This is a genomic window from Pseudomonas sp. 203-8 (assembly GCF_020708595.1).
In the GTDB taxonomy this organism is placed as follows: domain Bacteria; phylum Pseudomonadota; class Gammaproteobacteria; order Pseudomonadales; family Pseudomonadaceae; genus Pseudomonas; species Pseudomonas aeruginosa.
Genome location: NZ_JAJFDF010000004.1, coordinates 228,449 through 284,156, shown reverse-complemented (window position 1 = coordinate 284,156; position 55,708 = coordinate 228,449). Strand labels below are relative to the sequence as shown.

The 55,708-nt window shown below is 66.5% G+C and carries 54 protein-coding genes, 1 pseudogene and 2 riboswitches (2 of these 57 cut by a window edge); of the genes and pseudogenes, 16 read left to right on the top strand and 39 right to left on the bottom strand.

Annotation, left to right across the window (positions count from 1 at the left end; translation table 11 throughout):
- Together LJF27_RS11205 and cif are read left to right on the top strand one after the other, a co-directional pair.
- A protein-coding gene (locus LJF27_RS11205; RefSeq protein ID WP_003091044.1) for an MFS transporter crosses the window boundary here: on the top strand, positions 1–556 show its final stretch. 623 nt of this gene lie to the left of the window's left edge; the window shows 556 of its 1,179 coding nt (coding positions 624–1,179); its start codon lies beyond the left edge, outside the window; its stop codon occupies positions 554–556.
- Positions 557–577: 21 nt separating this feature from the next.
- Entirely contained in the window at positions 578–1,537 is a 960-nt protein-coding gene (cif, locus tag LJF27_RS11200) for a CFTR inhibitory factor Cif (protein WP_023116988.1), read from the top strand.
- Between the two features lie 19 nt (positions 1,538–1,556).
- Here cif and LJF27_RS30390 read toward each other — a convergent pair whose 3' ends face one another.
- Complete coding sequence (locus LJF27_RS30390) at positions 1,557–1,688, bottom strand: hypothetical protein (protein WP_003091046.1); 132 nt, start codon at positions 1,686–1,688, stop codon at positions 1,557–1,559.
- Positions 1,689–2,145: 457 nt separating this feature from the next.
- On the opposite strand from LJF27_RS30390, the gene LJF27_RS11195 reads away from it, so the two are divergent.
- Entirely contained in the window at positions 2,146–2,727 is a 582-nt protein-coding gene (locus LJF27_RS11195; protein WP_016562078.1) for a cytochrome b, read from the top strand.
- A 155-nt stretch (positions 2,728–2,882) separates the two neighbouring features.
- Positions 2,883–3,131 carry a hypothetical protein gene (locus LJF27_RS11190; RefSeq protein ID WP_003091048.1) on the top strand — a complete coding sequence of 83 codons (249 nt, stop codon included), beginning with the start codon at positions 2,883–2,885 and terminating at the stop codon, positions 3,129–3,131.
- A gap of 55 nt (positions 3,132–3,186) precedes the next feature.
- Here the strand turns inward: LJF27_RS11190 and LJF27_RS11185 are convergent, their stop codons facing one another.
- Entirely contained in the window at positions 3,187–4,716 is a 1,530-nt protein-coding gene (locus LJF27_RS11185) for a nucleobase:cation symporter-2 family protein (protein ID WP_003162544.1), read from the bottom strand.
- A 428-nt stretch (positions 4,717–5,144) separates the two neighbouring features.
- Here LJF27_RS11185 and paaP point away from each other — a divergent pair, with 428 nt between their 5' ends.
- On the top strand, positions 5,145–6,755 hold the full coding sequence (paaP, locus tag LJF27_RS11180) for an aminopeptidase PaaP (RefSeq protein WP_003101464.1): 1,611 nt from the start codon (positions 5,145–5,147) through the stop codon (positions 6,753–6,755).
- Between the two features lie 86 nt (positions 6,756–6,841).
- On the opposite strand, the gene LJF27_RS11175 is transcribed toward paaP, so the two are convergent.
- From LJF27_RS11175 to LJF27_RS11165, 3 genes are all read right to left on the bottom strand, one after another.
- Positions 6,842–7,981, bottom strand: coding sequence for a thiolase family protein (locus LJF27_RS11175; protein WP_023116989.1), 1,140 nt, complete (start codon positions 7,979–7,981; stop codon positions 6,842–6,844).
- A 121-nt stretch (positions 7,982–8,102) separates the two neighbouring features.
- Positions 8,103–8,747, bottom strand: a complete 645-nt coding sequence (locus LJF27_RS11170) for a vWA domain-containing protein (RefSeq protein WP_003119819.1) — start codon at positions 8,745–8,747, stop codon at positions 8,103–8,105.
- A gap of 20 nt (positions 8,748–8,767) precedes the next feature.
- Positions 8,768–9,784 carry an ATP-binding protein gene (locus LJF27_RS11165; RefSeq protein ID WP_003114001.1) on the bottom strand — a complete coding sequence of 339 codons (1,017 nt, stop codon included), beginning with the start codon at positions 9,782–9,784 and terminating at the stop codon, positions 8,768–8,770.
- A 570-nt stretch (positions 9,785–10,354) separates the two neighbouring features.
- Between LJF27_RS11165 and LJF27_RS11160 the strand changes: the two genes are divergently transcribed.
- A complete protein-coding gene (locus LJF27_RS11160; RefSeq protein ID WP_003114000.1) occupies positions 10,355–11,449 on the top strand; it encodes a 3-deoxy-7-phosphoheptulonate synthase in 1,095 nt (364 codons plus the stop codon).
- A gap of 28 nt (positions 11,450–11,477) precedes the next feature.
- Here the strand turns inward: LJF27_RS11160 and cobN are convergent, their stop codons facing one another.
- Entirely contained in the window at positions 11,478–15,224 is a 3,747-nt protein-coding gene (gene cobN, locus LJF27_RS11155) for a cobaltochelatase subunit CobN (RefSeq protein ID WP_023116990.1), read from the bottom strand.
- A 75-nt stretch (positions 15,225–15,299) separates the two neighbouring features.
- Entirely contained in the window at positions 15,300–16,352 is a 1,053-nt protein-coding gene (gene cobW / locus LJF27_RS11150; RefSeq protein WP_023116991.1) for a cobalamin biosynthesis protein CobW, read from the bottom strand.
- A 120-nt stretch (positions 16,353–16,472) separates the two neighbouring features.
- Positions 16,473–16,664, bottom strand: a riboswitch (cobalamin riboswitch).
- A gap of 58 nt (positions 16,665–16,722) precedes the next feature.
- Positions 16,723–16,873: riboswitch (cobalamin riboswitch) on the top strand.
- A 101-nt stretch (positions 16,874–16,974) separates the two neighbouring features.
- Here cobW and LJF27_RS11145 point away from each other — a divergent pair.
- From LJF27_RS11145 to LJF27_RS11125, 5 genes are all read left to right on the top strand, one after another.
- Positions 16,975–17,157, top strand: coding sequence for a CbtB domain-containing protein (locus tag LJF27_RS11145; RefSeq protein WP_003091059.1), 183 nt, complete (start codon positions 16,975–16,977; stop codon positions 17,155–17,157).
- 17 nt (positions 17,158–17,174) lie between these two features.
- Positions 17,175–17,876: a CbtA family protein gene (locus LJF27_RS11140; protein WP_003162182.1), complete on the top strand. Its 702-nt coding sequence runs from the start codon at positions 17,175–17,177 to the stop codon at positions 17,874–17,876.
- A gap of 71 nt (positions 17,877–17,947) precedes the next feature.
- Positions 17,948–18,376: a cobalamin biosynthesis protein gene (locus tag LJF27_RS11135; RefSeq protein WP_003113997.1), complete on the top strand. Its 429-nt coding sequence runs from the start codon at positions 17,948–17,950 to the stop codon at positions 18,374–18,376.
- Positions 18,373–19,125, top strand: a complete 753-nt coding sequence (cobM, locus tag LJF27_RS11130) for a precorrin-4 C(11)-methyltransferase (RefSeq protein WP_023116992.1) — start codon at positions 18,373–18,375, stop codon at positions 19,123–19,125. The genes LJF27_RS11135 and cobM overlap by 4 nt, the downstream gene beginning before the upstream one ends.
- Positions 19,126–19,253: 128 nt before the next feature.
- Positions 19,254–20,201: an alpha/beta fold hydrolase gene (locus tag LJF27_RS11125; RefSeq protein ID WP_003452470.1), complete on the top strand. Its 948-nt coding sequence runs from the start codon at positions 19,254–19,256 to the stop codon at positions 20,199–20,201.
- A gap of 72 nt (positions 20,202–20,273) precedes the next feature.
- On the opposite strand, the gene fabV is transcribed toward LJF27_RS11125, so the two are convergent.
- The 3 genes from fabV to LJF27_RS11110 form a co-directional block, all read right to left on the bottom strand.
- Complete coding sequence (gene fabV, locus LJF27_RS11120; RefSeq protein ID WP_003102929.1) at positions 20,274–21,470, bottom strand: enoyl-ACP reductase FabV; 1,197 nt, start codon at positions 21,468–21,470, stop codon at positions 20,274–20,276.
- 184 nt (positions 21,471–21,654) lie between these two features.
- The gene (locus LJF27_RS11115) at positions 21,655–22,584 is read right to left on the bottom strand and encodes an electron transfer flavoprotein subunit alpha/FixB family protein (protein WP_003091099.1); all 930 of its coding nucleotides are present in this window, start codon (positions 22,582–22,584) and stop codon (positions 21,655–21,657) included.
- Entirely contained in the window at positions 22,584–23,333 is a 750-nt protein-coding gene (locus LJF27_RS11110) for an electron transfer flavoprotein subunit beta/FixA family protein (RefSeq protein ID WP_003091107.1), read from the bottom strand. The genes LJF27_RS11115 and LJF27_RS11110 overlap by 1 nt, the downstream gene beginning before the upstream one ends.
- 320 nt (positions 23,334–23,653) lie before the next feature.
- Between LJF27_RS11110 and LJF27_RS11105 the strand changes: the two genes are divergently transcribed.
- A complete protein-coding gene (locus tag LJF27_RS11105; RefSeq protein ID WP_003102932.1) occupies positions 23,654–25,309 on the top strand; it encodes an electron transfer flavoprotein-ubiquinone oxidoreductase in 1,656 nt (551 codons plus the stop codon).
- Between the two features lie 48 nt (positions 25,310–25,357).
- Here LJF27_RS11105 and LJF27_RS11100 read toward each other — a convergent pair whose 3' ends face one another.
- The 4 genes from LJF27_RS11100 to LJF27_RS11085 all read right to left on the bottom strand — a co-directional run bounded on the left by LJF27_RS11100 (position 25,358) and on the right by LJF27_RS11085 (position 28,301).
- The gene (locus LJF27_RS11100) at positions 25,358–25,927 is read right to left on the bottom strand and encodes a DUF1285 domain-containing protein (RefSeq protein ID WP_003138614.1); all 570 of its coding nucleotides are present in this window, start codon (positions 25,925–25,927) and stop codon (positions 25,358–25,360) included.
- On the bottom strand, positions 25,920–26,552 hold the full coding sequence (locus LJF27_RS11095; RefSeq protein ID WP_023116993.1) for a DUF4823 domain-containing protein: 633 nt from the start codon (positions 26,550–26,552) through the stop codon (positions 25,920–25,922). Before LJF27_RS11095 ends, LJF27_RS11100 begins: the two co-directional genes overlap by 8 nt.
- 64 nt (positions 26,553–26,616) lie before the next feature.
- Entirely contained in the window at positions 26,617–27,513 is an 897-nt protein-coding gene (locus LJF27_RS11090; RefSeq protein WP_023116994.1) for a radical SAM protein, read from the bottom strand.
- Positions 27,514–27,662: 149 nt separating this feature from the next.
- Positions 27,663–28,301, bottom strand: a complete 639-nt coding sequence (locus LJF27_RS11085) for a TetR/AcrR family transcriptional regulator (RefSeq protein ID WP_003091114.1) — start codon at positions 28,299–28,301, stop codon at positions 27,663–27,665.
- A gap of 85 nt (positions 28,302–28,386) precedes the next feature.
- On the opposite strand from LJF27_RS11085, the gene LJF27_RS11080 reads away from it, so the two are divergent.
- A complete protein-coding gene (locus LJF27_RS11080; protein ID WP_003118082.1) occupies positions 28,387–29,520 on the top strand; it encodes an aminotransferase class V-fold PLP-dependent enzyme in 1,134 nt (377 codons plus the stop codon).
- A 225-nt stretch (positions 29,521–29,745) separates the two neighbouring features.
- Here LJF27_RS11080 and LJF27_RS11075 read toward each other — a convergent pair whose 3' ends face one another.
- From LJF27_RS11075 to LJF27_RS11015, 13 genes are all read right to left on the bottom strand, one after another.
- Entirely contained in the window at positions 29,746–30,522 is a 777-nt protein-coding gene (locus tag LJF27_RS11075) for a TatD family hydrolase (protein WP_003091117.1), read from the bottom strand.
- 14 nt (positions 30,523–30,536) lie between these two features.
- Positions 30,537–30,893, bottom strand: coding sequence for a PilZ domain-containing protein (locus LJF27_RS11070; RefSeq protein ID WP_003091119.1), 357 nt, complete (start codon positions 30,891–30,893; stop codon positions 30,537–30,539).
- A gap of 33 nt (positions 30,894–30,926) precedes the next feature.
- A complete protein-coding gene (locus tag LJF27_RS11065; protein ID WP_003104126.1) occupies positions 30,927–31,913 on the bottom strand; it encodes a DNA polymerase III subunit delta' in 987 nt (328 codons plus the stop codon).
- The gene (gene tmk, locus LJF27_RS11060) at positions 31,906–32,538 is read right to left on the bottom strand and encodes a dTMP kinase (RefSeq protein WP_003122486.1); all 633 of its coding nucleotides are present in this window, start codon (positions 32,536–32,538) and stop codon (positions 31,906–31,908) included. The genes LJF27_RS11065 and tmk overlap by 8 nt, the downstream gene beginning before the upstream one ends.
- Positions 32,539–32,566: 28 nt before the next feature.
- Positions 32,567–33,616: an endolytic transglycosylase MltG gene (mltG, locus tag LJF27_RS11055; RefSeq protein ID WP_003104128.1), complete on the bottom strand. Its 1,050-nt coding sequence runs from the start codon at positions 33,614–33,616 to the stop codon at positions 32,567–32,569.
- A gap of 5 nt (positions 33,617–33,621) precedes the next feature.
- Positions 33,622–34,437, bottom strand: coding sequence for an aminodeoxychorismate lyase (gene pabC, locus LJF27_RS11050; RefSeq protein ID WP_003110198.1), 816 nt, complete (start codon positions 34,435–34,437; stop codon positions 33,622–33,624).
- Positions 34,437–35,681, bottom strand: coding sequence for a beta-ketoacyl-ACP synthase II (gene fabF / locus LJF27_RS11045; RefSeq protein ID WP_003104132.1), 1,245 nt, complete (start codon positions 35,679–35,681; stop codon positions 34,437–34,439). Before fabF ends, pabC begins: the two co-directional genes overlap by 1 nt.
- A gap of 128 nt (positions 35,682–35,809) precedes the next feature.
- Positions 35,810–36,046: an acyl carrier protein gene (acpP, locus tag LJF27_RS11040; protein ID WP_003091135.1), complete on the bottom strand. Its 237-nt coding sequence runs from the start codon at positions 36,044–36,046 to the stop codon at positions 35,810–35,812.
- A 195-nt stretch (positions 36,047–36,241) separates the two neighbouring features.
- A complete protein-coding gene (fabG, locus tag LJF27_RS11035) occupies positions 36,242–36,985 on the bottom strand; it encodes a 3-oxoacyl-ACP reductase FabG (protein ID WP_003091137.1) in 744 nt (247 codons plus the stop codon).
- A 22-nt stretch (positions 36,986–37,007) separates the two neighbouring features.
- Complete coding sequence (gene fabD, locus LJF27_RS11030; protein WP_003104134.1) at positions 37,008–37,946, bottom strand: ACP S-malonyltransferase; 939 nt, start codon at positions 37,944–37,946, stop codon at positions 37,008–37,010.
- A 105-nt stretch (positions 37,947–38,051) separates the two neighbouring features.
- Complete coding sequence (gene plsX / locus LJF27_RS11025) at positions 38,052–39,062, bottom strand: phosphate acyltransferase PlsX (RefSeq protein WP_071543174.1); 1,011 nt, start codon at positions 39,060–39,062, stop codon at positions 38,052–38,054.
- A gap of 3 nt (positions 39,063–39,065) precedes the next feature.
- Positions 39,066–39,248 carry a 50S ribosomal protein L32 gene (gene rpmF, locus LJF27_RS11020; protein WP_003091143.1) on the bottom strand — a complete coding sequence of 61 codons (183 nt, stop codon included), beginning with the start codon at positions 39,246–39,248 and terminating at the stop codon, positions 39,066–39,068.
- A 13-nt stretch (positions 39,249–39,261) separates the two neighbouring features.
- On the bottom strand, positions 39,262–39,798 hold the full coding sequence (locus LJF27_RS11015; protein ID WP_023116995.1) for a YceD family protein: 537 nt from the start codon (positions 39,796–39,798) through the stop codon (positions 39,262–39,264).
- A 109-nt stretch (positions 39,799–39,907) separates the two neighbouring features.
- Here LJF27_RS11015 and LJF27_RS11010 point away from each other — a divergent pair, with 109 nt between their 5' ends.
- Positions 39,908–40,486 carry a Maf family protein gene (locus tag LJF27_RS11010; protein ID WP_016263278.1) on the top strand — a complete coding sequence of 193 codons (579 nt, stop codon included), beginning with the start codon at positions 39,908–39,910 and terminating at the stop codon, positions 40,484–40,486.
- Positions 40,487–40,598: 112 nt separating this feature from the next.
- Here the strand turns inward: LJF27_RS11010 and sppA are convergent, their stop codons facing one another.
- From sppA to rluC, 3 genes are read right to left on the bottom strand one after another with little or no spacing between them, the layout of a single operon-like run.
- Positions 40,599–41,579, bottom strand: a complete 981-nt coding sequence (gene sppA / locus LJF27_RS11005; RefSeq protein ID WP_003091146.1) for a signal peptide peptidase SppA — start codon at positions 41,577–41,579, stop codon at positions 40,599–40,601.
- On the bottom strand, positions 41,572–42,264 hold the full coding sequence (locus tag LJF27_RS11000; protein ID WP_003104140.1) for an HAD-IA family hydrolase: 693 nt from the start codon (positions 42,262–42,264) through the stop codon (positions 41,572–41,574). The genes sppA and LJF27_RS11000 overlap by 8 nt, the downstream gene beginning before the upstream one ends.
- A complete protein-coding gene (rluC, locus tag LJF27_RS10995) occupies positions 42,257–43,213 on the bottom strand; it encodes a 23S rRNA pseudouridine(955/2504/2580) synthase RluC (protein WP_003104143.1) in 957 nt (318 codons plus the stop codon). Before rluC ends, LJF27_RS11000 begins: the two co-directional genes overlap by 8 nt.
- 576 nt (positions 43,214–43,789) lie before the next feature.
- Between rluC and rne the strand changes: the two genes are divergently transcribed.
- Positions 43,790–46,963 (top strand): ribonuclease E, encoded by a 3,174-nt coding sequence (gene rne, locus LJF27_RS10990; RefSeq protein ID WP_031643221.1) that lies wholly within the window; start codon positions 43,790–43,792, stop codon positions 46,961–46,963.
- A 159-nt stretch (positions 46,964–47,122) separates the two neighbouring features.
- On the opposite strand, the gene murB is transcribed toward rne, so the two are convergent.
- The 8 genes and pseudogenes from murB to LJF27_RS10950 form a co-directional block, all read right to left on the bottom strand.
- The gene (gene murB, locus LJF27_RS10985) at positions 47,123–48,142 is read right to left on the bottom strand and encodes a UDP-N-acetylmuramate dehydrogenase (RefSeq protein WP_003106928.1); all 1,020 of its coding nucleotides are present in this window, start codon (positions 48,140–48,142) and stop codon (positions 47,123–47,125) included.
- Positions 48,139–48,603, bottom strand: a complete 465-nt coding sequence (locus LJF27_RS10980) for a low molecular weight protein-tyrosine-phosphatase (protein ID WP_003106924.1) — start codon at positions 48,601–48,603, stop codon at positions 48,139–48,141. Before LJF27_RS10980 ends, murB begins: the two co-directional genes overlap by 4 nt.
- On the bottom strand, positions 48,603–49,367 hold the full coding sequence (gene kdsB, locus LJF27_RS10975) for a 3-deoxy-manno-octulosonate cytidylyltransferase (RefSeq protein ID WP_003106922.1): 765 nt from the start codon (positions 49,365–49,367) through the stop codon (positions 48,603–48,605). Before kdsB ends, LJF27_RS10980 begins: the two co-directional genes overlap by 1 nt.
- Positions 49,367–49,552 carry a Trm112 family protein gene (locus LJF27_RS10970; RefSeq protein ID WP_003091157.1) on the bottom strand — a complete coding sequence of 62 codons (186 nt, stop codon included), beginning with the start codon at positions 49,550–49,552 and terminating at the stop codon, positions 49,367–49,369. Before LJF27_RS10970 ends, kdsB begins: the two co-directional genes overlap by 1 nt.
- 37 nt (positions 49,553–49,589) lie before the next feature.
- Positions 49,590–50,588, bottom strand: a complete 999-nt coding sequence (gene lpxK / locus LJF27_RS10965; RefSeq protein WP_003091159.1) for a tetraacyldisaccharide 4'-kinase — start codon at positions 50,586–50,588, stop codon at positions 49,590–49,592.
- A complete protein-coding gene (locus LJF27_RS10960; protein ID WP_003091161.1) occupies positions 50,588–51,028 on the bottom strand; it encodes an ExbD/TolR family protein in 441 nt (146 codons plus the stop codon). Before LJF27_RS10960 ends, lpxK begins: the two co-directional genes overlap by 1 nt.
- A complete protein-coding gene (locus LJF27_RS10955; protein WP_003091163.1) occupies positions 51,025–51,660 on the bottom strand; it encodes a MotA/TolQ/ExbB proton channel family protein in 636 nt (211 codons plus the stop codon). Before LJF27_RS10955 ends, LJF27_RS10960 begins: the two co-directional genes overlap by 4 nt.
- Before the next feature lie 72 nt (positions 51,661–51,732).
- Positions 51,733–53,958, bottom strand: a pseudogene (locus tag LJF27_RS10950) (DNA internalization-related competence protein ComEC/Rec2).
- A gap of 130 nt (positions 53,959–54,088) precedes the next feature.
- Here LJF27_RS10950 and LJF27_RS10945 point away from each other — a divergent pair.
- Entirely contained in the window at positions 54,089–54,622 is a 534-nt protein-coding gene (locus tag LJF27_RS10945) for a DUF2062 domain-containing protein (RefSeq protein WP_003091165.1), read from the top strand.
- An 87-nt stretch (positions 54,623–54,709) separates the two neighbouring features.
- Here LJF27_RS10945 and LJF27_RS10940 read toward each other — a convergent pair whose 3' ends face one another.
- Positions 54,710–55,708: the 3' portion of a lipoprotein-releasing ABC transporter permease subunit gene (locus LJF27_RS10940; protein ID WP_003113987.1), read on the bottom strand. 246 nt of this gene lie beyond the right edge of the window; only the last 999 of its 1,245 coding nucleotides appear in the window; its start codon lies off the right edge, out of view; it ends in the stop codon at positions 54,710–54,712.

The window sequence follows — 55,708 nt, the reverse complement described above, 5'->3', positions numbered from 1 at the left end:
GCTGCTGGTCTTCACCGGCATGTTCACCCCCTACACCTACCTGGCCGACATCCTCCAGCGCCTGGCCGGCTTCAGCGGTTCGCTGGTCGGCTGGACGCTGATGGGCTTCGGCGCGGTAGGCCTGCTCGGCAACTGGCTCGGCGGGCGCCTGGTGGATCGCAGCCCGCTGGGCGCAACCCTGCTGTTCGTCCTGCTGATGGCGCTGGGCATGCTCGCCCTGGTGCCGACCCTCGGCAACGCCTGGCTGCTCGCCGCCACCCTGGCGACCTGGGGCGTGGCCCAGGCAGCACTGTTCATCGTCGGCCAGGTGCGGGTGATGAAGTCCGCGCCGCGGGCCCCGGCGTTCGCCGCCTCGCTGAACATCTCCGCCTGCAACGCCGGGATCGGCATCGGCGCCCTCGCGGGCAGCCGGGTGATCGACGGCAGCGGCCTGGCGCCGCTCGGCGAGGTCGGCGCGCTGGTCTGCCTGGCGGCGATGGCCGTGGCCCTGCTGCTGATGCTGGCGCCACGCCAAGCTGCCACCGAGCCGTCCCTCGGCGGCCACATCCCTCACTGAGCCCACCAAGGAAGCACAACCATGATCCTCGATAGACTCTGCCGCGGCCTCCTGGCCGGCATCGCCCTGACCTTCTCCCTGGGCGGCTTCGCCGCCGAGGAATTCCCCGTCCCGAATGGCTTCGAAAGCGCCTACCGGGAAGTCGACGGCGTGAAGCTGCACTACGTGAAAGGCGGCCAGGGGCCGCTGGTGATGCTGGTACACGGTTTCGGCCAGACCTGGTACGAATGGCACCAACTGATGCCGGAACTGGCCAAGCGCTTCACCGTGATCGCGCCGGACCTGCCCGGCCTCGGCCAGTCCGAGCCGCCGAAGACCGGCTATAGCGGCGAACAGGTCGCCGTCTACCTGCACAAGCTGGCCCGGCAATTCAGCCCGGATCGCCCGTTCGACCTGGTGGCCCACGACATCGGTATCTGGAACACCTACCCGATGGTGGTGAAGAACCAGGCCGACATCGCCCGCCTGGTGTACATGGAAGCGCCGATCCCGGACGCGCGGATCTACCGCTTCCCGGCCTTCACCGCCCAGGGCGAGTCGCTGGTCTGGCACTTCAGTTTCTTCGCCGCCGACGACCGCCTGGCGGAAACCCTGATTGCCGGCAAGGAACGCTTCTTCCTCGAGCACTTCATCAAGTCCCATGCCAGCAACACCGAGGTGCTCAGCGAGCGCCTGCTGGATCTGTACGCCAGGTCGTACGCCAAGCCGCACAGCCTGAACGCCTCGTTCGAGTACTACCGCGCGTTGAACGAGAGCGTGCGGCAGAACGCCGAACTGGCGAAGACCCGCCTGCAGATGCCAACCATGACCCTCGCCGGCGGCGGCCACGGCGGCATGGGCACGTTCCAGCTGGAGCAGATGAAAGCCTATGCGGACGACGTCGAAGGCCATGTCCTGCCCGGCTGCGGCCACTGGCTGCCGGAAGAGTGCGCCGCGCCGATGAATCGCCTGGTGATCGACTTCCTCAGCCGCGGTCGCTGAGTCGTCCCGGTCCGGGCGATCAGAACTGCTCGCCCGGGCAGAACAGGCAGCGCAGCAGCAGGGTCATGAGCACGACAGCGCCGGAAACCAGCAGGTAAGGCAACGGGGAGAACAGGTCGTCCTGGTCCTTGCCATCGTGCTCACTACTCATGCTCTCACCTCGAGAATCGTCATGGCGGAAAAGACGCAGGATATGCACTTGCCGTCCTTGAAAGTGCACGGCGAAGTGTTCGAAGACTATAGAAACGAAGCGATCGAGTTCAATTACATCTGTGTCAGCTTGCTGTCGGCAAAACGTCAGCGGAAAGACAACGGAATATATTTCCCGATAATGCTTGAGGGTCAGCCGCGCCCCGCCCCAGGCTCTGCCGGCGTGGCGCGAGCGCCGGGGCGAAGGAAAAACCAACTTACAATGATCCCGACCCGGAATTATTCCGCCAAGTAGCTTCCGGTTCGGAAAAAAGCGACTCGCAGCACTGTTTCGGTGCAATAACGTCACATTTGAAAGTTTCGATTAAGTTTTCCGTTATCGATTATCCATAAATACGTTTGATCGCTCTCCGGACGTTTCATAGATTGCACGCCTTCACTCTCTGCGAGGCATTCCCGTGACGCATCCAGCGACCGTCTACAGCCTGTCCACCCGCCTGCTGCACTGGAGCATGGCGTTCTGTTTCATCGGCGCGATCGTGCTGGCCTATTTCGTCATCGGGGTGCTCGGCCACGACCACCCGCAGCGCCTGCCGGTACTCAACCTGCACTGGGTGCTGGGCCTGCTGGTCGGCCTGCTGCTGGTCCCTCGGATCGTCTCGCGGCTGCGCGGGCCGCGCCTGCCAGCGGTCCCCGGCACGCCGCTGGAGCACCGCCTGGCGCACTACGCGCACCTGTCGCTGTATGCCTTGATGCTGGTGATGCCGCTCACCGGCTACGTCGGCACCCGCCTGCCCACCGACTTCGGCCTGTTCGTGGTACCCAGCTTCAAGGACACCGCGCTGTTCGCCTGGATTTCGCAAACCTGGAACCTGAGCTGGGAGGCGTTCGAGAAGCCCTTCGACGCCGTTCACCGCGTGGTCGGCCTGTGGCTGAGCACCTCGGTGGTGCTGCTCCATGCGCTCGCCGCCGGCTACCACCAGTGGGTCCGCCGCGACGGCACCCTGGAGCGCATGCTCGGCCGTCGCCAGCGCCGCTGAGCGGGGCCCTTCGTCGGCTCTCGCGGCGGCTCGGCGACGATCTGCTATAGAGGTAGGGACACGCAGGGAAAACCTCGCCGCCCCGAGGCTCCTCCGTGGCAACCACAGGCGTCGCGCAGGTAGCCGGGTCGGCCTCCGACAGAGAGGAGCATGCCATGGCCAGCCTGCACTGCCAGCACCGCAGCTACACCATCACCGCCGACGTCGTCGAGCATCCGGGCATTCCCACGCCCTGGGCCGGCGGCTGCCACATCACCGATCCCGAAGGCCACACCAGCAAGCGCATCGCCCTGCCCGTGCGCTTCGCCTTCCTCGCCGACCTGGAAAACGCCCAGCGCGCCTCCATCGCCCACGGCAAATGGCTGGTGGACCAGCGCCTGGACCGCGGCAAGGCGCTGTTCTGAAGCGCACAACGAAAACGGCCCTCGCAAGGAGGGCCGTCGTTCATCGCGGCGCGGCTCAGGCGCTGCCGGCTTCAGCGGTTTCGCTGCGCCGTCGCGGCGGCGCGCCATGGCTGTCGTCGCCGGCCAGCGGCACTTCGTTGCCCTGGGCGTCGTACAGCTTGCCGTCGAGGAAATAGTCGCCTTCGTGCAGGGCGGCGATGTCCTGGTAGCGCAGGGTCCGCTCGCTGGCGGCGACGAACACCGACTGCTGGTCGGAGTTGCCGGCGGTGAAGTGGTTGAACGCCAGGTTGAGCAGGATCGCCATGATCGCCGAGGAACTGATGCCGGAATGGAAGATGGTGGCGAACCAACTGGGGAAGTGATCGTAGAAGGTCGGCGCGGCGATCGGGATCATACCGAAGCCGATCGAAGTGGCGACGATGATCAGGTTCATGTTGTTGCGGTAGTCCACCTTCGACAGGGTGCGGATGCCGCTGGCGGCGACCGTGCCGAACAACACGATGCCGGCGCCGCCGAGCACGGCGGTGGGCACCGCGGCGATCACCCGGCCCATCACCGGCAGCAGGCCGAGGATCACCAGGAACAACCCACCGGTGGCGACCACGTAGCGGCTCTTGATCCCGGTCACCGCCACCAGGCCGACGTTCTGGGCGAAGGCGCTCTGGGTGAAGGAGCCGAAGATCGGCGCCAGCATGCTGGAGAACATGTCCGCGCGCAGGCCGTTGCCCAGGCGCCGCGAGTCGACCTTGGTGTCGATGATCTCGCCTACCGCGAGGATGTCCGCCGAGGTTTCCACCAGGGTCACCATGATCACGATGCACATCGAGATGATCGCGGCGACCTGGAAGGTCGGCATGCCGAAGTGGAACGGCGTGGGAAACGCCACCAGCGGGCCTTCGGTGACCTTGGAGAAGTCGGCCATGCCGAGGAACACCGCGATGACGGTGCCGATGACCATCGCCAGGAGGATCGACAGGCGCGAGATCGAGGCGCTGCCGAGCTTGCTCAGCAGCAGCACGATGACCAGGGTGATCGCCGCCAGGCCGATGTTGGCCATGCTGCCGAAGTCCGGCGCGTGGCTGTTGCCGCCCATCGCCCAGCGCGCGGCGACCGGCATCAGGGTCAGGCCGATGGTGGTGATGACGATGCCGGTCACCAGCGGCGGGAAGAATTTGGTGATGCGCGAGAAGATCGGCGTGATCAGCAACCCGATCAGCGAGGCCGCCATCACCGCGCCGAGCACTGCGGGAATGCCGCCGCTGCCACCGCTGCCGATGATCGCCACCATGGTCGCCACGCCAGCGAAGGACACCCCCTGGACCAACGGCAACTGACAGCCGAAGAACGGCACGCCGAGGGTTTGCAACAGGGTCGCCAGGCCGCCGGCGAACAGCGAAGCGGCAATCAGCAGGCCGATGTCGCCGGGCGCGAGGCCGGCGGCCTGGCCGAGGATCAGGGGGACCGCGACGATACCGCCATACATGGTCAGCACATGTTGCAGGCCGTAGGCCATGTTGGCGCCGACACCGAGGTTCTCGTCTTCAGGCCGTGGAACGGGTGGGGTTCCGGAGGACGTCGTTTTCATGGTGCGCTGTTCTCGCTTTTATTGTTGTGCGCACACTGTAGACAATTCGATCCGAAAATATCCAGACAAATGTATACAAAATTTCCGACAAATCTGTGACAGCGCTGGTGCCAGCCACTTCCGCTCGCGCGCTTATCCGCGCGCCAGACGGTTTCCTTCCTGCTGCACCATCCTCCCAGCCCCGACCAACGGCCATGGGCCCGCGCCGAAGGGCATTAACGATAGAAAGCCGCCCTCCATCCCGCCAGCGAGCTATCAGCAATTCTTCTGCAAAAAGTTGATGAAATTCACATTTCAGGAATTACGCCAGGACAGCCCGGAAAGCGCTCCTAGTCTGGCAGTCAGGCCGTGCCCGAGGCGGCATTTCGGGCAATAGCGCCATGCCATCAACGGCTTATCGATCATCGCCTCACAAGGAACGGAGTCTCATGAGCAACAAGAACAATCTCAGATACGCACTCGGCGCCCTCGCCCTCTCGGTTTCCGCCGCATCCCTGGCGGCACCTTCGGAAGCGCAACAGTTCACCGAGTTCTGGACGCCCGGCAAACCCAACCCGTCGATCTGCAAATCGCCGTTGCTGGTCAGCACCCCGCTTGGCCTGCCGCGCTGCCTGCAAGCCAGCAACGTGGTCAAGCGCCTGCAGAAGCTGGAGGACATCGCCAGTCTCAACGACGGCAACCGCGCCGCCGCCACGCCGGGCTACCAGGCCTCTGTCGACTACGTGAAGCAGACCCTGCAGAAAGCCGGCTACAAGGTCAGCGTGCAGCCCTTCCCGTTCACCGCCTACTACCCGAAAGGCCCGGGTAGCCTGAGCGCCACCGTGCCGCAGCCGGTCACCTACGAATGGGAGAAGGATTTCACCTACCTGTCGCAGACCGAGGCAGGCGACGTCACCGCCAAGGTGGTCCCGGTGGATCTGTCCCTCGGCGCCGGCAACACCTCCACCAGCGGTTGCGAGGCGGAAGACTTCGCCAACTTCCCGGCCGGCTCGATCGCGCTGATCCAGCGCGGCACCTGCAACTTCGAGCAGAAGGCCGAGAACGCCGCGGCCGCCGGCGCCGCCGGGGTGATCATCTTCAACCAGGGCAACACCGACGACCGCAAGGGCCTGGAGAACGTCACCGTGGGCGAGTCCTACGAGGGCGGCATCCCGGTGATCTTCGCCACCTACGACAACGGCGTGGCCTGGTCGCAGACCCCGGACCTGCAGTTGCACCTGGTGGTCGACGTGGTACGCAAGAAGACCGAGACCTACAACGTGGTCGCCGAGACCCGTCGCGGCAACCCGAACAATGTGGTGATGGTCGGCGCGCACCTCGACTCGGTGTTCGAAGGCCCCGGTATCAACGACAACGGTTCGGGCAGCGCCGCCCAACTGGAGATGGCCGTGCTGCTGGCCAAGGCGCTGCCGGTCAACAAGGTGCGCTTCGCCTGGTGGGGCGCCGAGGAAGCCGGCCTGGTGGGCTCGACCCACTACGTGCAGAACCTCGCCCCGGAAGAGAAGAAGAAGATCAAGGCCTACCTGAACTTCGACATGATCGGCTCGCCGAACTTCGGCAACTTCATCTATGACGGCGACGGTTCCGACTTCGGCCTCCAGGGTCCGCCCGGCTCGGCCGCCATCGAGCGCCTGTTCGAAGCCTACTTCCGCCTGCGCGGCCAGCAATCGGAAGGCACCGAGATCGACTTCCGCTCCGACTACGCCGAGTTCTTCAACAGCGGCATCGCCTTCGGCGGCCTGTTCACCGGCGCCGAGGGCCTGAAGACCGAAGAGCAGGCGCAGAAGTACGGCGGCACCGCCGGCAAGGCCTACGACGAGTGCTACCACAGCAAGTGCGACGGCATCGCCAACATCAACCAGGACGCCCTGGAGATCCACAGCGACGCCATGGCCTTCGTGACCAGTTGGCTGTCGCTGTCGACCAAGGTGGTCGACGACGAGATCGCCGCCGCCGGCCAGAAAGCACAATCGCGGTCGCTGCAGATGCAGAAGAGCGCCAGCCAGATCGAACGCTGGGGTCACGACTTCATCAAGTAACCGCGACTACCCTGCGCCGGGCCGCCGGCGCAGGTTCCCCATCCAGGCCCGGCTCATCCACCGGGCCTTTTTTCATCGGCGCGCGATCACTCCACCGCTTCCAGCAGGGTCGCCACGCCCTGGCCGCCGGCGATGCACTGGGTGGCGATGGCATAGCGCCCGCCGGTGCGCCGCAGCAACGCAGCGGCCTTGCCGGTGATCCGCGCGCCGGTGGCGCCCAGCGGATGACCGATGGCCAGGGCGCCGCCATCCAGGTTGATCCTGTCCATGTCCAGCCCCAGTTCGCGGATGCAGGCGATGGATTGGCTGGCGAAGGCCTCGTTGATCTCCACCAGGTCGATGTCGGCGATGCCCAGCCCGGCCCGTTGCAGAACCTTGCGCGTCGCCTGCACCGGCCCCATGCCCATGATCTCCGGCGCACAACCGGCCACCGCCACCGCCTTGATCCGCGCCAGGATCGCCAGCCCGTGGCGGCGCGCGAAGTCCTCGCTACAGACCAGCAGCGCGGCGCTGCCATCGGTGAGCGGCGACGAGGTGGCGGCGGTGACGCTGCCGCCGAACGCCGGCTTCAACTGGGCCAGGCTCTCCAGGTTGGTACCCGGGCGGATGCAGCCATCCTCGGCGACCCGGCCGGCGGGGGTGTCGATGGCGACGATCTCCTCGCGCAGCAAGCCGGCCTCGCGCGCGGCGACTGCCTTGGCGTGGGAGCGTACGGCCATCTCTTCCTGCTCGACGCGGCTGACGGCGTAGCGCTCGGCGACATTCTCGGCGGTCTGCCCCATGCTCATGTATACCGCCGGATAGTCCTGCAGCAACGCGGGATTGGGCGACAGGTTGAAGCCGCCCATCGGCACCCGCGTCATCGACTCTACCCCGGCGGCGATGAAGGCTTCTCCGGCGCCCAGCAGGACTTGCCCGGCGGCGTAGTGGACGGCGCTCATGGACGAACCGCAGAAACGGTTGAGGGTCGCACCGCCGAGGCTCTGCGGGAAGCCGGCACGGAAACTGGCGATGCGCGCGATGTTCATGCCCTGTTCCGCCTCCGGATAGGCGCAGCCCATGACCACGTCCTCCAGCAGCGCAGGGTCGAGATCGAGTTTCTCCACCAGCCCCTTGAGCACCGCGGCGGTCAGGTCATCCGGGCGGATATCGACCAGCGCGCCTTTCCTGGCGAAGTGGAACGGCGAACGGGCGTAACCGGCGATAACGACTGAAATCGGCGACATGAGGATATCTCCGTGAGATGGATTGGCTGGATCGCAGGAAGATATTACGCACATAATATTTATTGAATTACAGTCGAAATACAATTTGACCGAAAAAGCCGCAGGACTCGCCGAAACGCCCTCAGACTTCGTTCAATTCACTGATATGCCGATACTCGGCCCCCAGTTCCCGGGCCAGGCGCTCGGCCTTGCCCAGGCGCAACGGGCCGCTTTCGAGGTCGACCAGCAGGCTCGGGCAGGCAGCCTCCGGCAGCGCCGGCCAGTCGCGCAGACGGCCGTCGGTAAGCACCAGCAGACGCTGATGCTCGGCGGGTTTCTGCCGCTGTCGGCGCGCCAGCCAGCCAGCGGCCTGGTGCAGGGCGTCGAGCAGCGGCGTACCGCCGCCGGCGCCCAGCTGGCGCAGCCAGTCCTGCAACTCCCGCGAGGCCTTCTGCCCCTGCCAGAGCCATTGCGCCTGCTGCCCGGTGGCATGCAGCACGGCCAGGCGGATGCGCTGTCGATAAGCCTCCTCGAACAGCGTCGCCAACACTCCCTTGGCCTGGGCCAGGGCGCCGTACCGGCGGGTGCTGGCGGAGGCATCGACGATCACCAGCCAGAGTTCGCCCGGGCGCCGGCTGCGCGGCTGGCGAAGCAGGTCGCGGCGCTGTCGGGGACGTCCGCGCAGCAGGGTCGGCAACCATTGGATGGCGCCCTCCGCACCCTGGCTCAGGGCGCCGCCAAGTCCGCCGCGCAGGGCTCCGGGTCTGCTCCTGGCATCCGCACCCATGACCGAGCGCGGGCGGATGCTCAGGGCTTTTTTGGCCAGCGCGGCAGCTCGCGGGCGGTCCCCATGGCCACCGGCCGAGCCGGCAATTCGCCCCACTGCCCTTCGCCGTCGCCAGTGCGCTCCGGGAGCGCGACAGGGGCCGCCGCGGGCGGTGGCGGTGGATTGGCCGCCGATGGTGGCGGGTTCGACTGGCGACGGCGATGCAGCAGGGCGAAATGTTCCACCGCATCGATGTCCTCCGCCTCGATCCGCTCGCCGCCGCGCCAGGCTGCATGGGCGCGCGCCGCGCGCAGCCAGACCAGGTCGGCGCGCAGGCCATCGACAGCCGCCTCGAAGCAGCGTCGAGCGATGCTGTCCAGCGCCGCATCGTCCAGGGGAATCCGCGCCAGCCGCCGGCGCGCCTCGGCGCAACGGCGGCGCAGGGTGTCCTGCTGGCCTTCCCAGCGTTCGACGAAGGCCTGCGGGTCGGCATCGAAGGCCAGCCGGCGACGGATGATCTCTGCCCGCTCGGCCGGCGGCGGCTGGGTATCGAGGCGCACGTTGAGGCCGAAACGGTCGAGCAGTTGCGGGCGCAGTTCGCCCTCTTCCGGGTTCATCGTGCCGATCAGCACGAAACGCGCCGGATGCCGGTGGGAAATGCCATCGCGCTCGACCAGGTTGACGCCGCTGGCGGCGACGTCGAGCAACAAATCCACCAGGTGGTCCGGCAGCAGGTTCACTTCGTCGACGTAGAGCACGCCGCCGTCGGCCTTGGCCAGCACGCCCGGGGAAAACCGCGCGCGACCTTCGCCGAGGGCGGCGTCCAGGTCGAGGCTGCCGACGATGCGCTCCTCGCTGGCGCCCAGCGGCAGGGTAACGAACTCGCCCGCCGGCAGCAGTTCGGCGACGCCCCGCGCCAGGGTCGACTTGGCCATTCCGCGCGGCCCCTCGATCAGTACCCCGCCGATCGCCGGATCGACCGCGGCCAGGCACAGCGCCAGCTTCAGTTCGTCGGCGGCGACCACGGCGGACAGGGGGTAATGCACGGTAGCGCTCATGGGGATTCCTGCGGCGGACGGACGGAAATACGGACCGCCAAGTCTATCAGGCCGGCGGCGCCGGTATCGAACCGTGAAACAGTCGTTGAACCGGCCGCCTCGCTTGCAGTAAGCTCGGGACTCGTTCACGGGAGAAACCCATGCCGCACACCCGCCATCCGCACCTGCATTCCAGTGCCTCGCGCCCTGGCTTGTCGTTGCGCGCGCGTGCGCCGCAGGCACCCCGTGCCGCGTATTTCTTCGGGTATTGGTTTAGCCACTCCGGCGCCTGATACCCCAACGGCGCCCACGGTATACGGGACGCCTACCCTGCACACGCAAACCCCCGGTCGGCTCCCCGACCGGGGGTTTTGTTTTTCCGGCCAGTTTTTCCGGCCCACAAGGCCACAACCACAGACCAACGCACAGGACATCGATCATGACCGCATACCGCTACCGCACTGGCTACCCGCTCAACACCTGGCGATTTAGCGACGGCCGCCAGCCGCTCGCCAACCCACGACATTGCCGAACACCTCGATAGGGCACGACGCGCGCGGGACGCCCGCCGCCAGCCCAGGAAGCCAGACCATGAACTCATCCGTATCCGCACTGACCACCCTTTCGCCGAACGTCCAGGCCGTCGCCCTGCCCAGCGCCACCGCCCGTACCGCCCTGGAACGCCTGCCCAGCCCGCTCGAACTCAAGGCCCGCCAGCCGTTGCCGCTGGAGCTGGCCAGCCAGGTCGCCGCCAGCCGCGACGCCATCCGCGCCATCCTCGACGGCGACGACCCGCGCCTGCTGGTGGTAGTCGGACCCTGTTCGATCCACGATCCCCGCTCCGCCCTCGAATACGCCGAACGCCTCGCGGCGCTGAGCGACGAACTCGACGGCCAGTTGCTCCTGGTGATGCGCGCCTACGTGGAAAAGCCACGCACCACGGTGGGCTGGAAGGGCCTCGCCTACGACCCGCACCTGGATGGCAGCGACGACATGGCCGCCGGCCTGGCGCTGTCCCGGCAACTGATGCTGGACATGCTGCGCCTCGGCCTGCCGCTGGCCACCGAACTCCTGCAACCTCTGGCCGCCGGCTACTTCGACGACCTGCTGAGCTGGGCGGCGATCGGCGCGCGCACCAGCGAATCGCAGATCCACCGCGAGCTGGTCAGCGGCCTCGGCCTGCCGGTGGGCTTCAAGAACGGCACCGACGGCGGCGTCGGCATCGCCTGCGACGCGATCCGTTCGGCGGCCCACGGCCACCGCCATTTCGGCCTCGACCCGCACGGTCACCCGGCGCTGATCGAGACCCGCGGCAATCCGGACACCCATGTGGTGCTGCGCGGCGGCCGCCACGGTTCGAACTACGGCCCCGAGCAGGTGCAGGCCGTGCGCCAGGCCCTGGAAAGCCAGGGCATCGCCACGCGGATGATGGTCGATTGCAGTCACGCCAACAGCGGCAAGAACCCGCTGAACCAGCCCGGCGTCCTCGCCAGCGTGCTGGACCAGCGCCTGGCCGGCGCCAGCGACCTGGTCGGGGTAATGCTGGAAAGCCACCTGTTCGACGGTTGCCAGGCGCTTGGCGGCGAACTGCGCTACGGCGTCTCGATCACCGACGGCTGCCTCGGCTGGGAAGGCACCGAGCGGATTCTCCGCGACGCCGCCCGGCGGCTCGCCGAGCGGCGCTGAAAGCGGCGCGAGCGGCCATGCCGCTCCGCTATTCCTCTTCGACGTCCAGCAGCAGGTTCTCCAGGGCCTCGCGATAGGCCCCCGGCTCCTGCCAGAGCCCGCGCCGCTGCGCCTCCACCAGGCGCTCGGCCATGTCGCGCAGGGCCTGCGGATTGTGCTGGCGGACGAACTCGCGGGTCTCCGCATCGAGCAGGTAGGCGTCGGCCAGCAGCGCGTACTGGTGGTCGTCGATCAACTCGCTGGTGGCATCGAAGGCGCACAGGTAGTCCACCGTCGCCGCCAGTTCGAAGGCGCCCTTGTAGCCGTGGCGCTTCATCCCGGCGATCCACTTCGGATTCACCGCCCGCGCCCGCACCACCCGGTTGAGCTCTTCCTTGAGCGTGCGGATGCGCGGGTTGTCCGGCTGGCTGTGGTCGCCGTGGTAACTGGCCACCGGCGCGCCGCGCAGGGTTTCCACCGCCGCCAGCATGCCGCCCTGGAACTGGTAGTAGTCGTTGGAATCGAGCAGGTCGTGCTCGCGGTTGTCCTGGTTGTGCAGCACCGCCTGCAGGCGTTCCAGGCGCTGGGCGAAGCGTTCCCGCGCCGGCGTGCCGTCGTCGGCGGCACCGTAGGCGTAGCCGCCCCAGTTCAGGTAGACCTCGGCAAGGTCGGCGCGGGTCTCCCACAGCCGCTCTTCGATTGCGCCCTGCACGCCGGCGCCGTAGGCACCCGGCTTGGCGCCGAAGATCCGCCAGCCGGCCTGCCGGCGCGCCTCCGCCGGCGCCGTGCCCTGCGCCTCGAGGCGCTGGCGCTCCAGGCGTACGCGAGCGGCCAGCGGGTTCAGCTCCTCCGCCTCGTCCAGCTCGGCGACCGCCTGCACCGCCGCATCGAACAGGCGGATCAGGTTGGCGAAGGCGTCGCGGAAGAACCCGGAGACCCGCAGCGTCACGTCGACCCGCGGGCGGTCCAGCAGGGAGACCGGGAGGATCTCGAAATCGGCGACGCGCTGGCTGCCGGCCTGCCAGACCGGTCGCACGCCGAGCAGGGCCAGGGCCTGGGCGATGTCGTCGCCGCCGGTGCGCATGGTCGCCGTGCCCCACACCGAGAGACCGAGCTGGCGCAGGTGATCGCCATGTTCCTGCAGGTGACGCTCGAGCAGCAGGTTGGCCGACTGGAAGCCGATGCGCCAGGCGGTCGGGGTCGGCAGGTTGCGCACGTCCACCGAGAAGAAGTTGCGTCCGGTGGGCAGCACGTCGAGTCGCCCGCGACTCGGCGCGCCGCTCGGACCGGCCGGTACGAAGCGCCCTTCGAGGGCTGCCAGCAGCCCGTCGATCTCGGCCCCGCCACAGGCGTCCAGGGTCGGTGCCACCTGTTCGCACAAGCCGCGCAACACCTCGCCGCTGGCACGCCAGGTGGCAGGCGGCGATTCGCCGCCCAGGCAGCGTTCTATCCAGTGCAACGCCAGCAATTCCAGGCGTTCGCGGGTATCCCCGAGAGTACGCCAGGGCTCCCCGCCCCGCTCTTCCAGGCAGGCCGGCCGCGCGCCCTGCCAGGCCTCGCCCATGTCGCAGGCCAGCGGATCGAAGCCCAGGCCAAGGTCGTCCGCCAGGCTCTTCAGCAACCCGGCGTTGGCGCCCTTGCCATCGCCGCGCGGAACCCGCAGCAGCGCCAGCAGGGTATCCAGGCGCAATCGCCCGCTCGGCGACTCGCCGAACACATGCAGGCCGTCGCGGATCTGCGACTCCTTCAGGTCGCAGAGATAGGCGTCCAGCTGCGGCAGCCAGCTGTCCGGATCGTCGCTGAGCTGCAAGCCGATCTCGCGGTCGAGACGGTTGTCGCGCAGGAGGACGAGAATCTCGCCGCGCAACTGTTCGGCGCGGCGCGGGTCGAGCAGCGAGGCATCGTAGAACTCGTCGGCCAGGCGCTCCAGGTCGCGCAGCGGGCCGTAGCTCTCGGCGCGGGTCAGCGGCGGCATCAGGTGGTCGATGATCACCGCCTGGGTGCGGCGCTTGGCCTGGGCGCCCTCCCCCGGATCGTTGACGATGAACGGATAGATGTTCGGCAGCGGACCGAGCAACGCGTCCGGCCAGCATTCGGCGGACAGGCCGACTCCCTTGCCCGGCAGCCATTCCAGGTTACCGTGCTTGCCGACGTGCAGCAGGGCATCGGCGCGGTAGGCGTGGCGCAGCCAGAAGTAGAACGCCAGGTAGCCGTGCGGCGGCACCAGGTCGGGATCGTGGTAGACCGCCGCCGGATCGAGCTGATAGCCGCGCGCCGGCTGGATGCCGACGAAGGTCAGGCCATAGCGCAGGCCGGCGACCATCATCCGTCCGTCGCGGAACATCGGGTCCTGTTGCGGCTCGCCCCAGCGCGCCAGCACCGCCTGGCGATTGCGCTCCGGCAGGCGTGCGAAGCAGGCCAGGTAGTCGTCCAGCGCCAGGCTCTGGGCGCAGGGCCGTAGGTCGAGATGCTCCAGGTCGTTGCTGACGCCGCCGAGCAACTGGCGGATCAGCTCGGTTCCGCTGGCGGGCAGTCCGTCGACCGGATAGCCCTGCTGGCGCAGGGCACGAAGGATGTTCAGCGCCGCCGCCGGGGTGTCCAGGCCGACGCCGTTGCCGATCCGGCCATCGCGGGTCGGGTAGTTGGCCAGCACCAGCGCCACCCGTTTTTCCGCGTTTGGCTTGCGCGCCAGCTCGGCCCAGCGCCGCGCCAGTTCGGCGACAAAATCCATGCGCTCGTCGTCGGCGAGATAGCAGACCACGTCGCTCTCGCTGCGTTCGCTGCGCCAGGCCAGGCCCTTGAAACTGATCGGCCGGGTGACGATGCGCCCGTCCAGCTCCGGCAGCGCCACGTGCATGGCCAGGTCGCGCGGCCCCAGGCCTTGCGGGTTGTCCAGCCAGAGCGGGCGGTTGTCCAGCGAGCAGATCGCCTGCAACACCGGCACGTCGCGACGGAACGGACGCAACTCGGGCGCCTCCGGATTGGACTGGGCGAAACCGGTGGTATTGACGATCAGCGCGGCGTCGCTGCGCTCCAGCCAGTCTTCCACCTGCGCCAGGCAGGTGCTTTCCTTGAGGCTGGCCAGCGCGATCGGCAACGGGTTGAGCCCCTGCGCCGCGAGGCGTTCGCAGAAGCGTGCGATGAAGGCGGTGTTGGCTGCCTGCAGGTGGGTGCGATAGAACAGCAACGCGACCACCGGACGCCCGGCCTGCCAGTCGGCACGCCAGTGTTCCAGGGTCGCCTCGGCATGCCGTGGATGGAACAGCGCCACCCGCGGCAGCGCCTGCGGTTCGCGCCAGGCGTAGTCGCGGCCGAGGCACTGGCTGGCCAGGCAGCGGTAGAACTGCCCGGCGTTCTCCAGGCCGCCCTGGCGCAAGTATTGCCAGAAGCGCTCGGCCTGCTCCGCCGGCAGGTTGCCGAGGGCGCTCAGCTCCGGGTCGGGGCGGTCGTCGCCGGGCACCGGGATCAGCAGCGCGCCGCGCTCGGCCAGCGCCACCAGTTGCTCCACGCCGTAGCGCCAGTAGCCGATGCCGCCGTGCAGCGAAAGCAGGATCACCCGCGCGTGCCGCAGCACTTCCTCGACGTAGAGGTCCACCGAGGCGTGGTTCTGCAACTGCATGGGGTTGGCCAGGCGCAGGCTCGGGTAGTCGTCCGGCAGCGCACGGGCGGCCTCGGCCAGCAATGCGAGGTGCGAATCGCCGCTGCAGAGGATCACCAGCTCGGCGGGAGTCTGGGCCAGGTGGGCGATGCCGTCGTCGGGAACGAAGCCGCCGGGTTGGGTGCGCAACAGGTGCATGGACGTTCTACCGGTAGGACGCAAGAAGCTGGGGCCGGCGAATCGCCATCGCCGGCCCCGGCCGGGGATCACGGATCAGGCAAGCGCTGTGCGCAGCTGGTTGGCAATGGCGGCCTGGTCCAGCTCCTGGCCGATCACCACCAGCCGGGTGCTGCGGGCTTCGTCGGCCAGCCACTTGCGGTCGAAATGCCTGTCGAAGCGCTTGCCGACGCCCTGTACCAACAGGCGCATGGGCTTGCCCGGAATGGCGGCGAAACCCTTGATGCGAAGTATGTCGTGACGCTCCACCAGCTCGCCGAGGGCCTCGAGCAGCGCAGCTTCCTCCACCTCGGGGAGATCGACGTGGAAGGAGTCGAACTCGTCGTGGTCGTGGTCCTCGTGGCCTTCGTGGTCGTGGTGGGTCGGCCGGCCGTCGATGTGCAGCTCGGCCTCGGCGTTGAGTCCCAGCAAGACCGGCAGCGGCAGCTCGCCCCGGCTCGCCTCGACGATCTTCACCGCCGCCGGCAGCTCCCCGGCGATCTCCGCGCGGACCCGCGCCAGGGCCTCGGTGTCGAGCTGGTCGGCCTTGTTCAGGATCACCAGGTCGGCGCTGGCCAACTGGTCCTCGAACAGTTCGTGCAGCGGCGATTCATGGTCGAGGTTGGGGTCCTGGCGGCGTTGCTGGTCCACCTGCTCGGGATGGGCGGCGAAGGTGCCGGCCGCCACCGCCGGGCTGTCGACCACGGTGATCACCGCGTCGACCGTGCAGGCGTTGCGGATTTCCGGCCACTGGAAAGCCTGCACCAGCGGCTTGGGCAGGGCCAGGCCGCTGGTCTCGATGAGGATCTGGTCAAGGTCGCCGCGGCGCGCCACCAGCTCGCGCATCACCGGGAAGAACTCTTCCTGCACGGTGCAGCACAGGCAACCGTTGGCCAGCTCGAAAACGCGGCCCTGCGCCTCTTCTTCGCTGCAGCCGATGGAACATTGCTTGAGGATCTCGCCGTCGATGCCGAGTTCGCCGAACTCGTTGACGATCACCGCGATGCGCCGGCCTTCGGCGTTGTCCAGCATGTGCCGGAGCAAGGTGGTCTTGCCGGCGCCGAGGAAGCCGGTGACGATGGTGACGGGGAGTTTCGCCAGGGTTTTCATGGGCAGCCCTTGTTCAGCTCGGCGGGCATGCGGACGAGTGGCGCGGACGCAGGGGCCGCGCAACGGATTCGCCACCGGATCACCCCGCCCGGTTGTATGGAAGTCTTGTCCCCGGGCATCGCGCCACGGGATCGACGAGGCAGGTCTCCTGGCTCACGGTCTGGCGTCTCCGCCGGTTCCCCGCCTTCCCGCGTCACGCAGTGGCATTGGGGAACGATCGCCGTTCACAGTTGCGGGGGCAGCCGCGGCATCGACCGCGTTCCCTCTTAGCCCCGCCGTCGCCGGCGAGGAACCTCGAACCGGCAAGGCTACGCAGTGCGCGGGCCAGGGTCAATCGGGCCGGTTGACGCCCGGCGGTCCTTCATGCTGTCCTAGGCGGGTTGTCCCAGGTGTCTCGTGCCGGCGCGCACGAGGTGAAACGGGAAGCCGGTGACGCTCTCCGAGCCAGTCCGGCGCTGCCCCCGCAACGGTAAGCGCATCGCGCGCGAGCCCGGAGACCGGCCTGGAACCTTTCGTTTGATTCACCCGCGGTGGGCGGGCGCAAGCGTGAAGCGGGCCGTCCGGGCCTGTTCCTCGTGCGTACTCCTCTGCCACGCCCATGCCAATCCAGAGGGAACGCACCATGTCCAGCAGCACCCTGGCGCACGCCAGCTCCACCACCTCCCTGTCGAAGCGACTGAGCCTGGCCATCGGCGCCGGCCTGCTCGGCGCGCTGCTGGTCTATTTCGCCGGTTTCTCGCACATCGACGCGGTACACAACGCCGCCCACGATACCCGGCACAGCTCCGGCTTCCCCTGCCACTGAGTCGCGAGGGAACCAGAATGATCAAGCGCATCGCCCAGACCGCCGGCTTCGCCGGCCTGCTCGCCGCCCTGCTGCTGACCCTGCTGCAGATTCTCTGGGTCACCCCGCTGATCCTCGAGGCGGAGACCTACGAGAAGAGCGAGCCGGTCGCGGCCCAGCCCCACGAACACACCCCCGGCGTCGCCGCCCATGTCCACGACGAGGAGGCCTGGGAGCCGGAGGACGGCTGGCAGCGTACCCTCTCCACCACCGGCGGCAACCTGGTGGTGGCGGTCGGCTTCGCCCTGATGCTCGCCGGCCTCTTCACCCTGCGCGCGCCGGGCCAGACCTGGCAGGGCCTGCTCTGGGGCCTGGCCGGCTACGCGGTGTTCTGCCTGGCGCCGTCGCTGGGCCTGCCGCCGGAGCTGCCGGGTACCGCCGCGGCCGACCTGGTGCAACGCCAGTACTGGTGGATCGCCACCGCCGCCGCCACCGCGGTGGGCCTGGCCCTGCTGGTGTTCGGCGGCAACTGGCCGCTGAAGCTGGTCGGCGCCGTCCTGCTGGCGCTGCCGCACCTGTTCGGCGCGCCGCAGCCCGAGGTCCATGCCAGCCTGGCGCCGGAAGCCCTGGCCCAGCGTTTCGTGGTCGCCTCGCTGGTCAGCAATGCGCTGTTCTGGGCCGCCCTCGGCCTGGCCGCTGCCTGGCTGTTCCGGCGCAACCGGGGCGGCGTCGACGCCTGACCGCCTGCCACCCGCGACCCTTGCCGGTCGCGGGTCCATAGGCCTCTCCTTCCATCTCCTCCGGTGCGCGCATGCCCCTGCCCATCCCCAGCCTGCTGATCGCCGGCATCGGCTGCCGCCGAGGCTGTAGCGCCGAGCATCTGCGCGCGCTGCTGGAGCGAACGCTGGGCGAACACGGGCGCAGCCTGGCCGAGCTGGACGCCCTCGCCAGCATCGACGGCAAACGCGACGAACCCGGCCTGCGGCAACTGGCCACGCTGCTCGAACGCCCCGTGCATTTCCTCGCACCCGCCGTCCTGCACGACTACGAGCCGCGCCTGCTCAGCCCCTCCGCCGTCGCGCTGCGCGAAACCGGCTGCTCCAGCGTCGCCGAGGCCGCCGCCCTGGCCCTGGCCGAACGCCTGGGTGGCGGTCGCGCCGATCTGCTCGGCGCGAAACGCAGCGACGATCGGGCGAGCATCGCCCTGGCACGTCTTCTCACCGAACGAGAACTCCCATGACCGTCTATTTCATCGGCGCCGGTCCCGGCGCCCCCGACCTGATCACCGTCAAGGGGCAGCGCCTGATCCGCCAGTGCCCGGTGATCCTCTACGCCGGCTCGCTGGTTCCGCAAGCGCTGCTCGAGGGGCACCAGGCCGGCCAGGTGGTGAACACCGCCGAGCTGGACCTCGAACAGATCGTCGAGCTACTCGCGCAAGCCCATCGCCGCGGCCTCGACGTAGCCCGCGTGCATTCCGGCGATCCCTCCCTGTACGGCGCCATCGGCGAGCAGATCCGCCACCTGCGCGAACTCGACATCCCCTATGAGATCGTCCCCGGGGTCACCGCCACCGCCGCCTGCGCCGCCCTGCTCGGCTGCGAGCTGACCCTACCCGAAGTGTCCCAGACGCTGATCCTGACCCGCTACGCCGCACGCACGAAGATGCCGGAAGGCGAGAGCCTGGGTGACCTGGCGCGGCACCGGGCGACCCTGGCGATCCACCTGGGCGTCGCCCACCTGGCGAAGATCGTCGAGGAACTGCTGCCGCACTACGGCGCCGACTGCCCGGTCGCGGTGATCCACCGGGCCAGTTGGCCCGACCAGGAACAGGTTCGCGGCACCCTCGGCGACATCCTGCCCAAGGTCGCCGCCAGGAATTTCCGCCGCACCGCGCTGATCCTGGTCGGCGAGGTGCTGGCCGCCGAAGGCTTCGCCGACTCTTCGCTGTACCGCGCCGAGCATCGACATCTCTATCGACCCGGCGAATGAACCGCCGTCCTTAGGTTCGGCGCCGACCACCGGCAGCACGCCTAGACTCGTCACAAGGCTTGCGACAGCGGGCCGGCACGGCTAGCGTTCAGCGCTGGCCCCTTTTTTCCTGAAGCCTTCGGACACCCATGAAACGATTCCTCCTCGGTCTGGTTCTGCTGCTGGCGGTCGCCGCCGGCGTCCTCTACTTCGTCCCGGCTACCCTCCTCGCCAGCGTACGCACCGTCGAGCGCGGTCTCGCCGGTCTCAGCGAGCACAGCGTGCAGGTCGACAACCTGGAGATCGCCTACCTGGAAGGTGGCTCGGAGAAGAACCCGACCCTGTTGCTGATCCACGGCTTCGGCGCCGACAAGGACAACTGGCTGCGCTTCGCCCGGCCGCTGACCGAGCGCTACCATGTGGTCGCCCTCGACCTGCCCGGCTTCGGCGACAGCAGCAAGCCGCAACAGGCCAGCTACGACGTCGGCACCCAGGCCGAGCGAGTCGCCAATTTCGCCGCCGCCATCGGCGTGCGCCGCCTGCACCTGGCCGGCAACTCCATGGGCGGGCACATCGCCGCGCTCTACGCGGCGCGCCATCCGGAACAGGTGCTATCGCTGGCGCTGATCGACAACGCCGGGGTGATGCCGGCGCGCAAGAGCGAACTGTTCGAGGACCTGGAGCGCGGCGAGAATCCCCTGGTGGTGCGCCAGCCGGAAGACTTCCAGAAGCTGCTCGACTTCGTGTTCGTCCAGCAACCGCCGCTGCCGGCGCCGCTCAAGCGCTACCTCGGCGAACGCGCGGTAGCCGCGTCGGCGTTCAACGCGCAGATATTCGAACAACTGCGCCAGCGCTACATCCCGCTGGAGCCGGAACTGCCGAAGATCGAGGCACCGACCCTGCTGCTGTGGGGCGACCGCGACCGCGTGCTGGACGTCTCCAGCATCGAGGTGATGCGTCCGCTGCTGAAGCGGCCCAGCGTGGTGATCATGGAAAACTGCGGACACGTGCCGATGGTCGAACGCCCGGAGGAAACCGCGCAGCACTACCAGGCCTTCCTCGACGGCGTACGGAACACCCAGGTGGCCGGTCGCTGAAAACGCGAACCGGCGCCTGGGCGCCGGTTCGGGGGAGCGGGAGCCGTCGCGAGGACGGCTCGGATACAGGCCTCAGGCCTGGATCAGGTTGGCGATCTGCACGTCCGGGTTGACGTCCTGCTCGTAGTCGACCCCAGCGACCTCGAAACCGAACAGGTTGAGGAACTCGCTCTTGTAGCCGGCGAAGTCGGTCAACTCGTAAAGGTTCTCGTTGGTTACCTTGTCCCACAGCTCCTCGACACGGGACTGCACTTCCGGCTGCAGTTCCTTGTAGTCGGCACGCAGGCGGCCTTCCTCGTCGAGGCGCGGCTCGGCGCCGTACAGGCTCTCCCGGTACAGGCCGTCGACCTGCTCGATGCAACCTTCGTGGGTGCCCTGCTCCTTCATCACCTTGAACAGCAGCGACAGGTACAGCGGCATCATCGGGATCGCCGAGCTGGCCTGGGTCACCACCGCCTTGAGCACCGACACGCGCGCGTCGCCGCCCAGCGGGGCGAGCTTGTCGCGGATACCGAGGACCTTCTGGTCGAGATCCTTCTTGGCCGCGCCGATGGAACCGTTCCAGTAGATGTCGTGGGTGATCTTCTCGCCCAGGTAGGTGAACGCGGTGGTCTTCGCGCCGTCGGCCAGCACGTCGGCCTCCAGCAGCGCGTCGATCCACATCTGCCAGTCCTCGCCGCCCATCACCGCAACGGTATCGGCGACCTCCTGGTCGCTGGCCGCCTCCAGGACCACGTCCTTGATCACTTCCTTGTCGGTGTCCAGGCCACGGAAGCTGACCGACTTGCCGATCGGCTTGAGGGTCGAGGAGAACACTTCGCCGCTCTTCGGATGGGTACGGCGCGGCGCGGCCAGGCTGTAGACCACCAGGTCGACCTTGCCGAGATCGCGCTTGATGGTCTCGATGGTCAGCCGCTTCACCTCGTCGGAGAAAGCGTCGCCATTGATGCTGCGGGCATACAGGCCTTTCTCGTGGGCGAACTTCTCGAAGGCCGCCGAGTTGTACCAGCCGGCGGTGCCCGGCTTGCTCTCGCTGCCCGGACGCTCGAAGAACACCCCGAGGGTATCGGCGCCGGAACCGAACGCGGCGGTGATGCGGGCAGCCAGGCCATAGCCGGTGGAGGAACCGATGACCAGGACCTTCTTCGGTCCGTTGACGACGGGGCCCTTGGCCTCGACGTAGTCGATCTGTTGCTTGACGTTGGCCTCGCAGCCTGCCGGATGGGTAGTGACGCAGATGAAGCCACGCACGCGCGGTTTGATGATCATGAAAACCTCGGTTGCTAGATGCCGGAAAAGCACATTCAGGAGCTAGAGACGTCGCGCATTGTAAATGAGACACCTCCGCTTGGGCGGACCGAAGGCAGGAATCGTGACCAAAGGGTCACGCGTCGCAGCCCGGACATAAAAAAACCCGCTCCGGGGAGCGGGTCTTGTCGGCTTGGAATCGGGCTCAGACGGCCTTTTCCAGCTCCGGTACGGCGTCGAACAGGTCGGCGACCAGGCCGTAGTCGGCGACCTGGAAGATCGGCGCCTCTTCGTCCTTGTTGATCGCGACGATCACCTTCGAGTCCTTCATGCCCGCCAGGTGCTGGATGGCACCGGAGATACCCACCGCGATGTACAGCTGCGGGGCGACGATCTTGCCGGTCTGGCCGACCTGCATGTCGTTCGGCACGAAACCGGCGTCGACCGCGGCGCGGGAAGCGCCGACTGCGGCACCCAGCTTGTCGGCCAGGGCGTAGAGGATCTTGAAGTTGTCGCCGTTCTGCATGCCGCGGCCGCCGGAGACCACGATCTTGGCAGCGGTCAGTTCCGGACGGTCGGACTTGGCCAGCTCTTCGCCGACGAAGGCGGACTTGCCGGCATCGGCCGGGCCGGAAACCTGCTCGACGGCAGCCGAACCGCCTTCGGCGGCGACGGCGTCGAAGCCGGTGGTACGCACGGTGATCACCTTGACCGCAGCCGAGGACTGCACGGTAGCGATGGCGTTACCGGCGTAGATCGGACGCTTGAAGGTGTCGGGGCTGACCACTTCGACGATCTCGGAGATCTGGTCGACGTCCAGCAGCGCGGCGACGCGCGGCAGGAAGTTCTTGCCGTTGGTGGTAGCCGGGGCCAGCACGTGGCTGTAGTTCTTGCCCAGCTCGGCGATCAGCGGTGCAACGTTTTCCGGCAGTTGGTGGGCGTAGGCGGCGTTGTCGGCGACCAGCACCTTGGAGACGCCCTCGACCTTGGCGGCGGCTTCGGCCACGGCGGCAACGTTCTGTCCGGCGACCAGCACGTGGATGTCGCCGCCAATGGCCTTGGCAGCGGCAACGGTGTTCAGGGTGGCAGCCGCCAGGGCCGCGTTGTTGTGCTCAGCGATAACCAGGATAGCCATTAGATTACCTTCGCCTCGTTCTTCAGTTTCTCTACCAGTTCAGCCACGGACTTGACCTTGATGCCAGCGGAGCGTGCAGCCGGCGCCTCGACCTTCAGGGTCTTCACGGTGGAAGCGGTGGAAACGCCCAGGGCGTCCGGGGTCACCACGTCCAGCGGCTTCTTCTTGGCTTTCATGATGTTCGGCAGCGACGCGTAGCGCGGCTCGTTCAGGCGCAGGTCGGTGGTGACGATGGCCGGCAGGTTCAGCGCGACGGTCTGCAGACCGCCATCGATCTCGCGGGTCACGTTGACCTTGTCGCCAGCGACCTCGACCTTGGAGGCGAAGGTGCCCTGGGCGTAGCCGGTCAGCGCGGCGAGCATCTGGCCGGTCTGGTTGTTGTCGCTGTCGATGGCCTGCTTGCCGAGGATCACCAGCTGCGGCTGCTCCTTGTCGACCACGGCCTTGAGCAGCTTGGCCACGGCCAGGGAGTTCAGCTCGTCGTTGCTCTCCACCAGGATCGCACGGTCAGCGCCCAGCGCCAGCGCGGTGCGCAGTTGCTCCTGGGCGGCGGTCGGGCCGACGGAGACAGCGACGATCTCGGTAGCCACGCCCTTCTCTTTCAGGCGCACGGCTTCTTCCACGGCGATTTCGCAGAAGGGGTTCATGGACATCTTGACGTTGGCGAGGTCGACGCCGGAGTTGTCCGCCTTGACGCGGACCTTGACGTTGTAGTCGACCACTCGTTTGACTGCTACAAGAACCTTCATGGATTCCTCGTTATTCTCCGGTGAATAAGGATGTCGCCAGACAGGCCTGGCCGGTGATGCTCGCCGGCCGGAAACCGACACTCTGCTAGACAGCGACCGCAAAACCGCCCGTATCTTGACCGGATCACCCTTTTCGGTCAATACGGCAAAAGGGTGGTTTCCCCCCCTCGAATGCCGATTCTATCAGGCTTCCAAAGAATTCAAACAAACGTTTGTATTGGACCTGCCCATGCAGCTATATATAATGCGCCCGCTCTGATCAGGGAAAGATCTCAGCCACCAATAAACAGATACCGTGAGCCTTGAGTAGGAGATCGATAGTGGAACGCGAATACATGGAATTCGACGTCGTCATCGTCGGCGCCGGCCCCGCCGGTCTGTCCGCCGCATGCCGACTGAAGCAGAAGGCCGCCGAAGCCGGTCAAGAGATCAGCGTCTGCGTGGTCGAGAAGGGTTCCGAAGTGGGCGCCCACATCCTCTCCGGCGCGGTGTTCGAGCCGCGCGCGCTGAACGAGCTGTTCCCCGACTGGAAGGAACTCGGCGCGCCGCTCAATACCCCGGTGACCGGCGACGACATCTACGTCCTGAAGAGCGCCGAGAGCGCTACCAAGGTGCCCAACTTCTTCGTGCCCAAGACCATGCACAACGAGGGCAACTATATCATCTCCCTGGGCAACCTCTGCCGCTGGCTGGCCCAGCAGGCCGAAGGACTGGGCGTGGAGATCTATCCGGGCTTCGCCGCCCAGGAAGCGCTGATCGACGAGAACGGCGTGGTCCGCGGCATCGTCACCGGCGACCTCGGCGTCGACCGCGAAGGCAACCCGAAAGAAGGCTACTACACCCCCGGCATGGAGCTGCGGGCCAAGTACACCCTGTTCGCCGAAGGCTGCCGCGGGCACATCGGCAAGCAACTGATCAAGAAATACAACCTGGACAGCGAGGCCGATGCCCAGCACTACGGTATCGGCATCAAGGAAATCTGGGACATCGACCCGTCCAAGCACAAGCCCGGCCTGGTGGTCCATACCGCCGGCTGGCCGCTGAACGACGAAAATACCGGCGGCTCGTTCCTCTACCACCTGGAGAACAACCAGGTGTTCGTCGGCCTGATCATCGACCTGTCCTACAGCAACCCGCACCTGTCGCCGTTCGACGAGTTCCAGCGCTACAAGCACCACCCGGTGGTCAAGCAGTACCTGGAAGGCGGCAAGCGCGTGGCCTACGGCGCCCGGGCCATCTGCAAGGGCGGCCTGAATTCGCTGCCGAAGATGGTCTTCCCCGGCGGCGCGCTGATCGGTTGCGACCTCGGCACCCTGAACTTCGCCAAGATCAAGGGCAGCCACACCGCGATGAAGTCCGGCATGCTCGCCGCCGACGCGATCGCCGAGGCCCTGGCCGCCGGCCGCGAAGGCGGCGACGAGCTGTCCAGCTACGTCGATGCGTTCAAGGCCAGCTGGTTGTACGACGAACTGTTCCGCAGCCGCAACTTCGGCGCGGCCATCCACAAGTTCGGCGCTATCGGCGGCGGCGCGTTCAACTTCATCGACCAGAACATCTTCGGCGGCAAGATCCCCGTCACCCTGCATGACGACAAGCCGGACTACGCCTGCCTGAAAAAGGCCAGCGAAGCGCCGAAGATCGACTACCCGAAGCCGGACGGCAAGCTCAGCTTCGACAAGCTGTCCTCGGTGTTCCTCTCCAATACCAACCACGAGGAAGACCAGCCGATCCACCTCAAGCTGGCCGATGCGAGCATTCCGATCGAGAAGAACCTGCCGCTCTACGACGAGCCGGCCCAGCGCTACTGCCCGGCAGGCGTGTACGAAGTGGTGGCCAACGACGACGGCAGCAAGCGCTTCCAGATCAACGCGCAGAACTGCGTGCACTGCAAGACCTGCGACATCAAGGACCCGGCGCAGAACATCACCTGGGTGGCGCCGGAAGGTACCGGCGGGCCGAACTACCCCAACATGTAAGGCAAACGAAAAAGGCTCCCTCGGGAGCCTTTTTTCATGCTGCGCCTGTCAGTCCGGCTGCGGGCCGATGGGAAAGAACTCGCCGTGGCTCCAGACGCCGAGCCATTCGATGCCGTCGATCCGGCGCGGCACCGCCAGCTCGACCAGCTGGTAGAACACGTTGCGATGCACCAGCGCCTCGAGGTTGTCGCGCACCCGCAGGTAGGGCGTGGGTTCCTGGGTGCGGGGGTCGATCTCGACGCGCAGCGGATGCCCGGCGTCCGCCTCGACCTCGTCCTCGACGTTGGTGGCGAAGCGCAGTACCTGCGCCCCGCCCTCGCCCTGCACCTGCAGGGTCACCGCGACGAAGGGCGCATCGTCGACGCGGATACCGACCTTTTCCACCGGAGTCACCAGGAAATAGTCGTCGCCGTCGCGGCGAATGATGCTGGAGAACAGCTTCACCATCGGCTTGCGTCCGATCGGCGTGCCCAGGTAGAACCAGGTGCCGTCGCGGGCTATGCGCATGTCGATGTCGCCGCAGAATGGCGGATTCCACAGGTGCACGGGCGGCAGGCCCTTCTTTTCGCCCCTGGGGATCTGCGCCAGCAGGTCGTTGGCCTTGCCGGTATCACTCATAGCCTGTTCCTCGACTGTTCAGGCCCAGCAATTCCTGGGCGTATTGCTCCAGCGGGGGACGCAGCAGGTCTTCCGGGGTGGCGTCGTAGAACGTCAGGAAACCGCCGCGGCTGCGGATGGTCGCGCTGTCCACCAGGAAACGGGTGCTGGTCTCGATCAGCATGACCTGGATGACACTGCGATCGCGCCCGACCCGGCCGAGTTCCTCTTCGTCTTCCCACTCCTCCCAGTTGCCGATCCTGTTGTCGCCCCGGGCGAAACGGCAGTACAGCAGGTAGTGAGCGCCGGCGGCACGCGCCTCGCGCATCGCGTCGTCCAGGCCGAGCGGCGCCTTGGCGCGGCGCACCAGCGGGAAATACTCGACGAAACCTTCGAAGGCCTGCTCGGCCACCACGTTCGGCCGCGCGTACCGGTAGCGCGGCGGCACGAACGGGCCCTGGCCGATGTAGATGAAGGAGTCGGCCTGGATCCGCCGGTTGTTGCTGCGCTGGCTGGCGCTGTGATCGAGCACCCCGGCGTCGCGCAGGTAGTAGTCGGCGCCGTCGGCCAGGTCGCTGGGCTTCATGCAGGCGGACAGGCTGCCCAGGAGGAGCATCGCCAGGGCGATACGGAACAGGTGCAACATCGGTCATCTCCCCTGCCGGCGTCGGAAAACCGGCGAATGACGAGCCGATGCAGCTTCCGCGCCATCACAGGCCACGCTGCCACTCCTGGCGCAGGGCAGCGTGCTGCGGCTGCTCGATGGCCTGGCGGACCTCGGCCAGCAGGCGCGCCTTATCGGCACCCAGTTCGCCCTTGAGCACCAGATAGTTGGAAGCGTGGTCGCTGCGAAATACCGTGTCTTCGAGCTCCAAACCCTGCAACAGGCGTTCGACCTCGACGAACAGGGCACGCCGATCCAGCGCCTCGAAATCGGCGAAGCCAGCACGGAAACGCTGCTCGCCGGTAGGGAAACTCACCACCAGGGTCGACAGGTACTCCGGCTGGGCGGCGTTCATCAGGCGCGCGGAGTTGTCCGCGTGCTGCGCGCTCAGGGTCATTCCGCCCAGACCGTTGAGGATCATCACCGAACGACTGATCCCCGCCTCGCCAAGCTTTTCCAGCGCATCCAGGGTAGAGGAATAGGTCTCGCCCTTGTTGACCCGTGCCAGCACTTCGTCGTCGCCGGACTCGGCGCCGACATAGGCCATTCGCAGCCCGGCGTCGGCCAGTTCGCGCAACTCGTCGACCGACTTCCTGCGCAGGTTGCGCGGCAGGCAGTAGCTGGATACCCGCTCCACCTCCGGCAAGTGCTCGCGAATCGCCTGCAGCACCGCGAGCAGCCGGCGGGTCGGCAATACCAGGGCGTCGCCATCGGCGAGAAACACCCGCTTGACGATCAGGCGCTCGCCGCAGCGGCGGATCTCCTCCAGTACCTCGTTCTCGTCGCGGGCGCGAAATTTCTTTTGCGGCTGGGTATACATCTCGCAAAAGCCGCATTTGTTCCAGGAACAGCCATTGGTCACCGGGAGGACCAGCGAATGCGCCTCGCTCGGGGGCCGGAACACCGGTTCGATGTAGTGGATGGGGAATTCACGGACACTCATCGGAGAACTCCTGAACGAACGTGGAGCCACCGGCGGATTCGCCGGAAATGGGCAGCCGACGTCCCGCCGGCGGATCGATGGGCGACGAGTATATCCCTGCCGGCAAAGAGTGCGCGGGGCGCAGTGACTGCGTCCCGGCACCACAGGTATCAGGCGCTGGGAGCGTCGCCTTCGCGCTTGCGCTTGTTGCCCATGCGCACGCCGATATCCATCAGGAAGTGGAAGAAACCTTCCTGGTCTTCCAGCACCTCGCGCCAGAACGGCGAGTGGTACAGCGCCACGGCGCCATGCACCAACGCCCAGGCAGCGCAATAATGGAAGTACGGCGGAACGTTCTCCAGCTTGCCGTCGGCGATACGCTCCTTGATCAGCTGGGTCAGGCGTTCGAAGTTGGAGGCGCGGATCTTGTGCAGCTCCTCGACCATCTCCGGCACCTGGCTGGTCTTCACCACCTTCTCTTCCAGGCGGTCGAACAGGCGGTAGCGCTGCGGATCGCGCATGCGGAACTCGAAGTAGGCGCGCGACAGGGCTTCCTTGTCGCGGGCTACGTCTTCGGAATGGAACAGGGCGGCGAGATCGCGCTCGTAGTCCAGCATCAGGCGCAGGTAGATCTCCGCCTTGGACTTGAAGTGCTTGTAGATCGTGCCTTTGCCGATGCCGACGGCATCCGCGATCATCTCGACCGTTACGCTGTCTTCCCCCTGTTCGAGGAACAGCTTGAGGGCGGTATCGAGAATCTCCTGTTCACGGCGACGAAATTCACGAACTTTGCGAGGCTCTTTCTGCATAAAAAGACTGTCAGGTCAAAATGAGTCAAAAATCGAAGCCGCGTATTATGCCTATTCAGCACGAAAATGCACGGAACATCCGACGATGAATTGTTACCAGGACGAATTCGACCAGACCAACGGTCTGCGCTACCTCAACCACGCAGCGGTCGCACCCTGGCCTAGACGCGCCGCCGACGCGGTGAGCGCCTTCGCCCGGGAGAACGTCGCCCACGGCGCCAGCGACTATCCGGAATGGCTGAAGATAGAACATCGCCTGCGCGAGCGCCTTGCCCGACTGCTCAATGCGCGCGCCGGCAGCGACCTCGCCCTGGTCAAGAACACCTCCGAGGCGCTTTCCTTCGTAGCCTTCGGCCTGGATTGGCGAGAGGGCGACCAGGTCGTCATCGGCAACGAGGAGTTCCCCTCCAATAGAGTGGTCTGGGAAGCCTTGCGCCCGCGCGGCGTCGAAGTGGTCGAGGTCGGTCTCGCCGGCGACGATCCCGAGAGCGCCCTGCTCGCCGCCTGCGGCCCGCGCACCCGCCTGCTGTCGATCAGCGCGGTGCAGTACGCCAGCGGCCTGCGCCTTGACCTGGAGCGCATCGGCGCGGGATGTCGCCGCCGCGGGGTGCTGTTCTGCATCGACGCGATCCAGCAGCTCGGCGCCCTGCCCTTCGACGTACAGGCCTACGATTGTGCCTTCGCCATGGCCGATGGGCACAAGTGGATGCTCGGCCCCGAAGGGCTGGGCGTCTTCTATTGCCATCCCGAGCAGCGCGAGCGCCTGGCGCTGCACGAATATGGCTGGCACATGCTGGAACATGCCCTCGATTACGAGCGTCGCGACTGGCGGCCGGCGCGCAGCGCCCGGCGCTTCGAATGCGGCAGCCCGAACATGCTCGGCGCGATGGCCCTGGAGGCCAGCCTGGGGCTGTTGGAGGAGGTCGGCATGGAGCGGGTCGGCAGAGACATCGCCGAGCGCGTCCAGTGGCTACAGGACGGTCTGTCGGGAATTCCCGGGGTACGCCTGCACAGCCCGCGGAACCCGAGCCGACGCGCGGGCATCCTGACCTTCAGCCTGGACGGCCAGGACAATCGGACACTCTTCGAAACGCTTCGCCAGGAACGGGTCATTTGCGCCCAGCGTGGCGGAGGTATCCGTTTTTCCCCGCACTTCTACACGAGTTCGACGGTGATCGACGATACCCTGGCGATCTTGCGCCAGGTCGCAGGCACCTAGGTACTCAAGGACCGCAAGGGTATTCCAAATCTGTTTAAAAAACCGCCAGCCCTGTCTGGACGCCCCACGAACATGACCAATACTGAAAGGTACTGGCGCGCGGTATCTCCCCCCAAGTACCCAGCCAGTGAAGGTACCGAGGAATGCGTACCTTTGTTCCACTCCTAATGGTCTTGACCCGGATTCATCCCCCAGAACCCGGGTTTTTTTTATCCGTGCGCCGGCCTAGCGGGCCAACGGAAACAGCCGATGGAAATTGGCGGTAGTCTGCTCCGCCAGGGTTTCCAGGCTGACGCCACGCAACGTCGCGAGGAATTCGGCGACATCGCGCACGTATTCCGGCAGGTTCGGCTTGCCGCGATGGGGAATCGGCGCCAGGTAGGGCGAGTCGGTCTCCACCAACAGCCGGTCGGCCGGTACCTGGCGAGCCACCTCGCGCAGGGCATCGGCATTGCGGAAGGTGACGATGCCGGACAGGGAAATGTAGAAGCCCAGGTCCAGCGCCGATCGCGCCATTTCCCAGTCCTCGGTGAAGCAATGCAGCACGCCGGCCTGCGGCAACGCCGCCTCGCGCAGCAGCGCCAGCGTGTCGGCGCGCGCCTCGCGGGTGTGCACGATCACTGGCTTGGCGGTGATCCGCGCGGCTTCCAGGTGCAGGCGAAACGCCTCCTGTTGCAACTCGGCGGCTTCCGGTTCGTAGTGGTAGTCGAGGCCGGTCTCGCCGATCGCCACCACCCGCGGATGCGCCAGCTCGCCCAGCAGCCAGTCCAGCGCTGGCGCGCTTCCGGGCTCCAGGTCCAGCGGGTGCACGCCCACCGAACAGTGCACGTCGGCATAGCGCTCGGCCAGGGCCTTCACCGCCTGGGCATTGTCGGCGCTGACGCCGATGCAGAGGAATTGACCGACGCCACGCGCTCGCGCGGCATCCAGCGCCGCATCGAGCGAGCCGCCATGGGCGGCCAGGTCGAGGCGATCGAGGTGGCAGTGGGAATCGACCAGCATGATCCTGTCTAGCGTTACATCGTGTGGGTCGGCCGGTCCGACTTCAGCGCCCCGGCCAGGTAGGTTTCGATCTTGTTGCGGGCGGTGTTGTCACCGTCGTTGAACTGCACGCCGATGCCAGCCGCACGGTTGCCCTGGGCGCCCTTCGGGGTGATCCAGACGACCTTGCCGGCCACCGGGATCTTCTCCGGCTCTTCCATCAGGTTGAGCAGCATGAAGACTTCGTCGCCGAGCTTGTAGTTCTTGTTGGTGGGAATGAACAGCCCGCCGTTCCTGATGAACGGCATGTAGGCGGCGTACAGCACGGACTTGTCCTTGATGGTCAAGGACAGGATGCCGTTACGCGGCCCCAGATTGGGTGGCAAACTCATGCAGGTTCCTGCCAGTCGAATATCAGCGGGATTCTAGCCCGGCCCGGGCAGGCTTGCCCACTGCACCAGCAGGGCTTCGAGAAGCAGGACACGGTTGAGGTTGGCCTTGTTCAACACTTTCTGCCGCTGTTGCAGCAGCCAGTCCTGCATGGCCAGCACCTTGGCCTGCCCGGATTTGTCGCCCAGGTACTGGATCACCTTGCGCATGTCGGCCAACCCCAGCCCCTCCTCGTCGTGGGTCAACTGGTAGCGCAGGATGCCCAGCGTCCAGTCGCAGAACCAGTCGAAGAGCAATGGCAACGGCACGCTGTTCCAGCTTTCGGCCAGTGGGCTGGCGGCGATCTGCTGCTTGAGCAGCTTCTTCACCCCCTCGACCACCTGCGCGCGCTGCTCGCGCACGCCCTGGCCGTGCAGGCGCTGGGCGGTGAGCGGCGAGCCGCCGGAAAGCGCCAACAGTTCCTCCAGGGCCTCGGCCGGCTCGTCGGGCAGGGCCCGCGCCAGCCATTCCAGACTCGCCGCCGCGCCCGGCAAAGGGCAGGCCTGCTGCACGCAGCGGCTCTTGATGGTCGGCAACAGGCGGCTGGGCTGGTGGCTGATCAGCAGCAGCACAGTATCGCCCGACGGCTCTTCAAGGCTTTTCAACAGGGCGTTGGCGGCGTTCACGTTCATCGCCTCGGCGGGTTCGAGCAACACGACCTTGCGCCCGCCCAGTTGCGCGGTCTGCACCACGAAGCCAACCAGGTCGCGGACCTGATCGACCCGGATCGGTTTCTCCGCCTCCTCCGGCTCCAGCACGAAGTAGTCCGGATGGGTACCGGCGGCCAGCAACTGGCAGGCCTTGCACTCGCCGCATGCGCCAGCGGCGGCAGGCCGCTGGCAGAGCAGTTGGGCGGCCCAATGCTCGGCCAGGGCACGCTTGCCGATCCCGGCGGGACCGTAGAGCAGATAGGCGTGGGCGTGCTGGGCGCGGCCGCCCAGTTGGCTCCAGAGCGCCTGCTGCCAGGGATAGATATCAGCCATTCAGACGCTCCAGCAGATTCGGCAGCAGCCGATCCAGGCCAGCCTGCACCTCGGCCAGCGGCAACCCGGCATCGAGCACCTGGTAACGCTCCGGGGCCTGCGCGGCGCGCTGCAGGTAGGTCTGACGCACGGCCTCGAAGAAGCGTCGGTCCTCCTGCTCGAAACGGTCGAGCCGGCCACGCGCCGCCGCCCGCGCCAGGCCGATTTCCACCGGCAGGTCGAAGACCAGCGTGAGGTCGGGCCGCAGGTCGCCCTGGACGAAGCTTTCCAGCGCGGCGATGCGCGCCTCCGGCAAGCCGCGCCCGCCGCCCTGGTAGGCATAGGTGGCATCGGTGAAGCGATCGCAGAGCACCACGGCCCCGCGCGCCAGTGCCGGACGGATGACCCCGGCGATATGCTGGGCCCGCGCGGCGAACATCAGCAACAGCTCGGTATCGGCGGCCATCGGCTCGTCGCTGGGCGCCAGCAGCAGCTCACGGATGCGCTCGGCGAGAGGCGTGCCGCCAGGCTCGCGGGTCAACTGCACCTCGATGCCGCGCTCGCGCAGGCGCTCGGCCAGGTAGTCGCGGTTGGTGCTCTTGCCGGCCCCTTCCGGGCCCTCCAGGGTGACGAACAGGCCGGTCACACGGCACTCCTTATCTTGGCTGCGCCGCTCATTGTGGCGGCGGGGTGATGGGCGCGGGGCTGGAGCGATAGTCCGAGCGACGCTTCAACTGATACTCGCGGACCGCCTTGTTGTGTTCGTCCAGGCTGCTGGAGAACACATGGCTGCCATCGCCGCGCGCCACGAAATACAGGGTCTCACCCTCGGCCGGATGCAGCGCGGCGCGAATCGCCTCGCGCCCGGCCAGGGCGATCGGGGTCGGCGGCATGCCCGGCACCACATAGGTATTGTAAGGGGTCGGTTCGCGCAGGTCGGCGCGGGTGATCTTGCCGTTGTAGCGCTCGCCCATGCCATAGATCACCGTCGGATCGGTCTGCAACAGCATGCCGCGCTGCAGGCGGCGGACGAAGACGCCGGCGATCTGCGAACGCTCTTCCGGCACGCCGGTTTCCTTTTCCACCAGCGAGGCCATGATCAGCGCCTGGTAGGCGTCGCGATAAGGCAGGTCCTGGCTGCGGCCATCCCATTCCTTGGCGAGGATGGTCTGCATGCGCTGGTAGGCCTTGCGCAGTATGTCGATGTCGCGCATGCCACGGGTGTAGCGGTAGGTATCGGGGAAGAAGCGCCCTTCGGCCACTTCGTCGGGCTTGCCGAGGCGTTGCATGATCTCGCCGTCGCTCAGGCCGGCCAGGGTCTGCTCCAGCTTGCCCTGCCTGGCGAGCGCTTCGCGCACCTGGCGGAAACTCCAGCCCTCGACCAGGGTCAGGCTGTACTGCACCACCTCGCCTTCACGCCAGAGTTCCAGCAGGTCGGCGCCCTTCATCCCCGGCAAGAGGCGGTATTCGCCGCTGTGCAGGGCCTGGCCCGGCAGGTTGAAACGCCAGTAGAGGCGCAGCCAGAACGCGCCATGGAGCACCTTTTCCTGCTCCAGACGCGCGAGCATGCCGCCCGGCGTGGAGCCCGAGGAAACGTCCAGCAGGCGCTCCTCGGTCAATTGCAGGGGCTGCTCCAGCGCCCGCTGCTGCTGCCATGCAGCCAGGCCGACGCAGAGGCCAACGAACAACAGGCCACTCTCCAGCAGCACCAGCAGTTTGCGCATCAAAGTCAGAAATCCAGGTCGTCGCGAAGTTGGTCTTGCAGTTTACGGGTCAGCTCGCCGACCGGCCAGACGTGCTCGTCCAATGCCCGGACCGGCCAGATGCCGAACTGGCTGTTGCACAGAAAGACCTCGTCGGCCGTCGCCAGTTCAGCCATGGAAACATCCCGTATCGCCAGCGGGACGCCGATTCCTTCGGCGCGCTCGAGCAATTCCGCGCGCATCACTCCAGCGACGCCGCAGCGCCGCAGGTCAGGCGCCACGAGGGTGCCGTCGAGAACCAGCAGCAGGTTGCTGAACACGCCCTCCACTACCCGCTCGTGCACGTCCAGCATGAGCCCTTCGGCATGCCCGGCGTCGCTCCACTCGGCACGGGCGAGGACCTGCTCCAGGCGATTGAGGTGCTTGAGGCCGGCCAGCAGGGGCTGCTCGGCCAGGCGCGTGCGGCAGGCGAACAGGCGCACGCCTTGCTGCCAGTGGCGCTCGGGATAGGCCGGACGCGGCGATCCGGAGAGGATTCGCCGCGGCGAGGCCTCGGCAGGCGGCGCGTAGCCACGCAAACCCTCGCCGCGGGTGACGATCAGCTTGGCGACACCGTCGCCCAGCGCCGCGCAGAACGCCAGCAACTCCTGGCGCAACGCCGCGGCGTCGAGAGGGATCGCCAGGCGTCGACACCCCTCTTCCAGGCGCGCCAGGTGGCGTTCCAGGAGACGCGGCGTGCCGGCGCGCACCGCCAGGGTCTCGAACAGCCCGTCGCCATAGGCCAGTCCGCGATCACGCACGGACAGCTCGGCGGCGGGCCGGCCGTCGACCCAGTCCAGCATCAGTCGGCGAACCTGCGGAACACCAGGGTGCCGTTGGTCCCGCCGAAACCGAACGAGTTCGACAGGGCCACGTCGATCTTGCGCGGCTTGGCTTCGTGGGCCACCAGGTCGAGGTCGCAACCTTCGTCCGGGTTGTCCAGGTTGATGGTCGGCGGGGCGACCTGGTCGCGCAGGGCCAGCACGCTGAAGATCGCCTCCACCGCACCGGCGGCACCCAACAGGTGGCCGGTCATCGACTTGGTCGAACTCATCGACAGCGCATGGGCATGCTCGCCGAACACGCTCTTCACCGCGGCGATCTCGGCGATGTCGCCGGCCGGGGTGGAGGTGCCATGGGCGTTGATGTAATCGACCTGGCGAGGATCCAGGCCGGCATCGCGCAGCGCGTTCTTCATGCAGCGGGCGGCACCGGCGCCGTCTTCCGGCGGCGCGGTCATGTGGAAGGCGTCGCCGCTCATGCCGAAGCCAACCAGCTCGGCATAGATCCGCGCGCCGCGGGCACGGGCGTGCTCCAGTTCTTCGAGCACCAGGGCGCCGGAACCGTCAGACAGGACGAAGCCGTCGCGATCCCGGTCCCACGGACGGCTGGCACGGGTCGGCTCGTCGTTGCGAGTGGAGAGCGCGCGAGCCGCGCCGAAACCACCCAGGCCGAGACCGCAGGCAGCCATTTCGGAACCGCCGGCGACCATCACGTCGGCCTCGCCATAGGCGATGTTGCGAGCAGCCATGCCGATGCTGTGGGTACCGGTGGTGCAGGCGGTGGTGAGGGCGTAGTTGGGCCCCTGCAGACCCAGGTGGATCGACAGGAAGCCGGAAACCATGTTGATGATCGAACCGGGCACGAAGAACGGCGAGATGCGCCGCGGCCCCTGCTCGAACAGGGATCGGCAGTTGTTCTCGATATTGGTCAGGCCGCCGATACCGGAACCCATGGATACGCCGATACGCTCACGATTGGCGTCGGTGACCTCCAGGCCGGAATCGCGAACGGCCTGGAAGCTGGCGGCGAGACCGTACTGGATGAACAGGTCGAGCTTGCGGGCTTCCTTGGCGGACAGGTATTCCTCGACATTGAAACCCTTGACCGAACCACCGAAGCGGGTGGAATAGGCGGACAGGTCCATATGCTCGATCGGGGCGATCCCGCTGCGACCGGCGAGAATACCTTCCCAACTGCTCGGGACATCCAGGCCCAGCGGCGACAGCATGCCCATGCCAGTAATGACGACGCGTCTACGCGACACTACGACTTCCTCTTTCTCATTTCACGGGGTTGCGCCGACAGACTACCAGAGTAGGTAAGGCGCTAAAGAAAAGCCGCACGCCCTTACAGGCTGTGCGGCTTTTCCACGTCGGAAAATCCGACGACTACTTATTGCTGGTGAGCAACGATGTAGTCGATGGCTTCCTGAACGGTGGTGATCTTTTCAGCTTTCTCGTCAGGGATTTCGGTCTCGAATTCCTCTTCCAGAGCCATCACCAGCTCGACGGTGTCAAGGGAGTCGGCGCCCAGGTCTTCGACGAAGGAAGCGCTGTTGGTGACTTCTTCTTCCTTCACGCCGAGTTGTTCAGCGACGATCTTCTTAACGCGTTCTTCGATGGTGCTCATACCTTGTTTTCACTCCTATGGAAAATCCGAGCAGCTGGGCTGCGGGTAAGTGTATAGAAAGGGTTTTCTGCTTTTCAAGCTGAACGCCTCACCTTCCCACGGCCACTTCGATAATTCTATCTAATAACCCGGCTGCAATTCCGCAACGAATTCTAGACAGCGCTTATGACAGACCCGAGAAAGGTAACGTCACATTCAGCTCATGTACATCCCACCATTGACCGGCACGGTGGCCCCGGTCACATAGGCTGCGCCGTCCGAAGCGAGGAAGCCGACCACCTTGGCGATCTCTTCCGCCTGCCCCAGGCGACCCAGCGGAATCTGGCCCAGCAGCGCTTCGCGCTGGGCTTCCGGCAGCTCGCGGGTCATGTCGGTGTCGATGAAGCCCGGCGCCACCGCATTCACGGTAATGGCACGCGAACCGACTTCCCGGGCCAGCGCACGGGTGAAGCCCTCCAGGCCGGCCTTCGCCGCGGCATAGTTGGTTTGCCCGGCATTGCCCATGGCGCCGACCACGGAACCGATGTTGATGATGCGCCCCCAGCGGGCCTTGGTCATACCGCGCAGAACGGCTTTCGACAGACGGTAGAGACTGTTCAGGTTGGTGTTGACCACATCGAACCACTCGTCGTCTTTCATGCGCACCAGCAGATTATCGCGGGTGATGCCGGCGTTATTGACCACGATCAGCGGTTGGCCGAGATGCTGCTGGATGTGCTCCAGGGTCGCGGCTACGGATTCGTCGCTGGAAACGTCCAGGACCAGGCCCGCACCCTCGACGCCATTGGCCTTGAGGGTTTCGGCGATCTTCTCGGCGCCGGACGCGCTGGTCGCGGTGCCGATGACCACGGCACCCAGGCGCCCCAGTTCCAGCGCAATCGCCTGGCCGATGCCACGGCTGGCGCCGGTTACCAATGCGACCTTACCTTGCAGACTCATGGGATTCTCTCCTTTCTCTCTCTCAGGCCAGGGCGGCGCGCGTGGCGGCGAACGCCTCGACGCCATCCAGGCCATGGGTATTGATGCCCTTCGCGCAGCGCCTGTTGAGGCCTGCCAGGACCTTGCCCGGCCCGCACTCGACCAGCTCGGTGACGCCCTTTTCCGCCAGCAGCTGGATGCTCTCCACCCAGCGAACCGGGCTGTACAGCTGTGCCAGCAGGTCGCGGCGCAGCGTATCGAGATCAGCCGGCACGGCGGCGCTGACGTTCTGCACCAGCGCAATCTTCGGCGCCTGCCACTGCAGGCTTTCGACCGAGGCGGCGAACTGCTCGGCGGCCGGACGCATCAGTTCGCAATGCGACGGCACGCTGACTGGCAGCGCCACCGCGCGCTTGGCGCCGCGTGCCTTGCATGCCTCGATGGCACGCTCAACGGCAGCCGCGGCACCGGCGATCACTACCTGCCCCGGCGCGTTGAAGTTGACCGCGCTGACCACCTCGCCCTGGGCCGCCTCGGCACAGGCCGCCAATACATCGGCGTCTTCCAGGCCAAGGATCGCGGCCATGCCGCCCTGCCCCGCCGGAACCGCCTGCTGCATCAGTTGGCCCCTACGCTCGACCAGCTTGACCGCATCGGCGAACGCCAGGCTTTCGGCCGCGACCAGCGCGGAATATTCGCCCAGGCTGTGCCCGGCGACGAACGCCGGGCGCGCACCGCCCTCGGCCAGCCAGAGGCGCCAGAGCGCGATCGAAACCGTGAGGATGGCCGGCTGGGTCTTGTCGGTCTGGTTCAGGTGCTCTTCAGGACCATTCTGGACCAGCGCCCAAAGGTCGTAACCGAGCGCCTCGGAGGCCTCGGCGAAGGTATCGCGCACCAGCGCCTGCTGGGCGCCCAGCTCGGCCAGCATGCCGAGGGATTGCGAACCCTGGCCGGGGAAGACGAATGCGAGGGATGCAGACATTGAATAGGTCCCTTGTGGTCTTTTGCTCGTCGGAGATAACGCGCCAGCCGCGACTGGCGCAGGAAACTGAGTGTTGGATGGCTGCCTGGACCGCCCGGTCACACATTAGAGCAGCAGATGCTCGAGACGGCCATGCAATCGTTGCGGCAGGTTTTCCCGGACTTCCAGTGCCGCGCGACGCAAGGCGCTGTGGAAACCCTCCTCGGCGGCAGACCCATGGCTTTTCACCACTATCCCCTGCAATCCGAGGAAACTGGCGCCGTTATAGCGTGCCGGAGCGATATCGCCGCGCAGCCGGCGCAGCAGCGGCAACGCCAGCGCACCGACCAGCTTCGCCGCCAGTCCATCGCGGAAGCGCTGTTCGATCCGCGCCGACACCATGGCAGCCAGGCCTTCGCTGGCTTTCAGCAGGATGTTGCCGACGAAACCGTCGCAGACCACCACGTCGGCCTCGCCGCGATACAGGCCATCGCCCTCTATATATCCGCTGAAATTCAACCCCTGCGCCTTCTGCAACAGACTCGCCGCCAGCTTGACCTGCTGGTTGCCCTTGATCTCCTCGGTCCCCACGTTGAGCAGGGCGACCCGGGGCGAGACGCAGCCCAAGGCCTCTGCCGCCACCGCGCCCATCACCGCGAACTGATAGAGATGCTCGGCACTGCAATCCACGTTGGCGCCGAGGTCGAGCAGATGACAATGCCCCTTCTCGGTCGGAACCGCCGTCACCATCGCAGGGCGGTCGATACCGGGCAGGGTCTTCAGCAGGTGCCGCGACAGCGCCATCAACGCCCCGGTATTGCCGGCGCTGACGCACGCGTGCGCCCGGCCGTCGCGGACCAGCTCCAGCGCCACGCGCATGGAAGCGTCCGGCTTGCCACGCAAGGCCTGGGAGGGACGTTCGTCTGAACCTATCACTTCGCTGGCCGCATGCACACGCAGGCGCTGCCGGTCGAGCGACGGATAGCGGGAAAGGAGTTCTTCGAGGAGGGCAGGCTGACCGACGAGGATCAGTTGCGAAGAGGAATTCTCGGCCAGGAAGGCAATAGAGGCCGGAACAACGCAGTGGGGACCGAAGTCCCCACCCATTGCATCAATCGCGATGATTGGTGCGGACAAGGATTACTCGTCGGAGCCCTTGTCTACTACCTTACGGCCGCGATAGAAGCCGTCCGGGGATACGTGGTGGCGCAGGTGGACTTCACCGGTGCTCTTTTCCACGGACAGAGCATTGGACTCGAGCGCATCGTGGGAACGACGCATGTCACGAGCGGAACGAGACTTTTTGTTCTGCTGAACAGCCATGATTGATTAACTCCTAAACGTTTGGGTCACGCTTCAACTGTGCCAGTACGCTGAACGGATTAGGACGCTTGTCCTCGACTTCGCTCGACTCCGGCTCGTCTTCGACGACGAATCCAGCCGGGTGCTGACATACTTCGGGGTCATGGGCCGGAACGATGGGTAAGGCGAGCAACAGCTCGTCCTCGACCAGCGCCAGCAGGTCCAGGGGTTCCTCCCCCACTTCCAGCGCATCGTACCCCTTCGGCAGACCGTCGGCGGACTGACCTTCCCGAAGAATGGCGTAGGTATATTCGCCATGCACGGGAATGGCCGCCGCATCCAGGCAGCGTTGGCATACCATGCTCACCTCGGTATCGAGCTGCATATGCATGACCGCCAGCTTCTGGTGGCCGCGCTCGAAGGAAACCTTCACGCGCACCTCACCGGCATCGCTGGTCAGTTGCTCGCATACACGCGGCATATCGGCGAGCGCGTACACACCCTCGAGGGTGGCGCCGCGGTCGACCAACTTGCGCGGATCGATATGAGGTGGAATCGGCCCATTCAACATAAGCGCGCCATTATAGGGACGTCCCCGCGCCTGTCAAAGGAAATTAGCCATAAACCGCTGTAAGGACGAGTCTTTTCGTTAAAATCGGCCGCTCGCCATGGAGAACCTCATGCCCGACCTGATCCTCGCCTCCAGCTCCCCCTACCGACGCGAACTCCTGACCCGCCTGCGCCTTCCCTTCGAAAGCGCCAGCCCCGATATCGACGAAAGCCATCGCCCCGAGGAAAGTGCCGAGGAACTGGTGCGCCGCCTTTCCGCCAGCAAGGCCGAAGCGCTGGCCGGACGCTATCCGCAACACCTGGTGATCGGCTCCGACCAGGTCGCCGTACTCGACGGCAACATCCTCGGCAAGCCGCACACCCCCGAACGCGCCATCCAGCAGCTACGGGACGCCAGCGGCAAGAGCGTGACCTTCCTCACCGGACTGGCCCTCCTCAACAGCGCCAGCCGACGCATCCAGGTGGCATGCGTGCCGTTCACCGTGCACTTCCGCCACCTCGACGAGAGCCGCATCTGCCGCTACGTCGAAGCGGAACGCCCGCTGGACTGCGCCGGCAGCTTCAAGGCGGAAGGCCTGGGCGTCAGCCTGTTCCGCTCCACCGAAGGAGAGGACGCCACCAGCCTGGTGGGACTGCCCCTGATCCGCCTGGTCGACATGCTCCTCGAGGAAGGCGTCGAAATTCCCTGAGCCGGCATTCCCATATCCGGCATTCCCATATCCGGCATTCCCATATCCGGCATTCCCATATAAAGAAGCCCGGCTTCAGCCGGGCTTCTTTATATAAGGAAGGGAAACGCTCTCAGCGCAGTACCGGCCCCTGCCAGCCCATCCACAGCGCGAGGCGCTCCGCCACACTGGCACCGAACTTCTTGGCGAAGCGATCGAAAGGCGACTCCTGCACGGTGTAGTCCTCGATCTTCTTCTCCTTCACCACTTCGCGCGCCACATAGCTGGCATTGCCCAGGCCGTCGATCAAACCCAGCTGCAATGCCTGTTCGCCGGACCAGACCAGACCCGAGAACAGCTCCGGATGCCCCTCGACCTTGAGCCGGTCGCCGCGCCCTTTTTTCACGCTGTCGATGAACTGCTTGTGGGTGGTATCCAGCACCTGCTGCCAGAACTGGGTCTCCTCGGGCTTTTGCGGCTGGAAAGGATCGAGGAACGACTTGTGCTCGCCGGAGGTATAGACGCGCCGCTCGACACCGAGCTTCTCCATGGTGCCGACGAAACCGAAGCTGGCCGCCGTCACGCCGATGGAGCCGACCAGGCTGGCCTTGTCGGCGTAGATCTGGTCGGCGGCGCTGGCGATGTAGTAGGCGCCGGAGGCACCCAGGTCGCTGATCACCGCATAGACCTTGACGTTCGGGTGCTCGCCGCGCAGGCGACGAATCTCGTCATAGATATAGCCCGACTGCACCGGACTGCCGCCCGGACTGTTGATCCGCAGGACGATCCCCTTGGTACCCTCATCCTTGAACGCCGCGCGCAGGGCCGTGACGATATTGTCGGCACTGGCCGGCTCATCGTCGGCGATCATGCCCTTCACCTCGATCAGTGCCGTGTGGCTACCGCTGCGCGAGGCCGATTTCTCCAGGCTGCCGAACGGACTGAAGGCCAGCAGCACGACAAAGAGATAGATGAAGGTCAGCGACTTGAAGAATATCCCCCAGCGCCGCGCCCGCCGCTGCTCCTGGACCCCGGCGAGGACCGCCTTTTCCAGCAGCTTCCAGCTCTTGTCGTCATTCGCCTTCGGCGTTTCCGACTTCCACTCGTCAGACATGCTCAACCACTCCTGAAACCGCCTCACGTCGAGCACCGCCCAACCAGGCGCGCAACTCGGTGAAATGCTCAACTTCCAGCCGCGGCGCATAAGGCCGCAACTGCTCCAGCGATTGGGCGCCATAGGCCACCGCAACCGAATCCATCCCCGCCCGTCGCGCCATTTCCAGGTCGAACGGCGAATCACCGATCATCAGCGCCCGCCCCGGCTCGACCCGGCAGTGCGCCAGGATCTCGTGGAGCATCAACGGGTCCGGCTTGCTGGCCGTTTCGTCGGCGCAGCGGGTGATATCGAAGAAATCGCTCCAGCCATGCCCCGCCAGCACCCGGTCCAGGCCGCGCCGACTCTTGCCGGTGGCGACCGCCAGGCGGAACCCGGCCTCGCGAAAATGCACCATGGCTTCGGCCACGCCGGGGAACAACCGCGACGGCTGCGCTTCCTGCGCCAGGTAATGCTCGCTGTAGGCACACCGGAAACGCTCGACCAGAGCAGGATCGCCAACCTCCGGATAGAGCGAAGCGATCGCCTCGGGCAAGCCGAGGCCGATGATGCCCTTGATCCGGGTATCGTCCCGCTCCGGCAGAGCGGTTTCCCGCGCCGCCGCCTTCATCGAATCGACGATGCGCGCGATCGAGTCGACCAGGGTGCCGTCCCAATCGAATACCAGCAACGCGTAGTCAGTCATTCAAACGCTCCAGCGAACGCTGCCACATCTCGTCCACCGGCGCCTCCAGCTCCAGCACCTGCCCGTCGGGCAGCGGCACGCGCAACTGCGCGGCATGCAGGAACAGGCGCTTGCCGCCCAGCTCGCGGATCTCGCGGGAGAAATCCTCGTCGCCATACTTCGGGTCGCCGGCGATGGCATGCCCGGCGTGCTTGGCATGCACGCGGATCTGATGGGTCCGCCCGGTGATCGGGCGCGCTTCCACCAGGGTGGCGAAATCGCCGAAGCGACGCAGCACCCGGAACTCGGTCAGCGCGTCCTTGCCCTCGACGTTCACCTCGACCATTCGCTCGCCCGAACGCAGATTGTTCTTCAGCAGCGGCGCGCGCACGTTCTTCTTGCCAGCCGGCCAGTGGCCACGGACCAGGGCGTGATAGCGCTTGTCGACGATCTTCTCGCCCCGCAGGGCCTCATGCAGGTGACGCAACATGCTGCGCTTCTTGGCGATCATCAGCAGGCCGGAGGTATCGCGATCGAGACGATGCACCAATTCGATATCCTTGGCATCGGGGCGCAACTGGCGAAACACCTCGATGACCCCGGCGCTCACGCCGCTGCCGCCATGCACGGCGATCCCGGCGGGCTTGTTGACCACGATCAGCGCCTTGTCCTCGTAGACGATCGCCGCCTCCATCCGCTCCAGCAGCCCCTGCGCCAGCGGCGCCGGCTCATCACGCTCGGCCAGGCGCAGCGGCGGCACGCGCACCTGGTCTCCGGCCTGGAGCCGATAGTCGGGCTTGATCCGCCCCTTGTTCACGCGCACTTCGCCCTTACGCAGGATGCGATAGATCAGGGTCTTGGGCGCACCCTTGAGACGGGCGATAAGGAAATTGTCGATACGTTGACCAGCCAGTTCCGGCGGCACATCGAGCAGCTGGACACCGGTGGTCGGAGAGGCGGGAGTAGTCATCCGTACATCATAACAATTTTTCATTCAATTGAAGCACTTAATCATTGCTGCTATAGTCGGGAAGCCGCCATAAGCGGCCTGGCCTGCGGATGATTGCCAACCTGCATTTCCCCCTCGCCTGCAAACACTTTGAACGGACGTCAGGCCGTCCTACAGAGGCGTTTCAGCGGAAATACGAAAATTTCCAACCCGCTAACGACTCGAAACCAAAGCCTTGAAACATGAGCCGCGACCACTTCGGTGAGCGCGAGATGCCAACCCGCTCCGGATACTGCGAGCGGCGCCCGATTCTTAAGGAACATGTGTAGGGTGGAGATGTACGGCTGTTGGACTGCGTAGCTTCTAGCTTGATCCAGACGCATTTTTCGTCCGCCTCCGACAGCCGATTCCTCCTCCTGACTCAAGTGCTTCTGAAACACAGGAAGCAGGAGACGTAGTCGCGGACCGGCACCCAGTGCCGAGCGCCGCTGGACACGGGAATGGCCCGCCATTCCTGAATACGCGCCCGAGCACCGACCGTGAGAGTCGTGTGTGCCGATCGCCGTTTCCGGTAGCCCCGGAAACCATTGGTACTACATGAAAAGAATGCTGATCAACGCGACTCAACCCGAGGAGTTGCGTGTTGCACTGGTCGACGGCCAACGCCTGTTCGACCTCGACATCGAGTCGGGCGCCCGCGAGCAGAAGAAGGCCAACATCTACAAAGGCCGCATCACTCGCGTCGAACCCAGCCTCGAAGCCGCCTTCGTCGACTTCGGCGCCGAACGCCACGGCTTCCTCCCCCTCAAAGAAATCTCCCGCGAATACTTCAAGAAATCCCCCGAAGGCCGGATCAACATCAAGGAAGTCCTGAGCGAAGGCCAGGAAGTCATCGTCCAGGTCGAGAAGGAAGAGCGCGGCAACAAGGGCGCCGCCCTGACCACCTTCATCAGCCTGGCCGGCCGTTACCTGGTGCTGATGCCGAACAACCCGCGCGCCGGCGGCATCTCCCGCCGTATCGAAGGCGAAGAACGCAACGAGCTGCGCGAGGCCCTGAACGGCCTCAACGCACCGGCCGACATGGGCCTGATCGTGCGCACCGCCGGCCTCGGCCGCAGCACCGAGGAACTGCAGTGGGACCTCGACTACCTGCTGCAACTGTGGAGCGCGATCAAGGAAGCGTCCGGCGAACGTGGCGCGCCCTTCCTGATCTACCAGGAAAGCAACGTCATCATCCGCGCCATCCGCGACTACCTGCGCCAGGACATCGGCGAAGTGCTGATCGACAGCATTGACGCCCAGGAAGAAGCCCTGAACTTCATCCGCCAGGTGATGCCGCAGTACGCCAGCAAGGTGAAGCTGTACCAGGACAGCGTTCCGCTGTTCAATCGCTTCCAGATCGAGAGCCAGATCGAGACCGCTTTCCAGCGCGAAGTGAAGCTGCCGTCCGGCGGCTCCATCGTCATCGACCCGACCGAGGCCCTGGTTTCCATCGACATCAACTCGGCGCGCGCCACCAAGGGCGGCGACATCGAGGAAACCGCCCTGCAGACCAACCTGGAAGCGGCCGAGGAAATCGCCCGCCAGCTGCGCCTGCGTGACATCGGCGGCCTGATCGTCATCGACTTCATCGACATGACCCCGGCGAAGAACCAGCGCGCCGTGGAAGAGCGTGTCCGCGAAGCCCTCGAGGCCGACCGCGCGCGCGTCCAGGTCGGTCGCATCTCGCGCTTCGGCCTGCTGGAAATGTCCCGCCAGCGCCTGCGTCCGTCCCTCGGCGAGACCAGCGGCATCGTCTGCCCGCGCTGCAACGGCCAGGGTATCATCCGCGACGTCGAGTCGCTGTCGCTGGCCATCCTGCGCCTGATCGAGGAAGAAGCCCTGAAGGACCGCACCGCGGAAGTCCGCGCCCGCGTGCCCTTCCAGGTCGCCGCCTTCCTGCTCAACGAGAAGCGCAACGCCATCACCAAGATCGAACTGCGTACCCGCGCGCGCATCTTCATCCTGCCGGACGATCATCTGGAAACCCCGCATTTCGAAGTCCAGCGTCTGCGCGATGACAGCCCCGAACTGGTTGCCGGCCAGACCAGCTACGAAATGGCCACCGTCGAGCACGAAGAAGCCCAGCCGGTCAGCTCGACCCGCACCCTGGTCCGCCAGGAAGCAGCAGTCAAGACCGTCGCTCCCCAGCAGCCCGCACCGCAACACACCGAAGCACCGGTCGAGCCGGCCAAGCCGATGCCCGAGCCGAGCCTGTTCCAGGGCCTGGTGAAGTCCCTGGTCGGCCTGTTCGCAGGCAAGGATCAACCTGCCGCCAAGCCTGCTGAAACCAGCAAGCCGGCTGCCGAGCGCCAAACCCGCCAGGACGAGCGTCGCAACGGCCGCCAGCAGAACCGCCGCCGCGATGGCCGCGATGGCAATCGCCGCGACGAAGAGCGCAAGCCCCGCGAGGAACGCGCAGAGCGCCAACCGCGCGAAGAGCGCGCCGAACGCCCGAACCGCGAAGAGCGCAGCGAACGTCGCCGCGAAGAGCGCGCCGAGCGCCCGGCTCGCGAGGAGCGCCAGCCGCGCGAAGGCCGTGAAGAGCGCGCCGAGCGGACACCCCGCGAAGAGCGCCAGCCGCGCGAAGGCCGCGAAGGTCGCGAGGAACGCAGCGAACGCCGCCGCGAAGAGCGCGCCGAACGCCCGGCCCGCGAAGAGCGCCAACCCCGCGAAGGCCGTGAAGAACGCGCCGAGCGCCCGGCCCGCGAAGAGCGCCAGCCGCGCGAGGATCGCCAGGCTCGCGACGCCGCGGCCCTGGAAGCCGAGGCATTGCCGAACGACGAGAGCCTGGAGCAGGACGAGCAGGACGATACCGATGGCGAGCGCCCGCGCCGCCGCTCCCGCGGCCAGCGTCGTCGCAGCAACCGCCGCGAACGCCAGCGCGAGGTCAGCGGTGAGCTGGAAGGCAGCGAGGCGACCGATAACGCCGCCGCGCCGCTGAACACCGTCGCAGCCGCCGCTGCTGCCGGTATCGCTGTCGCCAGCGAAGCCGTAGAAGCAAACGTGGAGCAAGCCCCGGCCACTACCAGCGAGGCTGCCAGCGAAACCACGGCAAGCGATGAAACCGACGCGCCGACCAGCGAAGCCGTCGAAACCCAGGGCGCGGACAGCGAGGCCAATGCCGGCGAAACCGCCGACATCGAAGCGCCGGTGACCGTCAGCGTGGTCCGGGACGAAGCCGACCAGAGCACCCTGCTGGTCGCGCAAGCCACTGAAGAAGCTCCCTTCGCCAGCGAAAGCGTGGAAAGCCGCGAAGACGCCGAGAGCGCCGTGCAACCGGCAACGGAAGCGGCCGAAGAAGTTGCCGCCCCGGTGCCCGTCGAAGCAGCAGCCCCTAGCGAGCCCGCAACCACCGAAGAGCCGACCCCGGCCATCGCGGCGGTGCCGGCCAACGCGACCGGCCGTGCCCTCAACGACCCACGGGAAAAACGTCGCCTGCAACGCGAAGCCGAGCGTCTGGCACGCGAAGCCGCAGCAGCAGCCGAAGCGGCAGCTCAGGCCGCTCCCGCCGTCGAGGAGGTCCCGGCTGTAGCGAGCGAGGAAACGTCGGCCCAGGAGGAACCTGCTGCACCCCAGGCTGAAGAAATCGCCCAGGCCGACGTTCCGTCCCAGGCGGACGAAGCCCAGGAAGCGGTACAGGCCGAGCCTGAAGCTTCCGGCGAAGACGCCACCGACACGGAGCACGCGAAAAAGACCGAGGAAAGCGAAACCTCGCGCCCGCATGCCTGAGTGACAGACTGAAAAAAGGGGATGCCATGGCATCCCTTTTTTTTTTGCGTGTCATTCCGCGGCACTCCGGCATACCGCCCGTCATGACCAGAGCCGCCGAACACGCACAATGAAAAAGGGATGCCGCCGGCATCCCTTTTTCATTCTCCAGCCGCACCCTCAGTAGAGATTGGGTTCAGGCTCCAATTCGACGCCGAAACGCCGACGGACGTCCTCCTGGATACGCTCCGCCAATGCCCGGACCTGGGCACCGGTGGCACCGCCATGGTTGACCAGGACCAGCGCCTGCTGCGCGTGTACCCCCACCGGGCCATCGCGAAAGCCCTTCCAGCCGCCCTTGTCGATGAGCCAGCCTGCGGCCAGCTTCAACCGACCGTCCGCCTGCGGATAGCCAACCAGATCCGGGAAGGCCTGACGCAAGCGCTCGGCCTGCGTCGCATCCACCAGCGGGTTCTTGAAGAAGCTGCCGGCATTGCCCAATACGGCGGGGTCGGGCAGCTTCTCCCGGCGAATGGCGCAGATTACCCGGCTTACGTCCCTGGCCGTCGGACTGGCGATGCCCTCCTCCTCCAGGCGCTGGCGTACCGGCCCGTAGTCCAGGTGCAGCCTCTCCCGCCGTGTCAGGCGCAGGCGCACGCGGAGGATCAGCCAGCGATCAGGCTCCTGCTTGAACAGGCTGTCGCGGTAGCCGAAACGGCAGGCCTGGCGATCGAACTCACGCAGGGTTCCATCCTGGCGATCCAGCGCCGTCAGGCTGTCGAAGACATCCTTCAGCTCCACGCCATAGGCGCCGATGTTCTGCATCGGCGCCGCACCCACGGTGCCGGGAATCAGGCTGAGATTTTCCAGACCGGCCAGGCCCCGCTCCAGGCTCCATTGTACGAATGGGTCCCAGGCCTCGCCCGCCTCCGCCTCGACCAACACCGAATCCGCGGCATCGGAAACAATTCGCCGCCCCTGGCTGGCCATGCGCAAAACCAGCGCCTCGACGTCACGGGTCAGCAGCAGGTTGCTGCCACCACCGATCACCAGCAGCGGCAATCCACGCTCCCGAGCCAGGGCCAGGGCCTCGCGCACATCAGCCTCGTCCCGGGCGTGGGCCAGCAGGCGGGCGCGCACGTCGATGCCGAAGGTGTTATAGGGCTTCAGCGAGCAATGCTCTTGCAGTTCCAGGCTCACAGTCGCCCCTTGGCTTCGATCAACAGACGGTCGCAGGCATGTTCGATCAGGTCGAGGACCTGCTCGAAGCCTTCTTCGCCGCCATAGTAGGGATCGGGCACTTCGTCCCGCTCGGATCCGTAGCGACGCAGGAACAGATCCAGTTCGGCGGCACCGCGCCCGGCACGCAGGGTCTCGAGGTCAGCCAGGTTGGACAGGTCCATGGCCAGGATCAGGTCATGGCGGGAGAAATCCTCGATGCCGACCTGGCGTCCACGCAGTGCCGACAGGTCGTAGCCACGCCTTTGCGCGGCCAGGCGGGTGCGCTGGTCAGGCGCCTTGCCGACATGCCAGCCGGCGGTACCGGCGGAATCGACATGGATGCGGGAAGCCAGCCCGGCCTCCTCGACCTTGCGCCGGAACACGCCTTCGGCGGTGGGCGACCGGCAGATGTTGCCCAGGCAGACGAACAGGACGCGCATCAGCCCCCCAGCACGCGGCGAACGCGTTCGAGGTCTTCCGGCGTATCCACGCCCGGAAGCATGTTTTCGCGGGCATCGGCCACATGGATTCGCACCCCGTGCCAGAGCGCGCGCAATTGCTCAAGGCTTTCGGCGTTCTCCAGCCAGCACGGTCCCCAGGCGACGAAATCGGCAAGGAAACCCACGCGATAGGCGTAGATGCCGATGTGGCGACGATAGGGCACGCCCTCCGGCAGGCTGTCGCGATCGCGGGCGAAGGCGTCGCGAGCCCAGGGCAAGGGCGCACGACTGAAAGTCAGGGCCAGGCCGTCGATGTCGGTGGCGACCTTGACCACGTTCGGATTGAACAGCGCGGAGACCTCATGGATCGGCTCGGCCAGGGTAGCGATGGCGGCCTCCGGGTGCGCCGCCAGGTTGGCCGCCACCTGGTCGATGAGCGCCGGGGGGATCAGCGGCTCGTCGCCCTGGACGTTGACCACGATGGCATCGCTGGCCAGGCCGAGCCGGGAAGCGACTTCCTCCAGGCGATCGGTGCCGGAGTTGTGCTCGGCACGTGTCAGCAGCGCCTCGGCGCCGAACCCCTGGCACGCCGCCAGGATGCGTTCGTCGTCGGTGGCGACGACCACGCGGCTGGCGGCGCTCTTGCGGGCCTGGTTCCAGACGCGCTGGATCATTGGCTGGCCGGCGATATCCTGCAATGGCTTGCCGGGCAGACGAGTGGAGGCGTAGCGGGCGGGAATGACGACAGTGAACGCCTGGGTCATTACTTGTCCAGCCGCTCGTCCACGTTCAGGGAGCGAGCCTCGCTCTCCAGCATCACCGGGATGCCGTCGCGGATCGGATAGGCCAGGCCGGCCTGCTTGCTGATCAGTTCGGTCTTGTCTTCGCTGAGCACCAGCGGGCCCTTGGTCAACGGGCAGGCAAGGATATCGAGGAGTTTCGGGTCCATGGCGGAGTCCTTCATACAATGGCGGCACGGCCGCCGGTCAGCGCGCCAGGAGATGCTCGAGTCGGGCGTCGAACCAGGCGACGAATGCTGGGGAAGGCACCGCATCGACCGCCAGGTACCACCAGTCGGCCGCTGCGAAAGCCCGGCATTTAACGGCATCCTTCTCGGTCATCAGCAGCGGCAGCGGCGGGCTGAACGCCAGTTCGGCCGCCGTGTAGGTCGCGTGATCCGGGAAGGCATGCGGAATCGCCCGCCAGTGTAGCGCCTCGAGCGTCCTGAAGAAACGCTGCGGATTGCCGATCCCGGCCAGGGCATGGACCTCCTGGCCCGCGGGAAAATGCTCCAGCGGTCGGCGCTCGCCGCTCTGCAGGTTGATCAGCGCAGTAGGCTGCAAGCGGAATGCGTAACCGCCGTCAGGATCCTCGTCGGCGCCGTTGTAAAGCAGCGCGTCGACGCTTTCCAGACGCTCCGCCGGTTCGCGCAACGGACCGGCCGGCAGGCAACGACCATTGCCGAGACCGCGCGCGGCATCGATCAGCACCAGTTCCAGATCGCGCGCCAGGCGATAGTGCTGCAAGCCATCGTCGCAGAGGACCAGGTCCAACTGCTCTTCGGCGAGCAGCGCCTGCAGGGCGCGCGGACGATCCGGGTCGATCATCAGCGGCACGCCGCTGCGCCGGACAATCATCAGCGGTTCGTCGCCGGCCTCCGCGGCGTCCTGCTCGGCCCGCACCCGCCACGGCGTGGTGGGCGGCCGGGCACCATAGCCGCGGCTGATCACGCCAACCCGCAAGCCGCGAGCCCTGCAGTGCTCGATCATCCAGAGGATCATCGGCGTCTTGCCGGTTCCACCGACGGTGATGTTGCCTACCACCAGCACCGGCAGCGGTGCCCGGTAGGCGGGCTTGCGCCCGGACAGGAAGTCCGCCCGGCGGCCGTTCGCCACCCGACGATAGAGAGCCTCCAGCGGACGCAGCAGCGCCAGCGCCGGATGCCCCTGGTACCAGGCGGCGAGCAGTCGCTCGGAGAACGACATCAGGGCTTGGCCGCCGTGTTCTCGACCGTGGTGATGCGCAGGTGGACGAAGCCCAGCTTGCCCGCTGCGTCCATCGCCGTGACCACCGACTGGTGGGTGGACTTGGCATCGGCGCTGATCACCACCGGCAGGTTGTTGTCGCCCGCCGATTCACGCTGCATCGCCGCCATCAGGGTGGCCAGGTCGCTCTTGGCCAGCGCCTGCCCGTTCAAGGCGTAGTGCCCCTCGGCATCCACCGAGAGTTCCAGTTGCTTCTGCTCGGTGCCGGCGGTTTCGCCGCTCTCCGCCGATGGCAGCTCGATGTTGAGCTGCTCGGGGCGGGTGAAGGTGGTACTGACCACGAAGAACAGCAGCAGGACGAAGATCACGTCGATCAGCGACGCCAGGTTGATGAAGACGTCTTCACGGGCGGCACCCGCCCGTCTGCGGCGGAATTTCACGCTTTGCCTTCCTCGACGTAGTCGACTTCACGATCGCCCTGCACCACTTCCACCAGCTTGATGGCCTCCTGCTCCATGGCGATCACCAGTTCGTCGACCCGCCGCAGCAGGTAGCGATGGAAGAACACCGCCGGAATCGCCACCAGCAGGCCGGCGGCGGTGGTGATCAATGCCTTGGAGATGCCTGCGGCGAGCATCGGCGAGTTGGCCATGCCGTTGTCCATGAAGGCGCCGAAGATCTGGATCATGCCGAACACCGTACCCAGCAGGCCCAGCAGCGGCGCCATCGCGGCGATGGTGCCGAGGGCGTTGAGGTAGCGCTCCAGCTCGTGGATGACACCGGAAGCAGCCTCCTCGATGCACTCCTTCATGATCTCGCGACCGTGCTTGGAGTTGGCCAGACCGGCGGCGAGGATCTCTCCCAGCGGCGAGTTGGCGCGCAGGTCCTTGAGCTTCTGGGCGCTCAGTTGCTTGCCCTTGATCTGCTTCCACACCTGGCCGAGCAGCTCGGGCGGCGCGACGCGGCTCTTGCGCAGCGTCCACAGGCGCTCCGCGACGATGGCGGTGGCGGCGATCGAACTCAGAATGATCGGCAGCATCATCCAGCCGCCGGCTTGAACCAGTTCCCACACAGTGGCATATCCCCGAAAAAAAAGTGGCGCCACTCTAGCACAGCGACCCTTTTCCGCCGACCGCCACGGTTCTCATTTTTCCCGCCAGAAGTGCGCCGAATCACGCTCCCGGCGTGCGCCGCCACGGCTTCCGAGGAGAAACGTCAGGGCACCGTCGCGTGCCGTGTCGTGGACCTGCGCGGCGACCCTCGCGTAACGCTCCATCACTTCGCCATGGGGATGGCCGAAGGCGTTGCGCCAACCTCGCGAGACCAGCACATGGCGAGGCCGCGTACGCAACACGAAGGCGACTCCGGAGGAACTGCGGCTGCCATGATGCGACGCCAGCAACCAGTCGACCCGGGGATCGGCCTGTCGCGCCAGCCAGGCATGCTCGGCCGCACGCGAGATGTCCCCGGTCAGCAGCAGGACTTCGCCATCGGCCTCGACCCTCAGCACACAGGAGCGGTCGTTGCTGTCGCCGGCCTGTGCCCATGCCCACTGTTCGAAAACCACGCCATCCCAGGACCAGCTCCGCTCGTCGCAGCTGTCCGCGAACAACGGCGAAGGCAGGCGCGCGGGTTCGCCGCTGACCAGCCAAACCGGCGGGAATCGGGAAGCGACCGTAGGAGCACCGCCTGCATGGTCGTTGTCGGCATGGCTCAGCAACAGGCCGTCCAGGCGCCGCAGGTCCAGGCTCCGCAGCACCGGCACCACCACCCGCTCGCCCATGTCGAACGCCCCCTGCCGCGCACCGCTGTCATAGAGCAAGACATGCTCTCGGGTACGCACCAGCACGGCCAGCCCCTGGCCGACGTCCAGCACCCGCACTTCCGCCCGCCCCCATTCGACAGGCGGCGATGACGGCAACAATGCCGGCAGTAGCAACGCGGCACCGAGGGCACGCAACGGCAAGCCAGCCGGCGCCAGCCAGCAGAGCGCGCCGAGCATGCCCAGCGCTACGCTCCAGGCCGCTGCGGCGGGTGGCTGCCAGGCCTCGGCCAGGCCCGCCAGCAGGCCAAGCGCACGAAACAGCAGGTCCAGCGAAACGCCAGCGGCGCGAAGCAGCCCCTCGCCCAGCCCGGGCACCCACAGCAGCAGGCTCCCCGCCAGGGCCGGGGGCACTACCAGCAGTTCGATCCAAGGCACCGCCAGCAGGTTGGCCGGCGCTCCGCTCAGGCTCAACGGCAGGCCCAGCGCCAGCAGCGGCATCGCCAGCCCCAGCGCCATCCCCCACTGCGCCCGCCCCCAGGCCGCCCACCAGCGCCAGCGCCCAAGGCGCCCGGCGAACAGCCAGAGCAGCAGGGCAACCGCCAGGAACGACAGCCAGAACCCCGCCTGCAGGCTGGCCAGCGGCTCGACCAGCAAGACCAGCACCAGCGTTGCCAGCAGCGGGGTCAGCAAGCCCAGGTGGCGGAAACGCAGGCGCCAGACCAGCGCCAGGCTGACCATCAGGCAGGCGCGCCGCACCGGGACCTCGAAACCCGCCATCAACCCGTAGCTCCAGGCACCAAGCAAACCCAGGGCGCAGGCACAGGGCAGCCAGGGCAGGCGCCGCGGCCAGCAGCCCAGGCGATGCAAGGCCGCCACCAGGCCATAGAGCATCCCCGCCAGCAACGAGATATGCGAACCGGAGATGACCATCAGATGCACGGTGCCGGTGTCCTGGAACATTCGCCACTCGGCCGCGCTCAACCCCGAGCCATCCCCCAGCACCAGCGCCGCCAGGGCGGCGCCGCGCCCCTGTGCGTCGACCGCCAGCAGGCGCTGGCGCCAGGCATCGCGCCAGGCATCCAGGCCGCTGGCCGGCTGCAGGCGCTGGCCCGCCTTCACCGTGCCCACAGCACCGACCCGCTACGCCAACAACCAGGCCTCGTAGTCGAAACCCGCCGCGTTCACCAGGCCGCGGGGGCGTTTCAGGGTCACCGCCAGGCGCCAGCGTTCGCCGCCCATCAGCGGCGGCGCGCCGCGCCAGCTCAGGCGCAGACGCTCGGGAAGAAGCACGCCCCGCGCAGCGCTGACCTCCTCCAGCCGGAAGCGCGTGACGCCCTCGCCGCTCGCCGGCAGATCGACCACACGCCCCTCCAGCCAAAGGGTGCGACCATCCAGCTCGGCGGCCAGGCGTCCGTCCAGGGCGACTTGCGCCGAGCCGCAGGCCCAGGCGAACCCGAGCAGGAACAACCCCAGCCAGTACAGCCGGCCGAACAGCAGCAACAGTCCGGCGGCGGCCATGCCCAGCAGCCAGCCGACCGACGGCAATTCCGCCAGGAAGCGCAGGGCCAGCAGCCCCGCGGCGAGGGCTGGCAATCCCAGGCGCATGAACGGTTCCTCCCATCCCCGTGGCGTGCCCTCCGCTCCCCGACATGTCACATGGGGTCATACAATGGGCAACGAAATCCTGTCATCTTGCTTGGCATAATACGCAAGCCTATATCCACCGAGAGCCCACATGCCGCGTCGCCTGTTCAAGCGCTACATGCCCGATCCGGAAAGCATCCGCTCGCAGAAGTCGCTGCGCTTTCTCGGCAAGTTGACGCACGATCCCAACCTTTGGCATCTCAATCGCCACTCGGTATCGCGCGCCATGGCCGCCGGGCTGTTCGCCGCCTTCATCCCGATGCCGATGCAGATGCTGCTGGCGGCCGGTCTGGCGGTGTGGATTCGGAGCAATCTGCCAATCTCCGTCGGATTGGTCTGGCTGACCAATCCGATCACGATGCCCCCGGTCTTCTATTGCACCTACAAGCTGGGCGCCTGGTTGATGCAGGTGCCGCCGCGCACCCTGCCGGACCATCTCACCTGGGAATGGATCAGCCAGGAGCTGTCCAGCCTCTGGCAGCCCTTCCTGCTCGGTTCGGTGGTGTGCGGCATCATCGCCGCCATCCTCGGCTACGCGCTGACGATGCTCTACTGGCGCTGGTGGGTGCAGCGCAGTTGGAGCCGACGCTGCCGGCAACGTCGCGAACGGGTCGCCGCGAAGTAATCCGCCGGACATGAAAAAGCCGCCTCGAAGGCGGCTTTTTCGTGGGCCTTGTCCGCCCCGTGCTGGGACTGGCGCAGGCCTTCTCGCTCACTCGTAGCGCAGCGACTCGGCCGGTTGTGTCCGCGCCGCGCGCCAGGATGGGTACAGGGTGGCGAGGAAGCTCATCAGCAATGCAGCGCTGCAGATCAGCACCACGTCCAGCACCTGCAGATCGGAAGGCAGGTAGTTGATGAAGTACACATCCGAGCTGAAGACCTTGTGTCCGACCAACCGTTCGATGCGGTCGATCATCCCGGTGATGTTCAACGCCGCGAACACCCCGAGTACCCCGCCGATGACCGTCCCGATCACGCCGATGACGGTGCCCTGGACCATGAAGATCGCCATGATCTGCCGCGGCGTGGCGCCGAGGGTACGAAGAATCGCGATGTCGGTGCGCTTGTCGGCGACCACCATGATCAGGGTGGCGATGATGTTGAAGGCGGCGACCGCGATGATCAGCAGCAGGAGCAGGCCGATCATGGTCTTTTCCATCTTCATCGCGTTGAACAGGCTGCCCTGGGTCCTGGTCCAGTCGCTGGACCTGAAGCCCTGCCCCAACTCCTTGACCACCTTGGCGGCGACCTGCGGCGACTGGTAGAGATCCTTCAGCTCCAGGCGCACGCTCGGCACCTGGCCCGGTTGCAGGCGCAGCAACTGGCCGGCATCGGCGATGTCGATCAGCGCCAGCGAGTTGTCCAGTTCGGCACCGACCTTGAACAGGGCGACGATGGTGAAGCGCTGCATGCGCGGAGTGATGCCGCCCGGCGCGCTGGTGGCTTCCGGGACGATCAGGGTCAGCTTGTCGCCGACATTGACATGGAAGCGCCGCGCGGTGATCTCGCCGAGGACGATGCCGAACTCGCCAGGCTTGAGATCGTCCAGGCTGCCCTGGACGATGTGCTCACCGACGATGGAAACCTTGCGCTCCTCCTGCGGGTCGATGCCGTTGACCAGCACCGGCAGCATATTGCCCTTGTACGACAGCATGCCCTGCAGTTCGGCGAACGGCGCCGCGCCGACCACCTCGCGGTGCCGCAGCGCCGC

What these genes read in the sequence shown, in the direction of transcription:
- cif (WP_023116988.1), top strand. Translation starts at nt 578, where the DNA reads ATGATCCTCGATAGACTCTGCCGCGGCCTCCTGGCCGGCATCGCCCTG.
- fabG (WP_003091137.1), bottom strand. Translation starts at nt 36,985, where the DNA reads ATGAGTCTGCAAGGTAAGGTCGCATTGGTAACCGGCGCCAGCCGTGGC.
- LJF27_RS11110 (WP_003091107.1), bottom strand. Translation starts at nt 23,333, where the DNA reads ATGAAGGTTCTTGTAGCAGTCAAACGAGTGGTCGACTACAACGTCAAG.
- LJF27_RS11140 (WP_003162182.1), top strand. Translation starts at nt 17,175, where the DNA reads ATGATCAAGCGCATCGCCCAGACCGCCGGCTTCGCCGGCCTGCTCGCC.
- fabD (WP_003104134.1), bottom strand. Translation starts at nt 37,946, where the DNA reads ATGTCTGCATCCCTCGCATTCGTCTTCCCCGGCCAGGGTTCGCAATCC.
- LJF27_RS11070 (WP_003091119.1), bottom strand. Translation starts at nt 30,893, where the DNA reads ATGAGTTTGCCACCCAATCTGGGGCCGCGTAACGGCATCCTGTCCTTG.
- LJF27_RS11145 (WP_003091059.1), top strand. Translation starts at nt 16,975, where the DNA reads ATGTCCAGCAGCACCCTGGCGCACGCCAGCTCCACCACCTCCCTGTCG.
- LJF27_RS10945 (WP_003091165.1), top strand. Translation starts at nt 54,089, where the DNA reads ATGCCGCGTCGCCTGTTCAAGCGCTACATGCCCGATCCGGAAAGCATC.
- rluC (WP_003104143.1), bottom strand. Translation starts at nt 43,213, where the DNA reads ATGACTACTCCCGCCTCTCCGACCACCGGTGTCCAGCTGCTCGATGTG.
- mltG (WP_003104128.1), bottom strand. Translation starts at nt 33,616, where the DNA reads ATGCGCAAACTGCTGGTGCTGCTGGAGAGTGGCCTGTTGTTCGTTGGC.
- LJF27_RS30390 (WP_003091046.1), bottom strand. Translation starts at nt 1,688, where the DNA reads ATGAGTAGTGAGCACGATGGCAAGGACCAGGACGACCTGTTCTCCCCG.
- LJF27_RS11065 (WP_003104126.1), bottom strand. Translation starts at nt 31,913, where the DNA reads ATGGCTGATATCTATCCCTGGCAGCAGGCGCTCTGGAGCCAACTGGGC.
- fabV (WP_003102929.1), bottom strand. Translation starts at nt 21,470, where the DNA reads ATGATCATCAAACCGCGCGTGCGTGGCTTCATCTGCGTCACTACCCAT.
- LJF27_RS11015 (WP_023116995.1), bottom strand. Translation starts at nt 39,798, where the DNA reads ATGTTGAATGGGCCGATTCCACCTCATATCGATCCGCGCAAGTTGGTC.
- LJF27_RS11080 (WP_003118082.1), top strand. Translation starts at nt 28,387, where the DNA reads ATGAATTGTTACCAGGACGAATTCGACCAGACCAACGGTCTGCGCTAC.
- LJF27_RS11115 (WP_003091099.1), bottom strand. Translation starts at nt 22,584, where the DNA reads ATGGCTATCCTGGTTATCGCTGAGCACAACAACGCGGCCCTGGCGGCT.
- rne (WP_031643221.1), top strand. Translation starts at nt 43,790, where the DNA reads ATGAAAAGAATGCTGATCAACGCGACTCAACCCGAGGAGTTGCGTGTT.
- LJF27_RS11085 (WP_003091114.1), bottom strand. Translation starts at nt 28,301, where the DNA reads ATGCAGAAAGAGCCTCGCAAAGTTCGTGAATTTCGTCGCCGTGAACAG.
- LJF27_RS11075 (WP_003091117.1), bottom strand. Translation starts at nt 30,522, where the DNA reads ATGCTGGTCGATTCCCACTGCCACCTCGATCGCCTCGACCTGGCCGCC.
- cobW (WP_023116991.1), bottom strand. Translation starts at nt 16,352, where the DNA reads ATGAAAACCCTGGCGAAACTCCCCGTCACCATCGTCACCGGCTTCCTC.
- LJF27_RS11190 (WP_003091048.1), top strand. Translation starts at nt 2,883, where the DNA reads ATGGCCAGCCTGCACTGCCAGCACCGCAGCTACACCATCACCGCCGAC.
- LJF27_RS11135 (WP_003113997.1), top strand. Translation starts at nt 17,948, where the DNA reads ATGCCCCTGCCCATCCCCAGCCTGCTGATCGCCGGCATCGGCTGCCGC.
- LJF27_RS10980 (WP_003106924.1), bottom strand. Translation starts at nt 48,603, where the DNA reads ATGCGCGTCCTGTTCGTCTGCCTGGGCAACATCTGCCGGTCGCCCACC.
- pabC (WP_003110198.1), bottom strand. Translation starts at nt 34,437, where the DNA reads ATGCTGGACTGGGTCGACGGCCGGCCCGCCGCCGAGCTGTCCGTGCGT.
- paaP (WP_003101464.1), top strand. Translation starts at nt 5,145, where the DNA reads ATGAGCAACAAGAACAATCTCAGATACGCACTCGGCGCCCTCGCCCTC.
- LJF27_RS11170 (WP_003119819.1), bottom strand. Translation starts at nt 8,747, where the DNA reads ATGGGTGCGGATGCCAGGAGCAGACCCGGAGCCCTGCGCGGCGGACTT.
- LJF27_RS11100 (WP_003138614.1), bottom strand. Translation starts at nt 25,927, where the DNA reads ATGAGTGATACCGGCAAGGCCAACGACCTGCTGGCGCAGATCCCCAGG.
- sppA (WP_003091146.1), bottom strand. Translation starts at nt 41,579, where the DNA reads ATGTCTGACGAGTGGAAGTCGGAAACGCCGAAGGCGAATGACGACAAG.
- LJF27_RS11175 (WP_023116989.1), bottom strand. Translation starts at nt 7,981, where the DNA reads ATGTCGCCGATTTCAGTCGTTATCGCCGGTTACGCCCGTTCGCCGTTC.
- LJF27_RS11125 (WP_003452470.1), top strand. Translation starts at nt 19,254, where the DNA reads ATGAAACGATTCCTCCTCGGTCTGGTTCTGCTGCTGGCGGTCGCCGCC.
- kdsB (WP_003106922.1), bottom strand. Translation starts at nt 49,367, where the DNA reads ATGACCCAGGCGTTCACTGTCGTCATTCCCGCCCGCTACGCCTCCACT.
- cobN (WP_023116990.1), bottom strand. Translation starts at nt 15,224, where the DNA reads ATGCACCTGTTGCGCACCCAACCCGGCGGCTTCGTTCCCGACGACGGC.
- LJF27_RS11095 (WP_023116993.1), bottom strand. Translation starts at nt 26,552, where the DNA reads ATGTTGCACCTGTTCCGTATCGCCCTGGCGATGCTCCTCCTGGGCAGC.
- LJF27_RS11000 (WP_003104140.1), bottom strand. Translation starts at nt 42,264, where the DNA reads ATGACTGACTACGCGTTGCTGGTATTCGATTGGGACGGCACCCTGGTC.
- lpxK (WP_003091159.1), bottom strand. Translation starts at nt 50,588, where the DNA reads ATGTCGTTCTCCGAGCGACTGCTCGCCGCCTGGTACCAGGGGCATCCG.
- LJF27_RS11160 (WP_003114000.1), top strand. Translation starts at nt 10,355, where the DNA reads ATGAACTCATCCGTATCCGCACTGACCACCCTTTCGCCGAACGTCCAG.
- LJF27_RS10970 (WP_003091157.1), bottom strand. Translation starts at nt 49,552, where the DNA reads ATGGACCCGAAACTCCTCGATATCCTTGCCTGCCCGTTGACCAAGGGC.
- LJF27_RS11165 (WP_003114001.1), bottom strand. Translation starts at nt 9,784, where the DNA reads ATGAGCGCTACCGTGCATTACCCCCTGTCCGCCGTGGTCGCCGCCGAC.
- LJF27_RS11185 (WP_003162544.1), bottom strand. Translation starts at nt 4,716, where the DNA reads ATGAAAACGACGTCCTCCGGAACCCCACCCGTTCCACGGCCTGAAGAC.
- LJF27_RS11010 (WP_016263278.1), top strand. Translation starts at nt 39,908, where the DNA reads ATGCCCGACCTGATCCTCGCCTCCAGCTCCCCCTACCGACGCGAACTC.
- LJF27_RS11090 (WP_023116994.1), bottom strand. Translation starts at nt 27,513, where the DNA reads ATGAGTGTCCGTGAATTCCCCATCCACTACATCGAACCGGTGTTCCGG.
- acpP (WP_003091135.1), bottom strand. Translation starts at nt 36,046, where the DNA reads ATGAGCACCATCGAAGAACGCGTTAAGAAGATCGTCGCTGAACAACTC.
- rpmF (WP_003091143.1), bottom strand. Translation starts at nt 39,248, where the DNA reads ATGGCTGTTCAGCAGAACAAAAAGTCTCGTTCCGCTCGTGACATGCGT.
- cobM (WP_023116992.1), top strand. Translation starts at nt 18,373, where the DNA reads ATGACCGTCTATTTCATCGGCGCCGGTCCCGGCGCCCCCGACCTGATC.